This window comes from Apilactobacillus zhangqiuensis, from assembly GCF_019656215.1.
Lineage (GTDB): Bacteria > Bacillota > Bacilli > Lactobacillales > Lactobacillaceae > Apilactobacillus > Apilactobacillus zhangqiuensis.
Window position 1 is genome coordinate 230,687 of the sequence record NZ_BPLK01000003.1, and the last position, 57,671, is coordinate 288,357.

General features: G+C 36.4%; 51 protein-coding genes and 1 tRNA gene (2 of these 52 running past the window's edge). 4 read left to right on the forward strand and 48 right to left on the reverse strand.

The window, feature by feature from the left end; genetic code table 11:
- Positions 1 to 1,763, reverse strand: partial view of an aspartate--tRNA ligase gene (aspS, locus tag K5Q07_RS03830; RefSeq protein ID WP_220729728.1) — the 5' portion only. The gene continues 19 nt to the left of window position 1, outside the view; 1,763 of the gene's 1,782 nt are visible here — the first part of the coding sequence; it begins with the start codon at positions 1,761 to 1,763; the stop codon falls past the left edge of the window.
- A gap of 22 nt (positions 1,764 to 1,785) precedes the next feature.
- Entirely contained in the window at positions 1,786 to 3,075 is a 1,290-nt protein-coding gene (hisS, locus tag K5Q07_RS03835; RefSeq protein WP_220729729.1) for a histidine--tRNA ligase, read from the reverse strand.
- 348 nt (positions 3,076 to 3,423) lie between these two features.
- Between hisS and K5Q07_RS03840 the strand changes: the two genes are divergently transcribed.
- Positions 3,424 to 4,272, forward strand: coding sequence for a fructosamine kinase family protein (locus K5Q07_RS03840; RefSeq protein ID WP_220729731.1), 849 nt, complete (start codon positions 3,424 to 3,426; stop codon positions 4,270 to 4,272).
- On the opposite strand, the gene K5Q07_RS03845 is transcribed toward K5Q07_RS03840, so the two are convergent.
- The 35 genes from K5Q07_RS03845 to K5Q07_RS04015 all read right to left on the reverse strand — a co-directional run bounded on the left by K5Q07_RS03845 (position 4,269) and on the right by K5Q07_RS04015 (position 46,216).
- Positions 4,269 to 4,898 (reverse strand): HAD-IA family hydrolase, encoded by a 630-nt coding sequence (locus K5Q07_RS03845; RefSeq protein WP_220729732.1) that lies wholly within the window; start codon positions 4,896 to 4,898, stop codon positions 4,269 to 4,271. The two genes, K5Q07_RS03840 and K5Q07_RS03845, sit on opposite strands and share 4 nt — an antisense overlap.
- 42 nt (positions 4,899 to 4,940) lie before the next feature.
- Entirely contained in the window at positions 4,941 to 5,387 is a 447-nt protein-coding gene (dtd, locus tag K5Q07_RS03850; RefSeq protein WP_220729734.1) for a D-aminoacyl-tRNA deacylase, read from the reverse strand.
- A 10-nt stretch (positions 5,388 to 5,397) separates the two neighbouring features.
- Positions 5,398 to 7,626 carry a RelA/SpoT family protein gene (locus K5Q07_RS03855; RefSeq protein ID WP_220729736.1) on the reverse strand — a complete coding sequence of 743 codons (2,229 nt, stop codon included), beginning with the start codon at positions 7,624 to 7,626 and terminating at the stop codon, positions 5,398 to 5,400.
- A gap of 43 nt (positions 7,627 to 7,669) precedes the next feature.
- Positions 7,670 to 8,413: a 16S rRNA (uracil(1498)-N(3))-methyltransferase gene (locus tag K5Q07_RS03860; protein ID WP_220729738.1), complete on the reverse strand. Its 744-nt coding sequence runs from the start codon at positions 8,411 to 8,413 to the stop codon at positions 7,670 to 7,672.
- On the reverse strand, positions 8,414 to 9,298 hold the full coding sequence (prmA, locus tag K5Q07_RS03865) for a 50S ribosomal protein L11 methyltransferase (protein WP_220729740.1): 885 nt from the start codon (positions 9,296 to 9,298) through the stop codon (positions 8,414 to 8,416).
- 75 nt (positions 9,299 to 9,373) lie between these two features.
- On the reverse strand, positions 9,374 to 9,703 hold the full coding sequence (locus K5Q07_RS03870; protein ID WP_054606646.1) for a hypothetical protein: 330 nt from the start codon (positions 9,701 to 9,703) through the stop codon (positions 9,374 to 9,376).
- Between the two features lie 177 nt (positions 9,704 to 9,880).
- Positions 9,881 to 10,621, reverse strand: coding sequence for a DUF6198 family protein (locus tag K5Q07_RS03875; protein ID WP_220729741.1), 741 nt, complete (start codon positions 10,619 to 10,621; stop codon positions 9,881 to 9,883).
- Positions 10,622 to 10,980: 359 nt separating this feature from the next.
- Positions 10,981 to 16,020: a bifunctional glycosyltransferase/CDP-glycerol:glycerophosphate glycerophosphotransferase gene (locus K5Q07_RS03880; protein WP_220729743.1), complete on the reverse strand. Its 5,040-nt coding sequence runs from the start codon at positions 16,018 to 16,020 to the stop codon at positions 10,981 to 10,983.
- 149 nt (positions 16,021 to 16,169) lie between these two features.
- Positions 16,170 to 17,420 (reverse strand): solute carrier family 23 protein, encoded by a 1,251-nt coding sequence (locus K5Q07_RS03885; protein ID WP_220729744.1) that lies wholly within the window; start codon positions 17,418 to 17,420, stop codon positions 16,170 to 16,172.
- Between the two features lie 177 nt (positions 17,421 to 17,597).
- Positions 17,598 to 19,436 (reverse strand): translation elongation factor 4, encoded by a 1,839-nt coding sequence (lepA, locus tag K5Q07_RS03890; RefSeq protein WP_220729746.1) that lies wholly within the window; start codon positions 19,434 to 19,436, stop codon positions 17,598 to 17,600.
- A 129-nt stretch (positions 19,437 to 19,565) separates the two neighbouring features.
- Positions 19,566 to 20,723: a molecular chaperone DnaJ gene (dnaJ, locus tag K5Q07_RS03895; RefSeq protein WP_220729748.1), complete on the reverse strand. Its 1,158-nt coding sequence runs from the start codon at positions 20,721 to 20,723 to the stop codon at positions 19,566 to 19,568.
- A gap of 82 nt (positions 20,724 to 20,805) precedes the next feature.
- Entirely contained in the window at positions 20,806 to 22,665 is a 1,860-nt protein-coding gene (dnaK, locus tag K5Q07_RS03900; protein WP_220729750.1) for a molecular chaperone DnaK, read from the reverse strand.
- Between the two features lie 26 nt (positions 22,666 to 22,691).
- Positions 22,692 to 23,264, reverse strand: a complete 573-nt coding sequence (gene grpE / locus K5Q07_RS03905) for a nucleotide exchange factor GrpE (RefSeq protein ID WP_191978758.1) — start codon at positions 23,262 to 23,264, stop codon at positions 22,692 to 22,694.
- 14 nt (positions 23,265 to 23,278) lie between these two features.
- On the reverse strand, positions 23,279 to 24,319 hold the full coding sequence (gene hrcA, locus K5Q07_RS03910; RefSeq protein WP_220729752.1) for a heat-inducible transcriptional repressor HrcA: 1,041 nt from the start codon (positions 24,317 to 24,319) through the stop codon (positions 23,279 to 23,281).
- A 104-nt stretch (positions 24,320 to 24,423) separates the two neighbouring features.
- On the reverse strand, positions 24,424 to 25,362 hold the full coding sequence (ribF, locus tag K5Q07_RS03915; RefSeq protein WP_220729754.1) for a riboflavin biosynthesis protein RibF: 939 nt from the start codon (positions 25,360 to 25,362) through the stop codon (positions 24,424 to 24,426).
- A 17-nt stretch (positions 25,363 to 25,379) separates the two neighbouring features.
- The gene (gene truB, locus K5Q07_RS03920; protein WP_220729756.1) at positions 25,380 to 26,291 is read right to left on the reverse strand and encodes a tRNA pseudouridine(55) synthase TruB; all 912 of its coding nucleotides are present in this window, start codon (positions 26,289 to 26,291) and stop codon (positions 25,380 to 25,382) included.
- A gap of 117 nt (positions 26,292 to 26,408) precedes the next feature.
- Positions 26,409 to 26,762: a 30S ribosome-binding factor RbfA gene (gene rbfA / locus K5Q07_RS03925; protein ID WP_220729758.1), complete on the reverse strand. Its 354-nt coding sequence runs from the start codon at positions 26,760 to 26,762 to the stop codon at positions 26,409 to 26,411.
- Positions 26,763 to 26,776: 14 nt separating this feature from the next.
- A complete protein-coding gene (gene infB, locus K5Q07_RS03930; RefSeq protein WP_220729760.1) occupies positions 26,777 to 29,017 on the reverse strand; it encodes a translation initiation factor IF-2 in 2,241 nt (746 codons plus the stop codon).
- 20 nt (positions 29,018 to 29,037) lie between these two features.
- A complete protein-coding gene (locus tag K5Q07_RS03935) occupies positions 29,038 to 29,340 on the reverse strand; it encodes a L7Ae/L30e/S12e/Gadd45 family ribosomal protein (protein ID WP_034531672.1) in 303 nt (100 codons plus the stop codon).
- The gene (rnpM, locus tag K5Q07_RS03940; protein ID WP_034531674.1) at positions 29,330 to 29,629 is read right to left on the reverse strand and encodes an RNase P modulator RnpM; all 300 of its coding nucleotides are present in this window, start codon (positions 29,627 to 29,629) and stop codon (positions 29,330 to 29,332) included. The genes K5Q07_RS03935 and rnpM overlap by 11 nt, the downstream gene beginning before the upstream one ends.
- A gap of 26 nt (positions 29,630 to 29,655) precedes the next feature.
- On the reverse strand, positions 29,656 to 30,744 hold the full coding sequence (gene nusA, locus K5Q07_RS03945) for a transcription termination factor NusA (RefSeq protein WP_053792782.1): 1,089 nt from the start codon (positions 30,742 to 30,744) through the stop codon (positions 29,656 to 29,658).
- Positions 30,745 to 30,763: 19 nt separating this feature from the next.
- Entirely contained in the window at positions 30,764 to 31,237 is a 474-nt protein-coding gene (gene rimP / locus K5Q07_RS03950; RefSeq protein WP_034531677.1) for a ribosome maturation factor RimP, read from the reverse strand.
- 115 nt (positions 31,238 to 31,352) lie between these two features.
- Positions 31,353 to 35,678, reverse strand: a complete 4,326-nt coding sequence (locus K5Q07_RS03955; RefSeq protein WP_251067631.1) for a PolC-type DNA polymerase III — start codon at positions 35,676 to 35,678, stop codon at positions 31,353 to 31,355.
- Positions 35,679 to 35,736: 58 nt separating this feature from the next.
- Positions 35,737 to 37,446: a proline--tRNA ligase gene (locus K5Q07_RS03960; RefSeq protein ID WP_054606663.1), complete on the reverse strand. Its 1,710-nt coding sequence runs from the start codon at positions 37,444 to 37,446 to the stop codon at positions 35,737 to 35,739.
- Positions 37,447 to 37,468: 22 nt separating this feature from the next.
- On the reverse strand, positions 37,469 to 38,740 hold the full coding sequence (gene rseP / locus K5Q07_RS03965; RefSeq protein WP_220729761.1) for an RIP metalloprotease RseP: 1,272 nt from the start codon (positions 38,738 to 38,740) through the stop codon (positions 37,469 to 37,471).
- 19 nt (positions 38,741 to 38,759) lie between these two features.
- On the reverse strand, positions 38,760 to 39,548 hold the full coding sequence (locus tag K5Q07_RS03970; protein WP_220729763.1) for a phosphatidate cytidylyltransferase: 789 nt from the start codon (positions 39,546 to 39,548) through the stop codon (positions 38,760 to 38,762).
- Between the two features lie 15 nt (positions 39,549 to 39,563).
- Positions 39,564 to 40,322 (reverse strand): undecaprenyl pyrophosphate synthase, encoded by a 759-nt coding sequence (gene uppS / locus K5Q07_RS03975; RefSeq protein ID WP_220729765.1) that lies wholly within the window; start codon positions 40,320 to 40,322, stop codon positions 39,564 to 39,566.
- A gap of 68 nt (positions 40,323 to 40,390) precedes the next feature.
- A complete protein-coding gene (locus tag K5Q07_RS03980; RefSeq protein ID WP_034531688.1) occupies positions 40,391 to 40,789 on the reverse strand; it encodes a hypothetical protein in 399 nt (132 codons plus the stop codon).
- A gap of 22 nt (positions 40,790 to 40,811) precedes the next feature.
- Positions 40,812 to 41,375 (reverse strand): ribosome recycling factor, encoded by a 564-nt coding sequence (gene frr / locus K5Q07_RS03985; protein WP_054606668.1) that lies wholly within the window; start codon positions 41,373 to 41,375, stop codon positions 40,812 to 40,814.
- Positions 41,376 to 41,378: 3 nt separating this feature from the next.
- Positions 41,379 to 42,101 carry a UMP kinase gene (gene pyrH / locus K5Q07_RS03990; protein WP_041152361.1) on the reverse strand — a complete coding sequence of 241 codons (723 nt, stop codon included), beginning with the start codon at positions 42,099 to 42,101 and terminating at the stop codon, positions 41,379 to 41,381.
- A gap of 134 nt (positions 42,102 to 42,235) precedes the next feature.
- Positions 42,236 to 43,111 (reverse strand): translation elongation factor Ts, encoded by an 876-nt coding sequence (tsf, locus tag K5Q07_RS03995; RefSeq protein ID WP_220729766.1) that lies wholly within the window; start codon positions 43,109 to 43,111, stop codon positions 42,236 to 42,238.
- A gap of 113 nt (positions 43,112 to 43,224) precedes the next feature.
- Entirely contained in the window at positions 43,225 to 43,971 is a 747-nt protein-coding gene (gene rpsB, locus K5Q07_RS04000; RefSeq protein ID WP_034531696.1) for a 30S ribosomal protein S2, read from the reverse strand.
- Positions 43,972 to 44,131: 160 nt separating this feature from the next.
- Complete coding sequence (locus K5Q07_RS04005) at positions 44,132 to 45,130, reverse strand: D-2-hydroxyacid dehydrogenase (RefSeq protein ID WP_220729767.1); 999 nt, start codon at positions 45,128 to 45,130, stop codon at positions 44,132 to 44,134.
- A 59-nt stretch (positions 45,131 to 45,189) separates the two neighbouring features.
- Positions 45,190 to 45,474 carry a GIY-YIG nuclease family protein gene (locus K5Q07_RS04010; protein WP_053791840.1) on the reverse strand — a complete coding sequence of 95 codons (285 nt, stop codon included), beginning with the start codon at positions 45,472 to 45,474 and terminating at the stop codon, positions 45,190 to 45,192.
- The gene (locus K5Q07_RS04015) at positions 45,464 to 46,216 is read right to left on the reverse strand and encodes a tRNA1(Val) (adenine(37)-N6)-methyltransferase (protein WP_220729769.1); all 753 of its coding nucleotides are present in this window, start codon (positions 46,214 to 46,216) and stop codon (positions 45,464 to 45,466) included. Before K5Q07_RS04015 ends, K5Q07_RS04010 begins: the two co-directional genes overlap by 11 nt.
- A gap of 86 nt (positions 46,217 to 46,302) precedes the next feature.
- Here K5Q07_RS04015 and K5Q07_RS04020 point away from each other — a divergent pair, with 86 nt between their 5' ends.
- Positions 46,303 to 46,926: a lysophospholipid acyltransferase family protein gene (locus K5Q07_RS04020; RefSeq protein WP_220729771.1), complete on the forward strand. Its 624-nt coding sequence runs from the start codon at positions 46,303 to 46,305 to the stop codon at positions 46,924 to 46,926.
- Positions 46,927 to 46,968: 42 nt separating this feature from the next.
- Here K5Q07_RS04020 and K5Q07_RS04025 read toward each other — a convergent pair whose 3' ends face one another.
- Both K5Q07_RS04025 and K5Q07_RS04030 read right to left on the reverse strand, forming a co-directional pair.
- Positions 46,969 to 47,187 (reverse strand): YneF family protein, encoded by a 219-nt coding sequence (locus tag K5Q07_RS04025; protein ID WP_034531707.1) that lies wholly within the window; start codon positions 47,185 to 47,187, stop codon positions 46,969 to 46,971.
- 70 nt (positions 47,188 to 47,257) lie between these two features.
- Positions 47,258 to 47,515, reverse strand: coding sequence for a DUF896 domain-containing protein (locus tag K5Q07_RS04030; protein WP_034534681.1), 258 nt, complete (start codon positions 47,513 to 47,515; stop codon positions 47,258 to 47,260).
- 86 nt (positions 47,516 to 47,601) lie between these two features.
- Here K5Q07_RS04030 and lexA point away from each other — a divergent pair, with 86 nt between their 5' ends.
- Positions 47,602 to 48,237 carry a transcriptional repressor LexA gene (gene lexA / locus K5Q07_RS04035; RefSeq protein WP_034531710.1) on the forward strand — a complete coding sequence of 212 codons (636 nt, stop codon included), beginning with the start codon at positions 47,602 to 47,604 and terminating at the stop codon, positions 48,235 to 48,237.
- On the opposite strand, the gene K5Q07_RS04040 is transcribed toward lexA, so the two are convergent.
- The 3 genes from K5Q07_RS04040 to K5Q07_RS04050 all read right to left on the reverse strand — a co-directional run bounded on the left by K5Q07_RS04040 (position 48,234) and on the right by K5Q07_RS04050 (position 51,100).
- Positions 48,234 to 48,674: a nucleoside 2-deoxyribosyltransferase gene (locus K5Q07_RS04040; RefSeq protein WP_220729773.1), complete on the reverse strand. Its 441-nt coding sequence runs from the start codon at positions 48,672 to 48,674 to the stop codon at positions 48,234 to 48,236. The genes lexA and K5Q07_RS04040 overlap by 4 nt on opposite strands.
- Before the next feature lie 9 nt (positions 48,675 to 48,683).
- On the reverse strand, positions 48,684 to 49,850 hold the full coding sequence (locus K5Q07_RS04045) for a hydroxymethylglutaryl-CoA synthase (protein WP_053791843.1): 1,167 nt from the start codon (positions 49,848 to 49,850) through the stop codon (positions 48,684 to 48,686).
- Positions 49,851 to 49,954: 104 nt separating this feature from the next.
- Positions 49,955 to 51,100, reverse strand: coding sequence for a family 20 glycosylhydrolase (locus K5Q07_RS04050; RefSeq protein ID WP_220729775.1), 1,146 nt, complete (start codon positions 51,098 to 51,100; stop codon positions 49,955 to 49,957).
- A gap of 243 nt (positions 51,101 to 51,343) precedes the next feature.
- Between K5Q07_RS04050 and K5Q07_RS04055 the strand changes: the two genes are divergently transcribed.
- On the forward strand, positions 51,344 to 51,700 hold the full coding sequence (locus K5Q07_RS04055; RefSeq protein WP_220729777.1) for a hypothetical protein: 357 nt from the start codon (positions 51,344 to 51,346) through the stop codon (positions 51,698 to 51,700).
- 84 nt (positions 51,701 to 51,784) lie between these two features.
- Here the strand turns inward: K5Q07_RS04055 and K5Q07_RS04060 are convergent.
- The 6 genes from K5Q07_RS04060 to uvrC form a co-directional block, all read right to left on the reverse strand.
- Positions 51,785 to 51,871, reverse strand: a tRNA-Ser gene (locus K5Q07_RS04060).
- A gap of 32 nt (positions 51,872 to 51,903) precedes the next feature.
- Entirely contained in the window at positions 51,904 to 52,422 is a 519-nt protein-coding gene (locus K5Q07_RS04065) for an adenine phosphoribosyltransferase (protein ID WP_034531719.1), read from the reverse strand.
- Positions 52,423 to 52,442: 20 nt separating this feature from the next.
- Positions 52,443 to 54,641: a single-stranded-DNA-specific exonuclease RecJ gene (gene recJ / locus K5Q07_RS04070; RefSeq protein WP_220729779.1), complete on the reverse strand. Its 2,199-nt coding sequence runs from the start codon at positions 54,639 to 54,641 to the stop codon at positions 52,443 to 52,445.
- A gap of 123 nt (positions 54,642 to 54,764) precedes the next feature.
- Positions 54,765 to 55,700: a ribonuclease Z gene (gene rnz / locus K5Q07_RS04075; RefSeq protein ID WP_053796686.1), complete on the reverse strand. Its 936-nt coding sequence runs from the start codon at positions 55,698 to 55,700 to the stop codon at positions 54,765 to 54,767.
- An 87-nt stretch (positions 55,701 to 55,787) separates the two neighbouring features.
- Entirely contained in the window at positions 55,788 to 57,080 is a 1,293-nt protein-coding gene (gene obgE / locus K5Q07_RS04080) for a GTPase ObgE (protein ID WP_220729781.1), read from the reverse strand.
- 70 nt (positions 57,081 to 57,150) lie between these two features.
- Positions 57,151 to 57,671, reverse strand: the 3' end of a protein-coding gene (gene uvrC, locus K5Q07_RS04085) for an excinuclease ABC subunit UvrC (RefSeq protein WP_041152373.1). It continues 1,267 nt past the right edge of the window; the window shows 521 of its 1,788 coding nt (coding positions 1,268-1,788); the start codon falls outside the window, past its right edge; its stop codon occupies positions 57,151 to 57,153.

Below are 57,671 nucleotides of genomic sequence, written 5' to 3' on the forward strand. Positions count from 1 at the left end.
TCAGCTTCTAGTCCTAAGTCATCTAATTGTTTCTTAGAAACAGGTGCTGGAGCGTTAGTCATTGGTTCAGTAGCCTTTGAATTCTTAGGGAATGCAATCACATCTCTGATGTTTTCAGTTTGTGCTAATAATCTAGCAAAACGGTCTAAACCAATAGCTAAACCACCATGAGGTGGGAAACCATAGTCTAAGGCGTCTAAGAAGTAACCAAATTGTTCTTGGGCACTTTCTCTAGTGAAGCCTAAGGCCTTTAGCATCTTCAATTGTAGTTCCTTAGTATGAATACGGATTGATCCACCACCAAGTTCTAGACCATTTAGAATAATGTCATAACTTTGTGCGTGAGCCTTGTGAGGATCTTCGCCATCGTTTAGGTAATGTTCATCACCTTCGTTAGGCATTGTGAATGGATGGTGAGCTGGAACCCATCTGTCGATACCTTCGTCATAGTCGAATAATGGCCAGTCAACAACCCATAGGAAGTCGAATACGTCTGATGGAATCATGTCTTGTTCTTTAGCAATTGCGCATCTTAGGTAACCTAATGTGTCAGCCACAATCTTTTCTCTATCAGCAGCAAATAATAGTAAGTCACCTGACTTAGCTTCAGTAACAGATAACATTTGGTCGACAACACTTTGGTCGTCAAAGAACTTAGCGATTGGACCTGTTAAGCCATCGTCTGTAATCTTCATCCAAGCAAGACCCTTGGCACCAAATCTTTCAACATATGATGCGTACTTATCGATGTCTTTTCTTGAGTACTTGTCAGCACCACCAGGAACGGTAATCGCTTTTACCTTACCACCGTTTTCAATTGTGCCACTAAATACCTTGAAGTTAACATCTTTAACGATGTCTGATAGATCCTTTAGTTCCATACCAAATCTAACATCTGGTTGGTCGGTACCAAAGCGGTCCATTGATTCTTGCCAAGTAATACGCTTGAATGGAGCCTTGATATCAATGTTTAAAGTATCCTTCATTACCTTAACGATTAAACCTTCAGTTAAGTCTTGGATATCTTCAGCATTTAAGAATGAAGTTTCCATATCAATTTGAGTAAATTCTGGTTGTCTGTCACCACGTAAATCTTCATCACGGAAACAACGAGCAATTTGGTAGTAACGGTCAAAACCTGAACCCATCAATAATTGCTTAAATAGTTGTGGTGATTGTGGTAGTGCATAGAATGAACCATGGTATAGTCTTGAAGGAACAAGGTAGTCACGAGCCCCTTCTGGAGTTGAAACTGTTAAGTTAGGAGTTTCAATGTCGATAAAGCCATTGTTGTTGAAGTATTCGTGAACTGCTTGAGTAATCTTACTTCTCAAGATAATTCCACGTTGTACTTCTGGACGTCTTAAGTCTAAGTATCTGTACTTCAACTTAGTTTCTTCAGAAGCTGTGATGTTGTCTTTAATATCAAATGGAGGGTTTTCAGACTTGTTTAAGATTTTTACTTCTGAAACAGCAATTTCAATCTTACCAGTGTTAATGTCTGGATTAACTTCCTTTTCGCTTCGGGCAACTACAGTCCCCTTTACTTCGATTACATATTCATTTCTTAGTTGATCAGCAATAGCCAATGCGTCTGCACTGTTCTTGTCACTAAATACTAATTGGACAATTCCTTTACGGTCTCTTAAGTCAACGAAGATTAATTTACCTAAGTCACGACGTTTGGCAACCCATCCGTCTAAGCATACTTCTTGGTTTAAGTAGTCTTCATCTACTAAACCGCAATAAGTTGTTCGGTTCATAATATCTCTCCTAGTATTATATTTATTTAAAATTCTTTGAAATTAAATCAGCGAAGTTATCTTTAACTTCATTAATATCCACAGTAACTTCGTTTCCATCAGCCATGTTCTTAACATGAATGGTGTTTGATTCTAGTTCTTTATCACCTAAAGTTAAGGTGAACTTAGCATCTAACTTATCAGCACTCTTGAATTGTGCCTTTGGCTTACGTGCTAGGTAGTCTTTATCAGCCTTAAAGTCTTGCTTTCTTAAAGCTTGAACCACCTTAAGTGCTTCTACACTAGCATCATCACCAATTCCAACTACATAAGCATCTAAGCCAAATGTGTCAGGGAATTGGAAATCCTTGGAATCCATAAGTAGAAGTAATCTTTCTACACCTAAACCAAATCCAACACCTGGCATTTGAGGACCACCTAGTTCTTCAACTAAGCCATCATATCTACCACCGGCACAAATTGTAGTGTAGCCTTCGCCTAATTCTTTGGCGTTAGCCATGATTTCAAAGATTGTGTGGTTGTAGTAATCTAATCCACGAACCATGGTGTGATCGACATCGTATTTAATGCCTAAATCATCCAATAATCTAGTTACCTTATCAAAATGCTTTTGAGCATCATCGGTTAGGTAATCTAGAATTGATGGAGCACCATCAACGATTAGTTGATCTTCAGGCGCTTTACTATCTAGCACACGAAGTGGATTCTTGTGTAAACGTTCCTTAGAATCATCACTTAGTTCTTCAAAGTGTGGTTCTAAGTAGTCAATCAAAGCTTGACGGTAGTCAGCACGAGTTTGCTTATCACCTAGTGTGTTAATGGCAACTCTTAAATCGTCGATGCCTAGATTTTGTAGGTAGTTAACGGCCATTGAAATAACTTCAACATCTAATTCTGGTGATTCGCTACCAAATGCTTCAACACCGATTTGGTGGAATTGACGTTGACGACCAGATTGAGGACGTTCGTATCTAAACATAGGTCCCATGTAGTACATCTTAACTGGCTTAGGTGTGTCTGGCCCGTATAGTTTATTTTCAACAAACGCTCTAACTACTCCTGCAGTTCCTTCCGGTCTTAATGTAATATGACGATCGCCCTTATCGTGAAAGTCATACATTTCTTTTGTAACAATATCTGAAGTTTCTCCTGATGTTCTTGAGAAAACATCGAAGCTTTCAAACATTGGTGTTCTTATTTCTTGATAACGATAAGCCGCAAACAACTTTCTAGCTGTTTCTTCAACAAATTGCCATTTTTCAGAAGTTCCTGGCAAAATATCTGCGGTTCCTTTTGGACGTTGATATCGCATGATAATCCCTCCGCAAACTTTAATAACTGAACAAAAAAGCCCCTGTCTAAATAAAATCATTTAGACAAGGGCGCAAAAAGCACGGTACCACCTTTTTTTAACTCTTATGTAACGTATAATTACGAATGGCTTAGCCATTAGCCTCAAAAGTGTCTTTCCAGGATTTCTTTCGTCGTTATTTCACCAAACTAACGCTCTCTTGTACCTAAGAAAATTCCGTACTCTTCTTTTTTCATCAGCGAGTATTCTATTCATGTTTTAGATTAATGTAATTTACTTAAAAAGTCAAGAACTCACATATTTTGCCTCATCCAAATTTCATTGTAGAATGAGATTGAGGTGATAAATATGAAGCAATTAACACAAGAATGGCTTGAACAATTACCAATTAAAAATGTAACTAAACTAACCCCTGTTTCAGGTGGTGATATCAATGATTCTTACGAAATCATTGCTGATAATCAAAAATACTTTATGAAAGTCCAACCTAACAAAGGGAAAGAATTCTTCGAACACGAAGTCGAAGGAATCAAACTTATCGGCCAGTATGCAACCGTACCAACCATTATTGACTATGGTGAAATTGACGGCGATGGCTTTCTAATTCAAAAATGGATGAACCTATCACCATTTGGTGATCAATATCAATTAGGTCAAATGTTAGCCAATGTTCACAAACACCATAATGACCGTTTTGGTCTAGATAAAGACTTCAAACTAGGACGTGTGCCAAAAACAAACGCTTGGCAAGATAATTGGACCGACTTCTTTATCAAACAACGTTTGAATCCACTAATGGATATGGCAATTAAAAAACGTGAAATCTCCAAAGAAGATTTAAGCCACTTCAATAACCTAAAGGAGGCCTTCAAAAAGGACATGGATAGTCATCATAGCGATGCATCCCTTCTTCACGGCGACCTATGGAGTGGTAACTTCTCATTTCTAGAAGATGGCAACCCAATCTTGATTGATCCTGACGTCTACTATGGTGACCGTGAATTCGATATCGGTGTCACTACCGTATTCGGTGGCTTCAATGCCGACTTCTACGAAGGATACAACGACACCTACCCACTTGATTCCGGATGGAAGAGAAGAATCCAATACTATCAATTCTTCTACCTACTTGCCCACTACGTTATGTTTGGTGGTGGCTATGGACTAGAAGTAAAGAGTATTCTTAGCCAATACTAGTCATTACGATGTAAGAAATCGTAATAGTTATTGATTGTTATTTCGGGGTCCCCGGTCGAATTAATCATTCCATCAGGATCAAATAGACATGCCTTGATGCCAGCATTGTGAGCTGCATCAACGTCTAGTTTTCTATCCCCCATGAACATGCAATCATCACGATTAATCTCATTATGTTTAATTAAATAATTAACAGCTTCCGGATCAGGTTTTCTTTTGAAAGCCTGATTTTTTGTTACCAATTCTGCAAAGTAATCCTTTAATCCAGCATTTTCTAGCATATCGACGGCATCATCGTCTCGATGAGTTAGTAAAAAGTTTCTACCGCCATCATCGATATTTTGTGATAATACCTTATCTACATTCATGAAGCTATTGGCGTCTTTGACATTTTGCTTTTCATATTGGCGATACTTTTCGTTAATGGTATCGGCATCAATATTGAAATGTGCAGCGTATTTTTGCACACAAGTAGCCAATGAATGACGACGCATTACCTGATTAATTTCATAATCATCGATTTCAAACTCATCAATTCTCATATCCACCAATGCGTCAACAAAGGCTTCGACCATAATTGGATATGTATCCATAATCGTTCCATCAAAATCCCAAATTAAATCCATATTTTTCTCCCCCAATTAAAAAAGAGCTTTAAAAAGCTCTTTTTATTTATTTTCTGTATCAAAGATAATCGTAAACGGACCATCATTTTGTAATTCGACTTGCATATCTGCGCCAAAACGACCAGTTTCAACGTGATTACCAGCATCCCTTAAAGCTTGGTTAAACTGGTCATACATGTCTGATGCAAATTCAGGTTTTCCCGCCTTAGTGAATGAAGGACGATTACCATTCTTAGTATCAGCATACAAGGTAAATTGTGATACCGATAAAATTTCACCATTAATTGATTGCAAACTCAAGTTAGTCTTACCATCTTCATCAGCGAAAATGCGTAAGTTACTAATCTTTCGAACTAAGTAATCAATATCATCTTTTGTATCGTCATCCTTAATACCAACTAACAACAAGTAACCTTGGTTAATTTTACCAACTTGTTCGTTATCAATTGATACGCTCGCATGACTAACTCTTTGAAGTACAACTCGCATAATTAGCTCCTTACATAAATGGTCTTTTTACTACGTAAACATCAGGAATATTCTTCAAGTGGTCAATAATCATATCCAATTGTTCTAGGTTGCGAACTCCTACCTTCAATGAAATAACGGCAGTCTTATCGTGATCAACTTTTCCTTCAATTGAATTAATTTGTTTGCAAATAGTGCTAACCTTCTTGATAACATCGTTTAACAAGTTATTACGGTTATAACCTTGCACTTCGATGTTTGCACTGAATGAAGCGTGATTATCTGAAGCAATGTTCCAAGTAACACTTACCAAACGTTCGTCATTATCGTTAATGTTTGGACAGTCCTTACGGTGAACAGATACCCCACGACCTTTGGTGATGTATCCAACCACTTCGTCTCCAGGAACTGGTGAACAACAATGACTTAAACGAACTAATAAATTGTCGACTCCTTCGATTACAATTCCATCTGAAGGTTTCTTGTTCTTATTAGTCTTGTTAGTCTCATCGGTTGTCTTTTCGATTGTTTGGTGGTTCTCAAAGATATCTTTTTGTTGTTGTTCAATTCTCTTCTTCTCAGCTTCATCTCTAATGCTGGCAGTTAGAATATTAACAATTCCGTTTGGTTGTTTATTACCGAAACCAATTTCGGCAAACATATCATTAACTTGATTGTAATATGTGCCCTTGATTGCGTCTTCAAGATGTTCCTTGGTCATAATTTCATTGACATCATAACCGGCATCCTTAACGGCCTTGGTCAAAATTTCACGTCCAGCGTTCACGTTCTTTTCACGATCACGGGTCTTGAAGTATTGACGAATCTTGTGCTTAGCACGGCTTGTGGATACAAGGCTAATCCAGTCTTGACTGGGACCGGCAGAACTAGAAGAGGTCATAATTTCAACGATATCTCCAGTCTTAATTTGGTAATCCAATGGTTCAATTTTACCGTTAACACGTGAACCAACAGTGTGGTTACCAATATCAGTATGAATTAGGTATGCCATATCAAGTGGTCCGGCACCCTTTGGTAATTCCAAAACATCCCCTTGAGGTGTGAATGCATATACGTGATCACCAAATAGGTCACCCTTTACACCATCCATAAAGTCAGAAGCACTGTCAGTATCTTCTTGTAGTTCAATAATGCGTTTAAACCAGTTCAAACGGTTATTATCTGAAGATTCCTTGACTTCATCTGTAGCTCCTTCCTTGTAAGCCCAGTGAGCAGCAACCCCATATTCAGCAATTTGATGCATTTCCTTAGTTCTGATTTGAACTTCTAATGGACGTCCACCAGGTCCAACTACCGTTGTATGCAAGGATTGGTACATGTTGGCCTTAGGCATTGCAATGTAATCCTTAAAACGACCAGGCATTGGTGACCACTTAGTATGAATAGCACCTAAAACAGCATAACAATCCTTAATAGAATCTACGATGCATCTTACGGCTAATAAGTCGTAGATTTGTTCAAATTGCTTCTTTTTAATGACCATCTTGTGGTAAACAGAGTATAAATGCTTAGGTCTGCCGTAGACTTCCACATTCTTAAGCCCCATTTGTTTAACCTGTTGCTCAACTTCTTTAACCGCTTCGTTAATGTATGAAACACGTTCGTCTCGTTTGGAGTTCATAAGATGCACAATACGGTAGTACTGTTGTGGATTTAGGTATCTAAGCGAAATATCTTCTAATTCCCACTTGATTGTCCCAATCCCCAAACGATCGGCTAATGGTGCATAAATTTCCAATGTTTCATTAGAAATACGACGTTGTTTTTCTGGTTTTAAATGCTTTAGCGTACGCATGTTGTGTAGACGGTCTGCCAATTTAACAATCATGACACGAATATCCTTACACATTGCTAATAAAAGCTTACGGTGGTTTTCGGCTAATTGTTCTTGGTTAGACTTGTACTTAATCTTACCCAGCTTGGTAACACCATCTACAATTAGTTCGATATCGTCGCCAAATAATTCGGCAATATCAGATAATTCTGCTCCGGTATCTTCTACAACATCATGTAATAGACCCGCACTAACTGTTTCTGGATCCATTTTTAGTGTAGCTAGAATACTAGCTACTTGAATTGGATGAACAATATAAGGTTCTCCGGATTGTCTAAATTGGTCTTTATGACAAATTGACGCAAATTCGTAAGCCTTTTTAACCATTCCTACATGTTGTTCATTCATGTAACTGGAAATTTCTTTAAATAAGTCTTCTTTAGACCAAATCTTATGTTCAGACATTTCCAAAACCTTCTTCCAATCATTTATTTTCTATATTTTATCATTAATTTAGTGAGTTTAATTCCATATGAACTGATAAAGCTGATAAAAAGTAAAAAGGTGCCGTTTCAGTTCTTAAAATTCTAGGTCCTAGGCCACATGTTAAGTATCCCATGGATTGTAAAGTTTCTACTTCCTTAGGCGATATGCCACCTTCAGGGCCAAAGAACATTGCGACACTTTCACCTGGTTTGGTTTGATCGAGTGTCTTAATCAAATCAGATTTTTCACCGTGTTTAGCTGATTCTTCATAAGCAATCAAGCGATGATCAAAATCGTAGTTGGCTAGTTCTTTGATTGAATTAATATATTCAACTTCTGGAATCACATTTCGATGGGATTGTTCAGCAGCACTTCGAGCAATTTTTCTAAATCGTTGTAATTTCTTTTCTGCCTTATTATTCCACTTGGCAATTGCCCAATCAGTTGGGGTAAAAATAATCTTTTTAACCCCTAATTCGGTGGCTTTTTGCACCACTAACTCGGCCTTTTCCTTCTTTGGCAATCCACAGATAATGACTGCATCGGCTGGAAGTTCAACATTCTTATTCGAAGCTTCAACTACCTTAGCTAAATTATTTTCATTATCAGTTAACTCAGCCACGAATAATTGATGATTACCATCAACAATTTCGAAACGATTACCTTCTGTGGAACGTAAAACACCCATAAAGTGATGAGCGATATCAGCACTAACCTCAAATTCCGTATCATTACTTAATATTTCATCTGTAAAGTAGTGTTGCATCTATTCATCATCCCTTCTTAAATGTGCTGTAATTCCACACCAATCACCTAACATTGATACTTGATCAATCACAAAGTTGTTATCCTCAAGTGTTTGATTGGTAATATCTAGTTTTTCCTTAATGATACCGGAAATGATAATTTGTCCGCCAGGATTTAGATTGTTAATTGATTGTGGAATTAATGGTAATACCGCTTCTGGAAGCATGTTGGCAAAAATAATATCAACCTTTTTAGTAATTCCATCTAACAAGCTGTTTTTGCCAACCTTAATATCGTCAGTAAAACCATTTAGGTCGACGTTTTGTTTTGCGGATGTTACCGCGTCGTCATCGTAGTCGTATGCCTCAATGTCACCTGCGCCTAAAAGTTTGGCACCGATACTTAAGATACCTGAACCAGTCCCAACATCTAAAATGCTTTGGCCTTCTCTAAGAATATTTTCGATTGCTTGAAGACATAGAACAGTGGTTGGATGAACACCTGTACCAAAGGCCTTCTTAGGATCTAATTTGATTACCAATTCATCTCTAGATTCTTTTTTATAATCTTCCCATACAGGAGAAATGGTTAAGAATCTGGTGATACGTTTTGCATGGTAGTACTTTTCCCATTCAGTATTCCATTTATCATCATTTAAATCCTTAGTAACCACTTTGCCAATTCCAGGGTTTAAACCAAAGCTCTTTAATTGATCAACCCTTTCTTGAATTGCTGGCACCTTTGATTTAATGTCAAAGTCTTCTGGAAAGTATGAGTTAATACTCAATACCCCATCATCTTTTGAATCTAATTCCACACCTAAAGATCCAAATTCCATCAAGATGTTAATTACTGCATCTTGAGATTCATCATTTGTTAATACTGATATTTCAGTCCATTCCATTTCAAACACCCCTGTTAACTTTTACAAAAAAGGTGCATCCCTCTTATAGGACACACCCCCGATTAATTTAGCGTACTATTTAGATTCTGTCTTTTCTTTTTTCTGAATCTTAAGCTGCTTAAGTTTTTCCTCATGTTGTTGCAAGTGAGATTCCAAATAAAGCATCAATGAATTTTCATCCTTAAAAATTCGTGGATGTTTTTGTTTATGAAGTCTTAAATCAATTTCATTAATTTTTTGTCTACCTGTCCATTTGTGACCGTATCTGATGATCAAACGGTTATCTAAATGTTTCTTTCCGAATCTAAACACGTAAACGTTATCTGGAGTAAGCAATGGTCTAATGTAAGTCTTTTTGTAGTAGTATCCATTATCTCTTAAAAACTTTTTAGTTCGATTAAGCATTGTTTGTACACCTCCATTTTTAATATTTTGCAATTGCTTTTTAATAAAGCATAATCTGTCCATAAATCATTCTATATAAATTTTATATTAAGTTTGCGAAATTGTCTACCTATATTAGATATAAATAAAAACGCCAAATGTCTGTTATTTACACAGAAATTAGGCGTTTAAGATTTATTATTTTACTTCTCCAACATCAAGAGCTTGATGCTTTAGTTTGGTAAATACATGCTTATCAGCGATCCCTGTAATTCCTCCTTGGAAGAAGAATGCGAACAAGGTTCCTAATCCAAAGTTATTAAATTGGTGAGTAATTACGATTGCGATAATTGCCATGATAGTAGGTGGAATGTATGAGAACCACATTGCCTTTGAGGCATTTCCATCACAGTACTTAAATCTTAAAATTTGCATTAAGTCATCAGCAGGATGTAGCGCAATGTTAACTCTTTGGTAAATTGAAATTGCGATTGCAATGAATGATACACCAACGAAGTTAAGTAATACGTATGCTAATGTCATTCCAATTCCGTGCGCTTCTGGTAACCAGCTACTTACAATACCGTTGAAATAGTTAATTAATAATGAGAATGGTCCTAAGAAAGCTGCGTTACCAATCACTCTGCTCCAGCTCAATTTTCCAACTAGAATTGAGTTAAGAACTGTAATCAACATTCCTAGTCCAAAGAATGCCCAGAATAAAACCCATTTACCATCACCTAAAACGGCATATCCTAGGTTGTTTTCAGCAGCTGTCCAGTATGCTGATCCTAGAAATGATGGATGAATTTTGGCACTAGTTACTAGTGTTAAAACATTCCCCAATGAGTTAATAACTAGTGAAATTAAAAAGTAAACAATAGAGCTTGTCCAAGAAATGGTTCTTTTGGACTTAGTAGCACTTGCACTAATTTGCATGATAGAAATACCCCTTATCTGTAATTTTAATATTATTTTTTAATTGTGAAAAAATTATCTAGCATTTGAAAGCTAATCAGCTATCAAAGACTTAGTGCAATAAAGCACAAACTTAATTAACAAATAAATAATAACATGAAATATTATAAAATCAAGTCAATAGCCTCATACATCAATCGATTTAATGTGTGTGTTGAAATGATTTTTGTAATAATCATCACTTGTTTTTTGTTTGTGAACTTTATAACAAAATAAATTATAAACCATTTTAAAAATAAAATAAACCCCTTTCATAAAAAAGCTCAATCTTTTTTCAACAAAAAAAGAAGCATCAACGATAAAACGTTGATGCTTCAATCTTATTGACTTAATTCTTCAGTATTAATCCAGTAATTACGATTATCTAAGCTTATTAATGCATACTTAGCACCCAAGAATTCTTTGAATTCTCTATCACATAATTGAGCTGTCTTAATCACTTTTACTTCTTTATTACCATCAAGATACTTAACAAAATGATTATCTCGGTAGTTAGCGAAGTCTTTTTCTTCTGCCCATAGTGTTGCACAATCTTGAGCAATCATATGATCACTTAAACCTTGTGATGATAAATCATCACTGTAGAAAGTATCTAGGCTGTGGTCACTTAGCATCTTTTCAACAGAACGTTTAGATGAATTGCCATCCATCCAAGCTGAATACTTCTTGTAAAATGCTTCATACTTATCATCAGGTGTCCAGCCATTGTCAAAGATATTATCGAGGCTTTCAATTACTTCATCGTTGGTCTTAACGATTGGACCTGGAGCTTCCTTAATGAAGTCAAAGTAGAATCCACGAATTGCATTTGCGTAATCTTTTAAATCATAAGTGAAGAAAATCATCGGTCTTCTTAACGTTGCATAATCAAACATTACTGATGAGTAGTCAGTAATTAAAACATCACTGATTAGATATAATTCAGCAATATCTGGGTAATTACTTACATTTAATGCAAAACCTTCATAATCACTTAAATCTAGATTGTTAGAAATCAAGTAATGAGTTCTTACCAAGACAACTGCTTTTCCTTGATAGCGATCTTGTAGTTTTTGTAAATCAAGATGTAGTTTTGCAGTAAATTCATCATTTTTAATGTATTCATTATCACGCCAAGTTGGAGCGTATAGGATAACCTTCTTGTCATTTTCGATTCCCAAGTCTTCTTTGATTTCAGCAACATCATTTGCGGTGTGATTTACTAAAATATCGTTTCTTGGGTATCCATCCAATTGAATTTGGCTAGCTTGCATTCTAAAGCAACGTTGCATGATTTGAGCTGAATACATGTTAGGCGCAATCAACCTAGTCCATCTTCTGTTATCCTTGAAGACTTCTTGATGGTACTTAGCAACGTTTACACCAGGCATTGTAACCTTCATAACGTCAGCACCAATTGTCTTTAGTGGAGTTCCATGCCAAGTTTGTAATACGACTGTATCCTTACTTGGATGCCATCTAAATGGACGACGAGAGTTAGTAACCCAATACTTAGCTCTAGCTTGTTTTAAGATGCCCTTGTAACCAAATCTAGTTACATAAGGAATTTGATTTAATTCAAAGAATTCACGGTCTTCTTTGTTTACATTCCAATAAAGCTTGAATCCAGGATAGTTTTCCCTCATGTATTCATAAATTGCCTTAGGATTATCTGAGTATTGGGTTCCAAAGAAGCTATCAAAAATAACGATATTCTTCTTAGAAAGTCTCTGCGATAATTCGTTTAACAACTTAGCTTGGAAGAAGTTAGTATCCCAGAAGTGACCAATCTTCTTGAACAATAAGCTCTTGGCTGGTTCTTGATCTAGGTCTTCTCTTTGAGTAGCTAATACAGTTTCAACAACTTGTTGAGTGGCATCCCCATTTCGACCGTATTGAGCAAACTCATCACGGAATGTTGCCATTTGTTCTGCGTAGTTATCTGCGACTGAATCAATGTGTCTAATACGATCAATTAATTCATCTTCGGTCTTAACGATTGGTCCAGGCATCTGCTTGTAGTAGTCCAAGTAAACACCACGATTAGTTTCATCTAAGTACCAATCCGCATCATATGCGTAGAAAATCATTGGACGATTTAGGTGTGCATAATCAAACATTACTGATGAGTAGTCAGTAATCATCGCATCACTGATTAGGTACAAATCGTTAATATTGTCGTAGTCACTGACGTCGTATACAAATCCAGGATTGCTGTAGAAACTGTTTGAGTGAGCTACAAAGTAATGTAGACGAACAAGTAATACGTATCCATCAGATAATTTTGCTTGTAGCTTATCTAAATCTAACTTAAATTCAAAACCACCGTCAGCTCTAAATGTTGGTGCATATAAAATGACACGCTTATTTAGCGGAATTCCAAGTTTCTTCTTAATTGAATTAATGTAATCGGTATTGTTGTTTGCATATAATTCATCGTTTCTAGGGAAACCAGATTTAATAATCTTTTGACTGTAGTTAAATGCATGTTTAGCAGTCTTTTCCATATAATCAGAAGGTACTACCAAGTAGTCCCAACGACGGTTTCTCATCGCAAAACGATTTTGTAACTTATTGGATCCAAACTTAAAGTGTGGTTCATCAAATCCCATGTGCTTTAAGAATGTTCCGTGAAGGGTTTCCACTTCGATTTGGCCCTTTCGTTTAGCGTAACGGTTAGGCATGTTGGTATTTTGAATAATGTATCTAGCAACAGCTAAGTAGTACCAGTACTTAAATGTGTTTACGCGAACCTTTTCACCGTCTCCGGTAATCTTGGTTTCAATATTGTTAAAGATCCATACCGGTTTAATTTCAGGATGGTTTTCTTCAACGTATTGATACATCAATTTTTCATTACTATCAAACTTACTTGACCAATAAGAATCAAATACCATTACGTTTCTAAGTGGTAATAGTCTCATTAGTGGATACAACACTGAATAAGAAATGGCACGTAAGCCCTTCTTAGAATCCATTGCACCAAAGAATGGTTGTTCTACCTTAAAGACAAGATTCATGTTCTTGTCTTTCTGAGCAGCATAGAAAATCTTAGACTTTCCATTGAATGGTAATTCAGTCGTCTTAATGCGACACTTCTTGGAATACTTAATACGGTAAGTATGAGCCTTACCATCAACTTGAAGATAGACTTTAAACTGGTAGTCCCCTTCAAGCAAGTCTAATTGTTCCATGTTGTCCGAAGTAAGTGCAAAATCAAATTCGAAACTTTCCCCATTAATTGCAAAGTGATTGGAATCTGGATCCAATACCTTTCTGGTTGCTTTATCAGCACTAATCAATTCAACATGGGCTTGTGATACCAACACTCCGTTATGATTAATTGCCTTGTTCATTTGGGCTGAAACATGCAAGATGTTATTTGCATCAACAACTACCTTTTTAGCAACAAATGGTGCTTCTTCTAACATTAGTTGAATGTTCTTTGTGTCACCATAGAACATTGATAATGCATCACCATGATCTAGATTAATTTGTTGATTAATCTTGTTAGAAGAGAATGAATAGTTCATTTGGGCATGAGTAAAATTATCCAAAATGACTAACTTAAGTTCTTGGTTACGAGCCCTTTCATTAATGTCGGAAACATTGAATGCAAAACTATTTTTATCTTGTTCGATTGAATGGATAGTAGTTCCATTATCAGACAATAGTACTGCATTGTAGCCAGATACATCCATGTTGTTAACGTTAAAACTTAATTCTTGTTTGTCATCACCTACGGTTGGATAACTAACAACAGGTCTTCTATCGGTATCTGAATTTAAATCAATCACTTCAAATACAAGAGAGTCCACACTATTAAATCTAGTGATTACTTTTACCCCATTGTATTCAAAAGGTAGGATCGCTTTTTGTGATAATTTTTCAATTGGATCAGTTGCGAAATCCTTGACCATGATGTGATTATCAACGGTGTTTTTAATTTGAATCTTCCAGGTACCAACGCCTAAAGTATCAATTGCATTCTTGATGTTAAATTTAACTTCATAATTGGCATTGTTGTACTTAGCGTTTGGTTTTAAAGTTCTTTTGACAAGAGGACTTTCTACCCTCTTAATTTGAACCTTAACGGTCTTTTTATTTTTAACATTAATCAAACTAGCTTGTAGTGATTCGTTTTTGTTGCCATCACCAAATGTTTGTTTAACAAGATGTAATTTAGCAATTTTAAAGGATCCATCAATTTTGATATCACCATTATCAACATCAATAAATTCAACATCTCTAAGTTTTTGGTTAAAACGACTGTTGTTATCGCTTAAATTAACGCTATCAACTAATTCTTTGCTATTATCCAATTCCGGAGCAACTAATCGATAGTTTGATGCACCGATTGAATGTTTAAATTCACCAATTTGCTTTTTATATGAGATGTCATTGATAACATCCACATTGTTGTATCTAATTGCTGAATATAGAATTTGTTGTTTTACAGGCAAACGATAAAAGATTTCTGAATCCCAAAGTTGCCAATCTCTTAGGAACTTGTAAACCATTTCTTGAGCTTGGTAGATATAATCGCTACTATTGTCACCTAGGTTTTGAGTGAAAATAAACAAGTCTAGGAATAACGCCTTATATTTAAAATCTTGAACAAAGGCATCGTCTTCACTAAAACCATTGTCTAAAATGATTTTAAGTGTTCTTCTAAGTGAACTTAGCCTACTTTCAAAGTTAGAAAGCGCGCTTCTTGTTTGTGTAATAGAATCAGCACTTTCACGCCATCTCCATTCGTAGACAACATCTTCGACAACAGATGTCTTATGTGATTTTAGATGGGCTTCCATTGAAAATGGAATATCTTCATATATAATTCCTTCAACGAACTTAATGCTGTTATCAAGTAGGAATGAACGTTTGTATAGCTTGTTCCAACTTGTTGTATCATAAATTAAATCATGATTACTAATAATGCTAGTATTATCGTAATCATCATGCACAGCAAAAGAATGTAGGTATGAATTTTCATAACGATCCTTATCAAATCGTTTAACAAAACCTACAACTAAGTCTGAATCATTTTGACGTGCTTTAAACGCCATTGATGGATAAGCATTAGCTGGGACAATGTCATCACCATCAACAAAGGCGATGTACTTTCCTCTAGCATGCTTCATCCCATAATTTCTGGTGTTGCTTAAACCACCGTTTTCTTTATGTAGTGCTCTAAAGCTATCATATTTATTAGCAAAGTCATCAATAATTTTACTTGTATTATCAGTTGATCCATCATCAATCATCAATACTTCAAGGCTTTCCATAGGGAAATTAGTATTAGCAATGGATGACAGACATTTTTCAATGTAATCTTGTACGTTATAGCAGGCCACTATCACGGATAGATATGGTTCATTCATATTTAAGTGCCTCTCTCATAATATTTTCCAATAAAAAATACCAATTAAAGCTTGGTATATCAGTCTAATAATGCGGCGAACTCTCTAATTCACCTATTTGCATTATATCACTAAAACCATTGTTTTTAATTGGTATTTATTAATCTTTACTAATTTTTAGGTAATATCAAATTCAATAAAATCCCTAATATTACAGATACTGCAAGTCCATTTAATGGCAATGTTCCAATCTTAATCATGAAACCACCGACACCGATAACCAAAATGGTGGAAACAATCATCAAATTACGCTTATTCGCTAAGTCCATTTTATTTTCAATCATGATTTTAATCCCACTTGAAGCAATTGTTCCAAATAATAGGAAGCTGATTCCACCGATGACGGGAAGTGGCATTTGCATAATTAACACATTTAACTTGTTCACAAATGAGAATAAAATGGCAAATATTGCGGCACCAATCAACACATACACACTGTGAATCTTAGTAATTGCCATTACCCCTATGTTTTCACCATAACTAGTTACGGCAGGTCCACCAACTAATCCAGCAAACATTGAAGCCAAACCGTCACCAGTTAGTGTTCTATTTAATCCAGGATCCTTAAAATAATTTCTGCCTGTTAGTTCATCTAGAACCATCAAGTGACCTAAATGTTCTGTAATAGTTACAAAAGCAATTGGTGCGATTGCGATAATTGCACCCCACTCAAACTTCACGTTGTAAGAAACGAATGGAATTTCAAACTTAGGCATCGAAAGCCATGGTGCGTTGGCAATTGTACTTAAGTTAACCAATCCCATTGCAATTGATATTAGATATCCACAAATAATTGCTAGTAAGATTGGCATAAAGCCAAGGAACCCTTTTAAGTACATGTTAAAGAAGATTGCTAGAAGCAGTGTTACTAGAGCCACAAAAACGTACTTATAGTCGTAATTTCCGTTGTTCAACATTGCATCGTTAGCTGCACTAGATGCTAATGATAACCCGATTACGATCACCACTGGTCCAACAACGACTGCAGGAAGTAACTTATCAATCCATTCTGAACCAATCATAGCAATTATTAATGCAACCACCAGGTAAATAACCCCAACTGCAATTACCCCTTGAGCAATGCCTGGATAACCAGTTACTTGCATCAAGTACTTCATCGGTACGATAAACGCGAAACTAGATCCCATGTAAGCTGGAATCTTCTTTTGTGTTACTAGAATGTGGATTAAGGTTCCTACCCCAGAAGTGAATAAAGCAATACTTGGGCTAAGACCAACTAGTAGCGGTACGATAACCGTACTTCCAAACATTGAAAACATGTGTTGTAGAGATAAACCTACCCAAAGCCAGAATCCTGGTTTATCATTTACATCTAAAATGGTGTCTGAATTTTTATTCATAACCAATCCCCCTAAATGATTTCAGAGCTTTAATCTAGCAAAAAAGGTCCATTCATCCCTAGACGAATAGACCTTCACAAATTTTTATTAAATTCGCTAATCTTATCAGCCTCACGGGACTAAATTAAAGACTCTATATTTTTAATCCATCATACTGATAATTTCTTATGAAGTCAATTACTTTTTATCGCTTTCTTCTTCATCAGTTTGTAAAACAGCCATAAATGCGGCTTGTGGAATTTCCACCTTACCAACGGCCTTCATACGTTTCTTACCAGCTTTTTGTTTTTCTAGTAGCTTCATTCTTCTAGTTCTGTCACCACCATATAGATGAGCGGTAACATCCTTACGGTAAGCCTTGATGTTAGTTCTTGCGATAACCTTAGCACCAATTGCGGCTTGAACTGGAATTTCAAAGTTTTGACGTGGAATAATCTTCTTAAGTTTTTCAACAATTACTCGTGCACGACTAGCAGAAAATTGACGGTGAGAGATAAAGCTCAATGCATCGACCTTTTCACCGTTCAATAGGATATCAATCTTAACTAGATCAGATGGCTTGTAGTCCCCTAATTCGTAATCAAGTGATGCATATCCTCTGGTAGTTGATTTTAACTTATCGAAGAAATCAAAGATGATTTCTGACAATGGAATTGAGTACATAATGTTAACACGGTAATCATCGATGTATTCCATTGTTTCGAATTGACCACGACGTGATTGGCAAAGCTCCATCACGGCACCGACATAATCGTTAGGTACCATTACAGTTGCCTTTACATAAGGTTCTTCAACGGCCTTAATTTCAGATGCATCTGGCATTTCAGATGGGTTTTCAACATCTTTTCTTTGATCATCAGTAGTAAAGACGTGGTAAGTAACAGATGGAGCTGTAGTGATTAGATCTAGATTGAATTCTCTTTCTAGACGTTCTTGCACAACATCCATGTGTAGCATTCCTAAGAATCCACATCTAAAACCAAATCCAAGTGCTTGTGATGATTCTGGTTCGAATTCCAAAGCAGCATCATTTAGTTTCAATTTTTCAAGAGATTCTCTCAAATCACCGAACTTAGCATTGTCTGTTGGGTATAAACCAGAATATACCATTGGTTCCATTTCACGGTAACCTGGTAATGGTTCATCAGTTGGCTTGTCAGCATTAGTAACAGTATCACCAACACGAGTTTGATTAATATCCTTGATACTTGCTGTGATATAACCAACGTCTCCAGCCATTAAGTATTCTCTTTGAACTGGATGTGGTGAGTTCACCCCTACTTCAGTAACTTCGTATTCACTACCACTGTTCATTAGACGAATCTTGTCTCCTGGTTTAACAACTCCATCACTCAGACGAACACTTAAGACAACTCCACGATAATCATCGTAAACAGAGTCGAATACAAGTGCCTTCAATGGTGCATCTAAATCACCCTGAGGAGCTGGTACTTCTTGTACGATTCGTTCTAATAAGTCTTCGATTCCGATTCCCTTCTTAGCACTTGCTAAGACGGCGTTTTCGGCATCAATACCAATGATATCTTCAACTTCTTTTTTAACCATGTCTGGTTGTGCAGAAGGTAAATCAATCTTATTAATTACAGGAACAATTTCCAAATCATCATCGATTGCCAAGTAAACGTTGGCTAAAGTTTGTGCTTCAACACCTTGAGCGGCATCGACAACTAAAATGGCACCTTCACAGGCAGCCAAACTTCTTGATACTTCGTATGAGAAATCGACATGTCCTGGTGTATCGATAAGATGAAATTCATAGTCATGACCATCCTTAGAATGGTACTTTAGCTCCACTGCATTCAACTTAATTGTGATTCCACGTTCTCTCTCTAGTTCCATGTCATCCAATAATTGGTTTTGCATATCTCTTTTTGCGACAGTATCTGTCATTTCTAAGATTCGATCGGCTAAAGTAGATTTACCATGATCAATGTGAGCAACAATCGAAAAGTTACGAATGTATTTTTGATGTTCCTTCATTTTTGCTATGTCCATGTTTATTCCTACTTTCAACGTAATTTATTAATACAATTATAACAACCAAAAAGACAATGCACAAACTAAATAATGTCGTAAAAATGCTTTTTGGTCACAAAAAAAGAGTCGCTAATGCGACTCTTTAATTTATTTTTTGCCATTCATAGCATCCTTCATCTTTTCGAAGAATCCACCATTTTTATATTCTTCTTCACCAGATGCTTCAGCAAAAGCCTTTAGAGCTTGTTTTTGTTGCTTGTTCAAGTTCTTAGGAGTGACAATCTTAACAGTTACTAGTTCATCACCCTTAGCATTACTGTTAATCTTAGGCATTCCCTTACCTCTTAGTTTAAAGGTAGTGTTGGATTGAGTTCCAGCTGGGATCTTCATTTCAACGTCACCGTAAACGGTCTTAACCTTAACGGTACTACCTAATGTAGCTTGAGTAAATGTGATATCTTGAGAGTAATGTAGGTTTGAACCATCACGTTCAAATTCACGACTAGGCTTTACTCTAAACACGATAAACAAGTCACCATAAGGTCCACCGTTTTCACCGGCTTCACCTTGGCCTTGTAATCTCATTTGTTGTCCATCGTCAACACCGGCAGGAATGTTTACTTCTACCTTGTGACTTTCGTGCATGTGACCTGAGCCACCACACTTTGGACACTTATCTTTAATCTCTTTACCAGTTCCACCACAAGTAGGACATGGATGTTGAGTTTGCATTTGACCCAATGGTGTATTTTGAACTGATGTAACGTAACCACTACCATTACATTCGTGACAAGTTTCTGGATGAGTTCCTGGCTTTGCACCTGAACCATCACAGGTATCACACTTAGCTTCTCGATCATATCTGATAGTAGTCTTCTTACCGAAAACAGCGTCTTCAAAATTAATTGTCATTTGGTATTGAAGATCACGACCCTTAACTGGAGCGTTAGGATCTCTTTGAGCACCTCTTGCTCCGCCACCGAAGAATTGACTAAAGATGTCGTCGAAACCGCCGCCACCGAAACCAGAGAATCCTCCAGCTCCGCCACCGAAGCCTCCGGCACCTCCGCCGAAACCACCGGCTGGACCGTCAGCTGAACCAAATTGATCGTAATTACGACGCTTTTGTTCATCACTTAGGACTTCGTAAGCTTCGTTAATTTCCTTAAACTTCTTTTCAGCACCGGGTTCTTTATTGATATCAGGATGGTACTTTTTAGACATTTTACGGTAAGCATGTTTAATGTCATCTTCACTGGCGTCTTTTGATATACCAAGAATTGAATAGTAATCCTTATCTGCCATTTTTATCCCCCATAACCTTCATTTTGAAATAAAAGGCCAAAGCCCAACAAGTCAGACTTTGACCCTTTTTAAAGTAATCTAATTACTTATTGTTTTTGTCATCATCGTGAACTTCGTGGAAATCGCCGTCAACAGTGTTGTCGTCGTTACCCTTGTTATCTGATGAATCGTTTGTGTTACCTTGTTGATCTGAACCTTGACCTTGTTGTTGTTGGTATAACTTAACAGCAAGTGCTTGAACTTGTTGACTCAAATCATCCTTCTTAGCCTTCATTTCGTCTAAGTTGTTGTCTTCTTTGGCCTTCTTCAATGCATCTTCAGCTTCTTTAGCCTTCTTGATTTCATCTTCAGAAACCTTACCTTCAACATCCTTTAGAGTCTTGTCAGTTTGGAAGATTAATTGATCTACTTCGTTCTTCAAATCAACTTCTTCTTTACGCTTCTTGTCTTGTTCTTCGTTCTTCTTAGCTTCGTCCATCATACGGTTAATTTCATCGTCTGATAAACCGTTTGAATCCTTGATGGTAATCTTTTGTTCCTTACCAGTACCTTTGTCCTTAGCAGAAACATTTACGATACCATTCTTATCGATATCAAACTTAACTTCGATTTGAGGAACACCACGAGGTGCAGCTGGAATGTCAGTTAATTGGAATTGACCTAAAGTCTTATTGTCAGCTGCCATTGGACGTTCACCTTGTAGTACGTGAATGTCTACGGCTGGTTGGTTATCAGCAGCAGTTGAGAATACTTGTGACTTAGAAGTTGGAATAGTTGTGTTTCTATCGATTAACTTAGTGAACACACCACCCATAGTTTCAATACCTAATGATAGTGGAGTAACGTCAAGTAATACAACGTCCTTAACATCACCAGTTAAAACACCACCTTGAACAGCGGCACCTAAAGCAACGGCTTCATCAGGGTTGATTGAGTGGTTTGGTTCTTTACCAGTCCAGCTCTTAACAGCTTCTTGTACAGCTGGGATACGAGTTGAACCACCATTTAGGATAACTTCATCAATATCTGAAGTGCTTAGACCAGCATCCTTTAGAGCGTTGTCAAATGCAACCTTAGTCTTGTCAACTAAATCAGAAGTTAATTCGTTAAACTTAGCACGTGATAGTGTTGTTTGTAAGTGAAGTGGACCATTTGCACCAGCTGAGATGAATGGAAGACTGATTTCAGTTTCAGAAACACCTGATAGATCCTTCTTAGCCTTTTCAGCAGCATCCTTTAGTCTTTGTAATGCCATCTTGTCTTGTGATAAGTCGATGCCATTTTCATCCTTAAATTGTTTTACTAGGTAGTCCATGATTCTCTTATCGAAATCATCCCCACCTAAGTGAGTATCACCATTAGTTGATAGTACTTGGAATACACCGTCACCTAATTCAAGAACGGAAACATCAAAAGTACCACCACCAAGGTCATATACAAGAACTTTTTCATCTTTGTCTTGTTTGTCTAGACCATAAGCTAATGATGCAGCAGTTGGTTCGTTGATGATACGTTTTACATCTAAACCAGCAATCTTACCAGCATCCTTAGTTGCTTGTCTTTGTGAGTCATTGAAGTAAGCAGGAACAGTAATAACTGCTTCGCTAACAGTGTCACCTAAGTAGTCTTCAGCAAAACTCTTGATGTATTGTAGAATCATTGCTGAAATTTGTTGTGGAGTGTACTTCTTACCATCAACATCTACAGTGTAACCTTCTTCACCCATGTGACTCTTAATTGAAGCAATTGTGTTTGGGTTAGTGATCATTTGACGCTTAGCAACTTCACCAACTTGTGGTTCACCATCTTTAAATGCAACAACAGATGGAGTTGTACGTGAACCTTCTGGGTTAGTAATGATTTTTGGTTCTTTACCTTCAAGAACAGCAACAGCTGAGTTAGTAGTACCTAAATCGATACCAATAATTTTATTACTTGCCATAATTTATTATCTCCTTGATTATTTTTTTATTGAGCAACTACAACCATGCATGGTCGAATAACACGATCAGCTAATTTGTAGCCTTTTTGTAAGATTTCAACAACAGTATCTGCTGGATGATCGTCATCAGCAGGAACTGTTTGAACCGCTTGACACTCGCTTGGGTCAAATGGCTTGTTTAGGGCATCAATTTCTTCAATGCCATTTTCAGATAATGCTTTGTTGAAATGCTTTAAAACAAGTTCAACACCTTGTTTTAATTGCTTTCCACTGTCATCTGAAACTTCAACACTCAAAGCACGTTCCAAGTTATCCATTGCAGGTAAGATACTAGTTGCTAGTTTTTGACCATCATACTTGTAGATATCTGCACGTTCACGCTTGAATCGTGTTTGCATGTTTTGCATTTCTGCTTCAGCACGAAGATACTTGTCAGAGAAATCTTCAACTTGTTGTTGAAGTTCTTCAACTTGTTTTTCTAATGAATCCTTTTTATCTTTCTTAGCGTCCTTCTTTTTGTCGGCGCCTTTGTCCTTAGCAGCTTCTTTCTTAGAAGTTGCCTTTTCTAGGTCTTTTTCATCATCCTTCTTGCTAGCCAAATGAATGCCTCCTTTTACTGATTATATTTATCATAATAATTTCTCAGTTTCTTTGATAATTCATTTCTAAATCCATCAACGATTCCAATTACTCTCGAATATGGCATCCTAGTTGGACCTAGAACGGCGATAACACCCTTTCCATATGGTCCAACATCATAAGAGCCCGTAATAATACTGTAATCCTTTAATAGATCATTGCTTAATTCCGGTCCAATTTGAACGGAAATAGAATTATCAGAACTCTTGATGAACTTCGCAGCATCATCAGTATCATTTAACAATGAGTAAATTGGCTTTAGATAACTGATGTCATTATTATCAGTAAAACTCAATAGATTCAATTCACCACCGATATAAAACTGATTAGTAGAAGCTTGCATCAAAACATCATCAAGAGTTTGAACTAAGTTTTCAGGGTTCTTAACGTACTTAAGAATCTCGGGTACGATTTCAGTCTTTAACTTAGTAATAACTTCGTCTAAAGGCTTCCCTGCTAACTTATCGTTTATCATTCTGACAACGGCATCTAACTTATCACCGCCCAGTTCCCCGTCAATATGGAAAACTTGGTTAACGACTTCACCATTATCGGTGATTAAAATCGCCATCACCTTGTGATTGCCTAGCGGAACTAAACGAAAGCTCCCCAACACGGGAGTTGTTTCTTGTTCTGGCTTTAAAGTCAACGCGGTGTAATTTGTTAAATTAGATAGGATGTCAGCTGATTGTTGAACGATTTCATCAATTTGTCTAAACCTTCCTGATAATGAATTTTGAATGATCATCATATCATTGTTATCAATTGGATTTGGATTTAACAAGTTATCAACATAGTAGCGATAACCATCGATTGATGGGACTCGTCCCGATGAAGAATGATTCTTGGTAATTAGACCAATTTCTTCTAGAAATGCCATTTCATTTCTTACGGTTGCTGAACTGACATGTATTGGTAATTGACTGGATAATGCCTTTGAACCAACAGGAACACCTGATTTTGTGTAATCATTAACAATGATTTTCAAAATCATTTTTTCTCTTTCAGTAAGCATACCCGATCACTCCTTATCGATTAGCACATTTAGCAGTCATATGCGTTAAGTGCTAACCACAGTTATTAATTTACCAAAGCAATCTATATAAGTCAAGAAAAAGACTAGTTATTTTCGAAATATTGACGGGTAAAATCTTCGTCAGATTGAAGCTGCTTAATTAGCTTATCAATACCTTCAAACTTCACTTCTCCACGAATACGGTATAGCCAATCTACCCTTAATACTTCACCATAAATATTATCGTTAAAGTCTAAAATGTTAATTTCTACGGTGATTGGGTTCTTATCACCAAAAGTAACGTTTCTCCCAATTGATGCCATCCCATGATACTTTCGATCACCGATAAATACGTCAACCACGTAAACACCAATCGTTGGTAGCCATTGTAGTTCGTTGTGTTCGATGTTTGCAGTTGGATAGCCTAACTCACGACCACGAGCAAATCCATGGACAACGGTTCCACAAGTTTGAAATGGTCTGCCCATCAAATGTTTCACTGTTTGAATGTGGCCTTCATCTAGGTTCTTTCTAATTCTAGTGGAGCTAATTTTTTCCAATTCATAATCTGCTAAATCAACTGAAACAACGTCAAATCTGCCCTTTGCATAACCGGGTAATAATTCCATTGTTGCATCCTTAGCTCCATAGGTGTGATCTGTTCCTGCTACAACAGTATCCGCATTAAATCTAACTAAATAGTTATCCACAAACTCTTGTGGTGTTTGATTTTGAAAACTAAAACTATAGTTAACGACAAAAACCTTATTTACACCCAATGATTCAAGCATTTCATTCTTACCATCTGGCATAATGATGTTTCTTCTATCATGTGGTGATAATTGTTTATATACCACAGCTGGCTTATGGTCATAAGTTAATACTGCCAACGGTAGGTTCTTTTTCATAGCAATATCACGCGCTTTTTCCAATACCTTTTGATGACCCAAATGAATTCCATCAAAATAGCCCATTGCTAAAACAATTTTTTCTGATTGATGAAAATCAGAGCTCAATGGATGATGTAATTTAATTATTTCCATAATTTCATGCCTTTCAATTATTGATTGCTAAACATTTTTTCTGGTTTGTAAATTTGTTTATTTTCGTCAAAGAAGTACAAAGCCTTAACTTCATTGTTAAACGTTAACACACATTTTTCGTCATTTATACCTAAAGCATTTGAATCTAAAAAACCACCATTTTGAACAATCTTCCACTGGCTTTCATTTAATTCTATGTGCTTAAAATCTATCAATGCGTAATCAATTGATTTAACGATATCATCGATAGTGCCATTTTCTACAGCTGATTTTACGTCGCTAATCTTAAAAGTATCTTCAATTGTAAAACCACCACTCTTAATTCTAGTTAAACTAGACATTACCGCTGGCATATCAATCTTTTTTCCAAAGTCGACAGCAAGGGTTCTCACGTAGGTTCCCTTACCGCAGCCAACTTCAAAGTAGATAGTTTGTTGTTTCTTATCTTCATCGTAAATACTGTCTTTAATTTGTTTAAAGTAATGAATTTGAACGTGGCGCTCTGGACGTTCTACTTCCTCCCCGTTTCTAGCGTATTCATATAGCCTCTTACCATTCACTTTAACCGCTGAATACATTGGTGGGATTTGAATTAAGTCCTCAGAAACAAAACTATTAAGTAATTTATCAATTTCGTCATTTGTTAATGGTTTTTCAAGTGGCTTAGTACTAACTACTTCACCATCTAAATCTTCGGTAGTGGTATTAAAACCTAAAGTAATACTACCTTGATATACCTTCCCTGAGTTCATTAGGTATTCAACTAACTTGGTTCCCTTACCAAGACAAATTGGTAAAACTCCTTCTACGTTTGGATCTAGTGTTCCGCTATGCCCTATTCGTTTCATTTTTAAAATACCTCGTAATTGACTAACGCAAGCAAAACTGGTCATCCCTTTTTCTTTATATAATGGAATAATTCCGTCCATATTACACGACTCCTCAGATGTTATTTATACCTTAAATTATATCATAGACGATTTTATTCACTAAATTAGAACAAACAAAAAAAGAACCCATAACATTAGTTACGGATTCTTTTTTGATTAATGATCTTCTTGTTTTAATTTGTTAATTAATTGATCAATCTTACTTCCATATTGAATTGATTCATCCAATTTGAATGTTAATTCGGGTGTACGGTAGATGCTCAAACGAGAACCTAATTCACCTCTGATTAATGAAGTTGCCTTATCCAAACCTTTTTGGGTAGTTTCTTCATCATTATCGTTATCAGATAAAATGCTGTAGTAAATAGTAGCTTGTTGTAAGTCACCAGTTACGTCAACGCCTGTAATAGTTACACCTTGAACTCGTGGATCTCTCACACGCTTTAATAAGATGTCATTAACTTCTTTTTGAATTTCTTGTTCTAATCTTCCAACTCTGTATTGAGCCATATCAATTCACTCCTTTACTTAGCAGGAACTTCTTTCATTTCGTAGGCTTCTACAACGTCACCTTCCTTGATGTCGTTGTAGTTTTCAATAGTAAGTCCACATTCAAATCCTTGCTTAACTTCCTTAGCATCGTCCTTGAAACGCTTCAAACTATTTAGTTCACCGTTGTAGATAACAACGTTATCACGAATTAAACGAATCTTACTGTCACGTTTAATTACACCATTGGTAACCATTCCACCAGCAATTGTACCAATCTTAGAAGCTTTGTAAAGTTGTCTTACTTCAACTTCACCAGTAACTTCTTCTTTGTACTTAGGTGCTAGCATACCCTTCATAGCTGATTCTACTTCATCAATAGCATCGTAGATAACTTGGTGTAGACGAATGTCAACATTGTCAGTTTCAGCTTGAGCCTTAGCTTGTGGAGTAGCACGAACGTTAAATCCAACGATAATTGCGTTACTTGCTTCGGCTAATGCAATATCACTTTCGTTAATTGCACCTACAGAACTATGCACGATGTTAACCTTAACACCTTCAACATCAATCTTTTGTAGACTTGATGCAAGTGCTTCAACAGAACCTTGAACGTCAGCCTTGATAATTACGGCAACTTCCTTCATTTCTCCTTCTTTTAGAGATTCGAATAAGTTATCCAAAGTAACACTGTTGTTCTTCTTACGTTCTTCCATTTGAGCTTCTTTAGCTCTTTCTTCACCGGCAGCACGGGCAGTCTTTTCGTCATCGAATACTACGAAACGGTCCCCTGCCTCTGGAACATCGTTTAAACCAGTAATTTCGATAGGAGTTGATGGTTTAGCACCATCTAAGTCCTTACCTTTTTCGTTAGTCATAGTTCTAACACGACCGAATGTATCACCAACTACGATTGGGTCACCTACATGCATAGTACCTTGTTGAACAAGTAATGTTGCAACAGGGCCTCTACCACGATCTAGACGAGCTTCAATAACTGAACCGGCAGCATGTTGCTTAGGGTTAGCCTTTAATTCCATCACGTCTGATTGTAGAAGAATCATGTCTAGTAATTCATCAACGTTGGTACCCATCTTAGCTGATAGTTCAACGAAGATAGTGTCACCACCCCAGTCTTCTGGGATTAATTCGTAACTTGCTAGTTGTTCGATAACGTGGTTAGGGTTTGCACCTGGTTTATCGATCTTGTTAATTGCGACGATAATTGGTGTCTTGGCAGCCTTAGCATGGTCGATAGCTTCAATTGTTTGTGGCATAACACCATCATCTGCGGCAACCACTAGGATTGTGATATCAGTGATATCAGCACCACGAGCACGCATAGCGGTAAAGGCAGCATGTCCTGGAGTATCCAAGAATGTGATAACTTTACCGTTTCTTTCAAGTTGGTAGGCACCAATTGCTTGAGTAATTCCACCAGCTTCACCAGCAGTGATGTGTGAGTTTCTCAAGTAATCCAATAATGTTGTCTTACCATGGTCAACGTGTCCCATGATAGTAACAACTGGTGCACGGTCTTCTAGGTAGTCAGTATTTTCTGCTTCTTCTTCGAAGATCTTATCGATATCAGAAACATTTACTTCAACTTTTTCTTCAGCCTTAATGCCGTAGTCAGCAGCTAGAAGTTCGATTGTATCCTTATCCAATGAAACGTTTTGGTTAACCATTACTCCTAATAGGAATAACTTCTTAACGATTTCAGCTGGCTCTCTGTGAATAATCTTTCCGATTTCTTGAGCGTTCATACCAACTGTGTATACCAATGTTTCTGGCAATGGACGTTCTTTTCTTTCTGGTGCTTTGTTGTTCTTGTGGTTTTGTCTGATACGTTGGTTCTTAGTGTACATACCAGCAAACTTGTTGTTACCACGGTTGTTTTTCTTGTTGAATTTCTTCTTGTTCTTCTTACCACCTTTTTTGAAGTTTGAAGAACCATTGTTGTTTGGTTTGTTTGTGTTGTTGCTGTTATTGCTATTGTTATTGTTCATAGATTGCTTTGCCTTATTGTTAGAATTTTTGTTTAAAGTCTTGTGTGGCTTTTCGGCAGGTTTCTTAGAATTATTGTTAGCTGGTTTGGTTGTATTAACCGGCTTTTTCTTTGGAGCAAAGTGATCTCTAATTGCCTTTTCTTCTTTAGCGTCTAGACCTGACATATGATTTTTAACGTCATATCCCTTTTTCTTTGCTTCATCAATAATTGTTTTACTAGCTACATTTATCTCTTTAGATAACTCATAAATTCTTTTCTTACCCATACCATCACGTTCCTTTACAATTAATTTGTCATTTCTTTCAAACGTTTGGCAAATCCATTGTCTGCGATTCCAATAATGGTCCGCGGCATCCCAATTGCATCACTTATCTCTACTTTAGTAAACATTTGATTGGTAGGAATGTTATATGAATTTGCCTTATCTGTAAATTTCTTCAAGCTGGCTTTTCCAGAGTCAGTAGCGATAATCAGAAATTTAATTTTATTCTTCTTGATTGCGTTGAGCAATATGTCTTCACCAGTAGTTATCTTTCCGGCTCGCTTTGCTAAACCAATAAAGTTTAATATTTGTTCTTTATTTGTCATTTTCGAAAAGTTCTTTTCTGGCTTGTTTGTGGTCTACGTAAGCAATTAAATCATCGTAAAATTCATCACTTAAGTCAACTGAAAATACTTCGTTTAGTTTCTTTTCATCCTTGGCTTTTTGTGCGACTTTTACGTCAATTGAAACGTATGCCCCTCTACCTGATTTTTTTCCAGTTTCATCGATAGTAACGTTATTTTCTTTGTCCTTAACGATTCTAACTAAATCTTTCTTGGGAGCCATTTCACCAGTAACAATATCTTTTCTCATTGGAATTTTTCTTGTTCTCATTGAATTAACACTCCTTAAACTTGTTATTATTCGTTATCGATTGCGTCGTCACTATCTTCTTGGACGTCTTCAGTTAGACCATCAGCTTCTGATTCAGACTTGATATCAATCTTGTAACCAGTCAACTTAGCAGCTAGACGTGCGTTTTGTCCACGCTTACCAATTGCTAATGATAGTTGGTAGTCAGGCACGATAACTGTACATGCACGTTCATTTTCTTCATCAAAGATAACATCAACTACTTCTGATGGGTTTAATGAATTTGCAATGAATTCGGCAGGATCTTCAGTCCATTGAACGATGTCCATGTTTTCGCCACCTAATTCGTTAACAATGGTTTGAACACGTTGACCTCTTGGTCCAACAGTTGTACCAACTGGGTCGATATCATCGTTGTTAGATCTAACGGCCACCTTAGCACGGTCTCCGGCTTCTCTAGCGATTGATACGACTTCAACAGTTCCATCATAAATTTCAGGAACTTCTTCTTCAAATAGTCGTTTTAATAAACCAGGAGCGGTACGACTAACGAAGATTTGAGGACCCTTAGTAGCGTCTTCAACACGGTTAACGTAAACCTTGATTCTGTCTTGTGGTCTGTATGTTTCATTTGGCATTTGGTCGTTCTTAGGCATAACTGCTTCAACCTTACCTAAATCAACATATACAAAACGATCGTCTTGGCGTTCGATTTCACCAGTGATTAGTTCGTCTTGGTACTTGCTGTACTTGTTGTAAACAATTGTTCTTTCAGCTTCTCTAACTCTTTGCATGATAACTTGCTTTGCAGTTTGAGCAGCGATTCTACCAAAGTTCTTAGGAGTAACTTCAAACTTAATTTCGTCACCTAATTCGTAACCACGGTTTAATTGTAATGCATCTGATAGACTGCATTCTAGTCTTGGGTCAACTACATCTTCAACAACAGTCTTAACAGCGTAAACATGGATGTTACCCTTCTTGTCGTCAAAAGCAACTTCAACGTTTTGTGCTTGGTTGTAGTTTCTCTTGTATGCTGAAGTTAATGCAGCTTCTAAAGCGTCAATAACAGTTTCTTTAGAAATCCCTTTGTCGTTTTCTAGGGCATCTAGTGCACCTAAAAGTTCTTTACTCATTTTTTGTTGTCTCCCTTAGCTAAAATTTAATTGCTAATCTTGCTTTGGCAATTGATTTTCTTGGTATTGTTAGATCCTTAATTCGACCTTTTAAATTAACAGTCAAAACTAATTCATCTTCGCTTAATTCTTTTAAAGTCCCTTCATAGACTTTTTCACCGTTAATTGGTGCATACAATGAAACATGAATGTATTCATTAACAGCTTTTTCATAATCTTCTGGTTTCTTTAGAGGTCTTTCAGCTCCTGGAGATGAGACTTCTAGAAAGTAAGCTTGTGGAATTGGATCCGGATCCATTGAATCTAATTTTTCACTTAGTTCGTCAGATACTAACGCACAGTCTTCAATATTGATACCGCCGTCTTTATCGACATAAACCCTTAAATACCAATTCTTGCTTTCTTTAACAAATTCGATGTCATATAGATAAAAATCATGACTATCTAGAATTGGAGTTACTACTTCTTTTACCACTTCTGTAACTTCGCTCAATGATACGCCTCCTAAAAAAATCCAATAAAAAGAGCGAGCATTTCTGCTCACTCCTTTCTCTCAGATATAAATCATAATGTATCATACCATACTATCTGAGATTGTTCAATACATACTACATCATATCAAATAAACTTAGTTGGTTTTCATCAGGTAAGTTATCAATGATATGGTTTTCTGTCATAAATTCGATTAACTTCTTAGAAACCTTTCCACGTTTGGATAAGTCTTCTTTAGAGATAAATTCTTTATCTTCACGTGCTGCAACAATTTGTTTAGCAACGTTTAAACCAAGACCAGGAATTGCTCTAAATGGTGCAATTAACTTGTTACCATCAATTAGCCATTGTTCAGCATCGGAACGGTTTAAATCAACCATTTCAAATTCGAATCCTCTTTCAATCATTTCATTGGCTAATTCAAGAACAGTTAATAGGTTCTTATCCTTAGCAGAAGCATCGTTTCCAAGATCGTTAATTTCTTTCATCTTAGTCTTAACGGCTTCCTTACCATGACACATTGAAACAATGTCAAAATCATCTGCTCTAACTGAGAAGTATGCACAGTAGTATACCAATGGGAAGTATACCTTAAAGTATGCCACACGTAACGCCATTAAAACATATGCTGCCGCATGGGCACGTGGGAACATATACTTAATCTTTAGACATGAATCAATATACCATTGTGGAATATTGGCTTCGTGCATCTTCTTTTGCCATTCGTCCTTAATTCCACGACCCTTACGAACATATTCCATGATTTGGAATGATGTTTCTGAATCTAGTCCCCAGTTAATCAAGTCGGTCATGATGTTATCACGACAACCAATAACGTTGGCGATAGTTGCTTTACCTTCCTTGATTAATTCATCGGCATTTCCTAACCAAACGTCGGTACCATGGGATAGACCTGAAATTTGTAGTAATTGTGAGAAGTTTGCTGGATTAGTTTGTTCTAGCATCCCTCTAACAAACTTAGTCCCAAATTCAGGAATTCCTAAAGTCCCAGTCTTTGATTGAATCTGGTCTTGGGTAACACCGATTGTATCTGTACCGGAGAATAGCCCCATGACTCCAGGGTCATCCATCGGAATTGATTGAGGATCAATTCCTGATAAATCTTGTAGCATTCTGATCATGGTTGGGTCATCATGTCCCAAAACATCCATCTTCAAGATGTTGTCATGGATAGAATGGAAATCAAAGTGGGTAGTTTCCCAAGCCGCGTTTTGATCATCGGCAGGATATTGGATTGGTGTGAAATCAAAAATATCCATATCATCTGGCACAATGATAATTCCGGCCGGATGTTGTCCGGTCGTTCTCTTAACACCGGTATCACCCTTTGATAAACGGTCAATTTCAGCAGAACGAATCGTTTGTTGAGTATCTCTTTCGTATGCCTTTACATATCCATATGCGGTCTTGTCGGCAACAGTACCAATAGTTCCGGCACGGTATACATTTCCTTCACCGAACAATACCTTTAGGTAGTTATGGGCGATTGGTTGGTAGTCACCAGAGAAGTTTAAATCAATATCTGGAACCTTGTTACCACTAAATCCAAGGAATGTTTCGAACGGAATATTATGACCGTCACCAATCATTAATGTTCCACATTCTGGACAATTTTCATGTGGTAAATCATATCCTGAACCATATTCACCCTTAGTGAAGAACTTAGAGTACTTACATTTTGGGCAACGATAGTGTGGTGGCAATGGATTAACTTCAGTAATCCCCGCCATTGTGGCTACCAAACTTGAACCAACAGAACCACGGGAACCTACCAGATATCCATCCTTGTTACTCTTTGCTACAAGACGCTTTGCAATCAAGTAAATAACTGAGAATCCGTTCCCGATAATACTCTTCAACTCACGGTCTAAACGTGCCTGAATTAATTCAGGTAGTGGATCACCGTAAAGTTCATGAGCCTTATCCATTGTTGAATTTCTGATTTCATCTTCGGCACCCTTCATGTGTGGTGTGTATAGTCGATCTAAGACCGGATGAATTCCATCATCAACCATGTTGGCAATCTTTTGGGTATTATCAACAACGATTTCCTTGCTGACATCTTCACCTAGATATTCAAAATCATTCAACATTTCGTCTGTGGTTAAGAACGGCACCTTGGGTAATTCTTGTCTGTTTAATGGGTTTGCCCCACCTTGTGAATGAATCAAAATCTTACGGTAAATGTAGTCTTGTGGATCCATGTAATGAACATCACCAGTTGCAACAACTGGTTTATCCATTTCATGACCCATATCAACCATGTTTTGAACTAACTCTTGTAAATGCTTCTTACCATGAATTAATTCTGAATCAATCATTGGTTGATAAGCAGCACTTGGTTGGACTTCAAGATAATCATAGAATGCAGCCTTTTTCTTGGCTTCTTCTTTACCCTTTTGTAGCATTGCGGTAAATACTTCACCATTTGCACAAGCAGAACCAACTAGGATTCCTTCACGGTACTTTTCAAGAACACTTCGTGGAATTCTTGGCACTCTGTAGAAGTATTCAACATTGGATAATGATACCAGTTTAAACATGTTCTTTAATCCCGCTTGGGTTTGAGCCATCAAGATAGCGTGGAATGGACGAGCATGTTTGTATGCATCGTTATCAGACATATGTTCATTTAGTTGATTTACCTTCGTAATGTTGTAACGTTCTTCCGCATCCTTAATGAACAAGTAATTCAAATGACCAGTTGTTTCAGCATCGTATACGGCACGGTGATGGTGTTCCAAAGCAACGTCAAATTTCTTAGCTAATGTGTTCAAACGGTAGCTCTTGTAGTTTGGATATAAGAATCGAGCCAATGGCAATGTATCAATGATTGGGTTTTGAATTTCTTCCATCCCATATCTTTGGTAACCAACATTCATAAAGCCAACGTCAAAAGTAACGTTATGCCCTACAACAATTGAGTCGCCACAGAATTCTCTAAATAGCTTAAAGACTTCTTCTTCAGATTTTGAACCCCTAACCATATCATCGGTGATAGATGTAAGTTCGGTTGTAAAGTCTGATAAATGGAAACCTGGATCAATAAATTCTTCAAATTGATCTAAAACGTTATTGTGTTGCATTCTAACGGCTGAAACTTCAATTACCTTATCGTAAATTGCAGATAGACCAGTAGTTTCAATATCAAAGACAACATAAGTAGCATCTGCTAAATCACGATCATCTTCGTTAAATGTAATTGGCACACCGTCGTCTACAACGTTTGCTTCAACACCATATAGCATTTTAATGTCGTTTTTTTGTGCTGCAGTGTAGGCAAATGGGAAACCTTGAACAGCGGCGTGGTCGGTAATAGCTAATGCTGGGTGGCCCCATTCTTTAGCTTTAGCCACGTATTCTTCGATACTGTTAGTTGCATCCATTTGACTCATCTTAGTGTGTAAGTGTAATTCCACACGCTTTTCTTCTGCATCATCATGACGGCCTTCATGATGTAATGGATTAATATCATATGCGTTCAATGTTAATTCATGACTGTAGTTATCTTCTTGGATACCACCACGAACCTTAATCCAATCGCCTTCTTGCAATGCAGCAAAGTTAGCTTCATCGTTTTCGTTGTTAGAAAATTTCTTAACTTCTATTGATGATGAATAATCGGTAATCTTTAAGATCATCAATTGACGACCTGATCTTAGTGAACGAATTTCCTTACTGAAGATGTGACCATTTACAATCACTAGTTTTTCTTCTTGAACGATATCGACTAGCTTAGTAACTTCTAGGTCATCTTTAATCTTCTTACCAATTTGGACCTTACCCTTTGGAACTGCATTCTTTGAATTCTTTTGACGCTTAGCAGATGATTCTTGGATTGCTTGCATTGCCTTTTGAGCTAGCTCGGCATCCTTCTTTTCCTTTTCAGCTTTAAAATCTTTGATTTTTTCTTGAGAAGCAGTTTCATCAACAAACACAGAAATGGTAAAGTGTGGAAAACCTAAACGTTCGTACAAATCTTCAATTGGACTAACTGCTTTGTCCACAAGAAAGTTCTTAACGATTTCATTATCAGCACTAAGTTCGATTTTGTGATCAACAATCTTTGGTGCATCACGTCTTAATAGTTCATTTTTAATAGCATCAGTGATATCAGCATGTTTAACAATCCATTCCCAGTAATTGCCTAATTGCTTGTTATCAAATTGATTGTCGTTTGCTTTAATATTAATTTTAGTAGTAGCGATTTCATCAAAAGTCGCTTGCATACGACTATAAAAATCCAAGAAGACTTCGTAATCTAAAATTCGTGGAAGTTTAAGGTGGAATTCCCAAATTTTGGAACGTTTGTGGATATCAATCTTCTCAATCTGACCGCCTTTAAAATTATCGGAACCAATTTGGTCTTTTAACTGTAATTGATTCAATAACTTTGTAAATAATTCTTCTTGGTTAGACAATCTAATACCTCCATCCTAAGTCAGCTAAAAAAGGTCAGTCTCTTCAACTGACCCTTTTTTATTTCAAATCTTTAAGTAAGATTTTTACAGTGTTAACAACTTCTTCTTGCTTAACTTCAACAGTTTCGCCAGTTTTTCTAATCTTGATTTCTACGATTCCTTCACTAGCCTTCTTACCAACAGTAACTCTGATTGGTAATCCAATTAGATCTGAATCGGCAAACTTAACTCCGGCTCTTTCTTTTCTGTCATCAGTTAAAACATCAAAGCCTTCATCCTTAAGTTCTTTTTCAATGCCATCAGCAACACTAACTTGAGTTTCATCCTTAGTGTTAACAGGAATCAAGTGAATGTCGAATGGTGAAATTGACTTAGGCCAAATTAAACCATTGTCATCAGCTTGTTGTTCAGCAATAGCAGTTAATAATCTACTAATACCGATACCGTAACAACCCATTACAACTGGTTTTTGACGACCATTTTCATCCAAGACGTTTGCATCTAAGTCCTTTGAGTATCTAGTTCCTAGCTTGAAGATATGAGCAATTTCAATACCACGAGTGAACTTCAATACACCAGAACCGTCTGGTGAAATTTCTCCTTCTTCAACTTCTCTAAAGTCACCGTAAGTAACGTTTTCAAAGTCACGTTCTGGGTTAACGTTAGCAAAATGGTAGCCATCTTCGTTAGCACCAGCGAATGCATTAGTCATGTCTTTAACGTAGTTATCTGCCAATACGGTTACAGATTCATCTAGGTTAAATGGACCAACGTATCCTCTTGATGTGTTAGTGAATTCTTTGATTTGTTCATCATTTGCTAAGTCAAAGAATGAAGCACCAAGGTAACCCTTAACCTTCACGTCGTTTACTTCATGGTCTCCTCTAACAAGAACCATCACTGGTTTTTCGTCAGCAATGAATAGAACACTCTTAATAACGTTTGAAGCATCTGTGTCTAATAGTTCAACATCGTCTTCGATTGATTTTACGTTTGGAGTACTAATCTTTTCTAAGTCTTTTTGAGTTTCGTTAGACTTTTCAGGTACGTACATGCTTTTAGCCATTTCCAGGTTAGCAGCATATTCGCTATCGTCTGAGTAAACAATGGTATCTTCACCAACAGCAGCTGGTGCAGAAAATTCGATTGAATCTGAACCACCCATGGCACCACCATCACCAATGATGGTACGGTAATCCAAACCAACTTGGTCAAAAATCTTACGGTAAGCATCTTCCATTTGGTTGTAGATACGATCTAAGTCAGCATCATCAATTGAGAATGAGTAACCATCTTTCATGATGAATTCACGTCCACGTAATAAACCGTTTCTTGGACGTTCTTCATCTCTATATTTTGGTTGAATTTGGTATAACACTAAAGGAAGTTTTTTATATGACTTAACTGAGTCACGAATGATTTCTGTGTAAGTTTCTTCGTGAGTTGGTCCTAGAATGAAATCAGTGTCATGTCTGTTCTTTAGCTTAAATAAAGCTGGACCGTAAGTTTGTAATCTTCCTGATTTTTCCCAAAGCTCTGCGGGTAATACTGCCGGCATAAGAGTTTCATTCGCGTCAATTTCGTCCATTTCCTTACGAATGATGTTTTCAATTTTTGAAATTACTTTGTATGCCAAAGGCAAGTATGCGTACATCCCTGCTGAAATTTGCTTAATGTACCCAGCTCTTAACATTAACTTATGACTAAGAGCTTCAGCACCCTTTGGTGCTTCTTTTAGCGTTGGGATTAACATTTTTGATTGCTTCATAAAAATCTCCTTAAATATGTTCTTAATGGATAAAGTATCTTTGAATGTCGTTAATTGTTACCAGTAGCATCAAAACAACTAAGAATGCAAAACCAATGAGGGTAACAATTGTTTCAACTTTTTCAGAAGTTGGTTTTCTTCTAACGGCCTCAATTATGTTCATTAATATTTTACCACCATCTAGGACCGGAATTGGAATTAAATTCATAATCGCCAAGTTAATTGATAAGAATGCGATAAAGTAAACAACTCCTTGTAGTCCTAACTTAGTAGCTTGTGATGTGGAAGCGTAGATTGCAACCGGTCCTCCTAAATCATTTAGGCTAAAGTGACCAGATACCATGTAAGTTAATTCAGAGACAAGTTGTTTAGCCATATTCCATGTTCTGGTGAATCCGGAGAATAGCTTGGTTGTAAAACTAGAATCGACCGTATTTTCAATTCCAATTAATCCATATTTCTTTCCATTATTCTTTTGTGATTCAGTGGTTAATTTAATAATCTTAGCTTGACCATTACGTTTAACCACTAAAGTTAATTTTTGATTGGGGCTTGATTGAATTGCTGCACTCAATTCATTCCAATTATTAGTCTTTTGATTATCGACTTGCACAATCTTGTCACCCGTTTTAATACCAGCATCTCTCGCCACGGAATGACCTGCAATTGGAGTAACTGTATTTTGAGTTGATGCTACCCCCCCTTGCATAAATGTCAAAATTGTAAATGCAACAATTGCTAAAATAACATTATTAACAATTCCAGCCGCATTAGTTAATAACTTTTTGAATACAGGTGCATTTTGAAATTGAACATCTTCTGGTGCAATTTGAACTTTTGTTCCATCGTGTTCAACCATTAACGCATCATGATTTACTTTAAATCTCTTAACCTCTTCGTTGTTATCTTGGTAACCTTCGATAAACAAGTCATGTTCAAGATCAACCTTTGAAACTTCAAAAGGTAGACCATCTAAAGTCTTTTGTTTTTGACTGGTATTAATTAAAATAACTTCATTTTGTTCATTAAATTTAAGTGTAACCGGAGTACCAGGATCTAGTTCCTGTGAATCGTTATCGGCAATCCCAGCCATTCGAACATATCCACCTAGAGGAAGAATACGGATTGTATACGTGGTTTGATTGTGACGATAAAAGAAAATCTTAGGACCCATTCCAATAGAAAATTCTCTAACCATTATTCCTGATCTTTTGGCAACGATAAAGTGGCCAAATTCATGAACAAACACTAAAATTCCAAAAACAATAACGAAAGCTAGTATTGTGATAATCAATTAAATCACTCCTTTACATCTAGATAATGCCAAATAGGTGAAGAAGTGGCAAAACGAATAGTAAACTATCAAATCTATCCAAGATTCCACCATGACCTGGCAAAATTTTTCCAGAATCCTTAACTTGGTAGTATCTCTTAAGAGCTGATTCAACTAAATCACCAAATTGACCAGCAATTGATAATACAAGAGTTACGATAACAGCAACAAGTAGTGATGTATGACCAATTGAGAAGTAGTACATCCACGCAGTAGCAATAACAGTTGCTAGTAGTGATCCGCAGATTGAACCTTCCCATGTCTTATTAGGACTTACGTGTGGAGCTAATTTATGTTTACCAAATTGCTTACCAAAGATGTAAGCACCTGAATCAGTTAACCAAACAATAAATAATGCATAGAATAATACAGCGATACCAACGTGTCTTGCAGCGATAAAGTAATGGAAGCCCATTCCTATGTAAAGCATTGCAATAGTAATCACCCCAGCATCATCAAATGAAAAAATGTTCTTAGTGACTACGGTTCTTAGCATCAATAGCATTAATACTAAATAGAATAAAAAGTTAACTGATAAAAATGATGGTAGACCATTAAACCAGTTACTTGGCGCAATTAATAATGTCACACCAACGAATGATAGAAGTGCTTCTGGTGAAATCACTAACTTTTTCTTCATAATTAGCACTTCAGACATTGCAACGATTCCCAATGCAATTGCTCCAATTTGAATAAAAATTCCACCCAATAAAACTATTGGCACAAATAATAATAAGGCAATGATTGCCGTTAATACTCTTGTTTTCATAATAATCTCCTAATGTTACTTGTTTTTTAATCCCCCAAAGCGACGGTGACGTCCTTGGAATTTAGCAATACAATTCATTAAATCTTCTTTGGTGTAGTCAGGCCACTTAGTGTCATCAAATACGAATTCACTGTATGCCACTTGCCATAATAAGAAGTTCGATAATCTTTCTTCCCCACTTGTTCTAATTAGTAAATCTGGATTAGCAAATTCTCCAAGTGATGAAGTCATTAGATTATCACTAACTACCTTTTTATCAATATCTTCAACATTCAAACTACCGTCGGATACCTTTTTAGCAATATTTTGAACGGCAGTTACGATTTCATCTTGGCTTCCGTAGTTTAGAGCAAAATTTAAAATCATTCCATCACATTCCTTGGTATCATCAATGGCATCGTTGATAGCCTTTTGTGTAGATTCAGGCAATTGATCTACATATCCCATAACGTTAACTCTAACGTTATTCTTTACTAAATCAGGAACGAAAGTTGAGAAGAATTTCTCAGGTAATCCCATTAAATAGTTAACTTCTTGATCAGGACGTTTCCAGTTTTCAGTAGAAAAAGCATAAAGAGTTAATGCTTTCACGCCTAAATCACTAGCTGCTTTTGTAATGTCTTTTACAACGTTCATTCCTTTTTTGTGTCCAGCAATTCTAGGCAAATGTCTTTGTTGGGCCCATCTTCCATTTCCATCCATGATAATGGCAATATGTTTGGGAATATTATTGTAGTCAAGTTCTGTGGTAGTTTTTTTCTTAAACTTAAACATATATACCTCACCTATTAATACAAATAAAGGATGAGAAACAATCCTCATCCCACATTTGTAAAGTTATTTTATTGGATTAATCTCCATTCGCCACGTTTAGCTTCTACTAAAGTTTCGAAATATTTTAATAATTGGTTCGCGTCGTTTGGACTATGTTCGCCTAAAAGATTTAATCCTTCGCCCGTAGGAATTGGATCACTTAAATCTGTGATTTCAGTTTCATTTTCAATTGTTGCTTCAGTAAATGCAACAATCCAATCATCTTCAATTAGTTGTGAAACCACAAAAAAGATGTTGAAATCATCAGTAACATATACCGGCATAACATAGATTCCATCTTGAATTTCTTCAAGTTGATTACCATTGTAAGACAATGCTTGCTTGGTATCATCGTTCATACTTTCAGATAGTTTGAAAACCATCTTATTGAATTCCTCTGTACCTGGTGTAACTTCTTGTTCTTGCATGGTGACATCCCCTTTTATTAATTTATCCGTTTAGTACTTCCTTTTCTTTGTCAGCAATAACGTTTTCTAAATCTTTGATTTGTGAATCTGTCAACTTTTGAACCTTGTCTTCTAGTGCGTGAGTTTCATCATCTGTAAAGTCATCATTCTTGTTACCTTTCTTTACAGCATCCATAGCTTCACGACGAACATTTCTAATAGCGACTTTACCTTGTTCTCCGGCAGCCTTAACCTTCTTAGAAATTTCTTTTCTACGTTCTTCAGTTAGTTGTGGAACAACTAAACGAATGTTATCACCATCGTTAGCTGGGTTAATACCAATATCAGCTTCAAGGATTCCCTTTTCAATGTCATCTAGAGCTGACTTGTCATATGGAGTAACCATGATAACTCTAGCTTCTGGAACAGTGATTGAAGCAATTTGGTTTAATGGTGTTGGTGCACCATAGTATTCAGCAGTAACACCGTTTAAAAGACTGGCGTTAGCACGACCTGCTCTAATACTTGCTAATTCTTGTCTTAATGATGCAATTGACTTTTGCATCTTGTCTTTTGCTGTATCTAAAATTTCATTTTGAGTTGCCATACTTTATTTCCCCTTAACTGTAGTTCCGATTTTTTCACCCTTAACAACTTTTTCGATGTTGCCGGATTCATTTAAATTAAACACTACTAATGGAATATCGTTGTCCATTGATAATGAACTTGCTGTTGTATCCATTACTTGTAGGTTCTTGTTAATAATATCCATTTGAGTTAATTCATCAAATTTAACAGCATTTGGATCCTTGTTAGGATCAGCTGAGTAAATACCATCAACTCCGTTTTTAGCCATTAAAATAGCATCTGCATGTACTTCAGCAGCACGTAAAGCAGCAGTTGTATCTGTTGAGAAGAATGGGTTACCTGTTCCACCAGAGAAGATAACTACACGATTCTTTTCAAGATGACGAACTGCCTTTCTACGAATATATGGTTCAGCAATTTGTCTCATTTCGATTGAGGTTTGAACTCTTGTTGGAACTCCAAGTGATTCTAAGTTTTCTTGTAATGCTAAACCATTCATAACAGTTGCTAACATTCCAATGTAATCAGCTTGTGTTCTTTCCATGCCCATTTTTGAACCAGCTACTCCACGCCACATGTTACCACCACCGACAACAATAGCAATTTGAATTCCTAGTTCGTAAACATTTTTTACTTCTTGCGCAATTTTCTTGATTACAGGTGGGTTAATACCGTGACCTTCATCACCAGCTAGTGCTTCTCCACTTAGCTTTAAAACAATACGCTTATATTTTAAGTCAGACATCGAATTTCCTCCATTACATGATCGTTAATTTAATTTTAGCATAATATGAAATTTAAAAACAGTTTATAACAGCAATTATTTAATTATAAATATGTATAAAAAAAGGATACGAAACCGCATCCTTTTTAAACTAATTATTTGATTTGTGAGTTAACTTCGTCAACAAAGTTAGTTTCTTCTTTTTCGATACCTTCACCGACTTCGTAACGAACAAATGCCTTTAGTTGACCGCCGTTTTCCTTAACGTATTCAGCAACAGTCTTGTCTGTGTCCATAACGAATTCTTGGTCAGCTAAACTAATTTCAGAAAGGAACTTGTTTAGACGACCTTCAACCATCTTTTCAACGATGTTTTCAGGCTTACCTTCTTGTAGGGCTTCCTTCTTTAGTTCTTCTCTTTCAGCTTCTAGTCTGTCTTGAGGAACATCGTTTCTGTCTAGGTATTCTGGCTTAGTAGCAGCAATGTGCATTGCAACGTGCTTAGCAACAGTTTCGTCAACACCTTGGATTTGAACTAAGGCACCAATTAGACCTTGGTTGTGTAGGTAGTGACCAAAGCTTTCGTCATCGTTCTTAGTTAAAACAACGAAACGACGTAGAGTGATCTTTTCACCAGTAATTTGAGTAGTGTTGATGATCTTGTCGTTAACAGTTTCACCATCAACGTCAAGTGCTAAAGCAGCTTCAACATCAGCTGGTTTAGCTTCAACAATCTTAGCTGCGATTAAATCAATTAGGTTCTTGAAGTCATCGTTACCTGAAACGAAGTCAGTTTCAGCGTTAACTTCAACGATAGCAGCATCGTTACCGTGAGTAACAACACGAGTTAAACCGGCAGCGGCAACACGGTCACTCTTCTTTTCAGCTTTTGCGATACCCTTTTCACGTAAGTATTCTAGAGCTTTCTTTTCGTCACCATCTGAAGCAACTAAAGCTTTCTTAGCATCCATCATACCTACACTTGTCTTTTCACGTAATTCTTTTACTTGAGCAGCAGTAATCTTTGCCATTGTTATGGCCTCCTTAAGTTTTATATTAAAAAAGGCCGACTCATCCCAGGCCTTATCGGTCCAAAAACATGAGTCAGCCTAAGTGTTCAAACAAATTCAATATTTAAAAAATATTACTTGTCTTCACTTTCATTTTCATCTTTAGTGTCTTCGAATGTGCTTTCGCTAACATTTTCTTCACCTTGGTTACCTTCAATGATAGCATCAGCCATCTTAGCAGTAATTAGACGAACGGCACGAATAGCGTCATCGTTTGATGGGATAATAACATCAACGTCATCTGGGTCAGTGTTAGTATCAACCATAGCAACGATAGGAATGTTTAACTTGTGAGCTTCGTGAACAGCGATTTGTTCTTTACGAGGGTCAACGATGAACATAACATCTGGAATCTTAGGCATGTCTTCGATACCACCAAGGAATTTTTCAAGTTTGTCAGTCTTCTTCTTTAGAAGAGCAACTTCTTTCTTAGGTAGTCTTTCGAAAGTACCATCTTCAGCCATCTTCTTAAGATCCTTTAGGTACTTGATACGGCTTTGGATAGTGTCCCAGTTAGTTAAAGTTCCACCTAACCAACGGTGGTTAACGTAGAATTGACCTGCACGTACAGCTTCTTCTTGGATTGAGTCTTGAGCTTGCTTCTTAGTACCGACAAATAGTACAGTAGCGCCCTTAGCAGCTTCATCCTTCATAAAGTTGTATGCTGAATCAATCATCTTTACAGTCTTTTGTAAGTCGATGATGTAGATTCCGTTACGTTGGGTAAAGATGTATTTCTTCATCTTAGGATTCCAACGACGAGTTTGGTGACCGAAGTGGACACCAGCTTCTAGTAATTGTTTCATAGAAATAACAGCCATGTTAATAGCCCTCCAAAAAATAGTTTTTTCCTCCCCGTCAATCTATCAATTCAGAAACCATCAAACGATAGCACTATCTGAGTTGTCATGACAGGTGTGAATTGGTAATAAATACCGAATATTATTGTATATTAAACTCCAATATTTATCAAGCTAAATATTACAATTTAACAATCTTATCTGATTTACCTGTATTGATAAGGTCTCTGTTGGCATCCAATGATAGAGTAACCATGTTTCTAACCGCTGTTTCAGTGTAGAAAGCAATGTGTGGAGTAATCAAAACATTGTCTCTGCTCATTAGGTTCTTTAGACGATTATCTGAGATATCATCGAAAGTATCAAAGTTAACATTGAAGACACCTACTTCTGATTCATAAGTATCTAAAGCGGCACCTGCTAACTTGCCTGAATCTAAAGCTTTAATTAATGCGTCAGTATCAATTAATGAACCACGAGCAGCGTTAATAATGTATGAACCATCTTTCATTTCTGACAAGGTCTTGTCGTTTACCATGTGTTCGTTTTCCTTAACGGCTGGTGCGTGTAGTGAAATGATATCAGCTTGTTTGTATAAATCGTCTGGAGTATCAACGTAGATACCTTGTTTTTCTAGTTCAGGGTTTCTGAATGGATCATATGCAATCACCTTTGCGCCGAATCCACGACAGATATCAACTAATACGTGACCAATACGACCTGTTCCGAAAACACCAACGGTCTTGGAGTTTAATTCTTGACCAATTTCAGGAGCCCATCTTAAGTCACCTGAACGTTGCTTGTCTTCAAAACGTTTTGTATTTCTTAGTAATCTCATAATTTCAGTAATTGCTAGTTCAGCAATTGCATTTGGAGAATATGCTGGAACGTTTGTTACAGTAATTCCATTTGCTTTTGCAGCATCAGCATCAACGTTATCTACACCAACGTTTCTTAGTGATAGGTACTTGATGTTAAAACTACCCAATTTATCTAAAATTTCTTTAGTGTATGGTTTTTGTTGGTAAGCAACCACACCATCAAATCCATTAGCTTCTTCAACAGTTGATGAATCAAGTAATTTGGTTTCAACCTTTACTTCTACTTCCGGATTTTTTTGTTCCCATTCTTTTAAATATGGCATTTCATCATTTCTGATTCCATAAGCAATAATTTTCAATACAAAAACCTCCAAATATTCATCGTTACAATTAGAATTATAACACTTAACACTGTGTCTTAAAGGCTTAGACCGTATTTAGATAAATTGACCCCATTTTCATTTAGGTATTCTAACTTCTTGATTCTACTTTGATGTTTAAAATGATACTCAGCACTCAAAGCATCATGTTTGTTGTCAAAGCTTTCTGAATATATCATTTCGACTGGTAAATGATTGCGGGTGTACTTGGCACCCTTTCCGCTTTGATGTTGTTCTAATCGATGTTTTAAATCAGTCGTGTATCCACCATATAGTGAATCATCCCCGCACTTTAAAACATACATATAAAACTTATTCTCCATATAAAATCTTCCTTACAAAATCCGTATATTCGTTTGAATTACTTTTATAAACAAAAATTGGTGGTAGTACCTTGGTTCCACCATTCTTCCCTGCTTTGATTCCTTCAACTAGAATCATGTTTGATTCTTTTCCCTCACGTGGATAAATGTATTGAATCCTTTTTGGCATTACGTTGTGAGATTGCATGGCATCAAATAGTTCTAGCATGCGATCAGGTCGATAAACAAAGAATGCTTTAGCGTTTGTCTTTAAAAGTCCCTCGCACACGGTCAGGATTTTGTCTAAGTTAGTTGTGATTTCATGTCTAGCAATTGCTAAATATGGATTTGGATTTTTCTTACTGTCCTCTAAATCAGGGAAATAAGGTGGGTTACAGGTTATCACGTCAACAGAATCCTTTTCCACATAGTCAAATGTGTTATCAAGGTCATCGTTTATCACGGTCAACTTGTCGTCTAAGTTATTTAAACTAACACTGCGTTTTGCCATATCTGCCAGTTTGTCTTGTAGTTCAATTTCGTAAATATGTCCATTGGTTTTATGTGACATAAATAACCCAACTGCACCATTGCCAGCACACAAATCGACAGTCTTTGAAGCACTCTTCTTGGGCAGTCTAGCAAAGTCTGCTAAAAGTACCGCATCCAATGAGAATGAGAACACTTCGGGATTTTGAATTATCTTTATATCATTACTATATAGTTGATCTATTCTTTCGTTTTCCTTTAAAACATCGTCCACTTGAATATTCCACCTTATTTTTTTCTTGCATAAATCAATAATAATAGAATACTATTAAATAATAAAGTACGAGAGGAGTTTATTTAATGTATTCTTTTTTAAAGTTCTTATGTAGAATCATTTTATATCCAATTAACGGAATGCCTAAGTTTGAAAACAAACAAAGAATTCCGGAAGGCAATTACATATTAGTTGCACCGCACCGTACATGGTTTGACCCATTGTACTTTGCCCTAGCAGCAAGTCCTAAAGAATTTGCTTTCATTGCTAAAAAGGAACTATTCAAAAACCCACTTTTAGCATACGTATTAAGACATGCAAACGTATTAAGTGTTGATCGTGAAAATCCTGGCCCATCAGTAATTAAGGAACCTGTTAAGATTCTTCAAAACACTGATAAGTCACTAATCATTTTTCCTTCAGGAACTAGACATTCTCAAGCACTAAAAGGTGGAGCTACTTTAATCGCCAAGCTTTCTAAAGCACCTTTACTTCCAGCTGTTTACCAAGGTCCACTTACATTTAAGAGTTTGTTCTCACGTAAAAAAGCTGTCATCAATTTTGGTGACCCTATTTACTTAGACAAATCAATCAAGCTAAACGAAGAAGGTCAAAAAGCAGTCGAACAACAAATGCAAGATGCTTTCGATAAGTTAGATAAAGAAATCAATCCTAACTTTAAGTACGTTGACCCTTCATCAGAAAAATAAGCAATAAAAAAAGACTTAATCTTTGAATTAAGTCTTTTTTAGTTATTTAGCGTTAGCCTTCATACTGTTCATCATTTGATTTAACTTCTTAGCTGAAGGTTTTTGACCCATTTGTAGCATCATTGCTCTTAATTGATCCTTGTTAATTGGGGGATTATCTTTAAGATATTTTTCCATGTACTTACGTGCCATGAAGAATCCACCGATCAAACCTACGATTAAAGCTAAAAGAATTAGGATAATCCATAAGAATGTTGACATAATTCTTCCTCCTCCCGTTAGTTACTATTATTAATTCTACACAACTTAATTATTAAATTCAAAAAAAGTTTTAATCGTCACGTAAACCTTTTTTACGTTGAACTTTCTTAACCTTTTCTGGTGTGACTTCTTTACCTTCTTTATTGAAAACTTGAACCATTTCAATTTGGCTTCTCATGTTTTCTTTAAAGCGTTTTAGGTATTGTTTTCTAAGGTCAGCTCTTTCAGCTTCTTCTTCCTTAGTCAATCCACTTTCCTTAGCTTTATGTGCTAATTCATTAATACGTGGAATAAGTTTCTTTAAAATTGGATCTTCTGCTTCTGACATTTAATTATCTCCTTTGCGAACATTTGTTTTTATTTTCCCGTTATGCTATATTAAAGCTATTATATTACAAGAAACGGGGTATTTATGTGACTTTTTCAAAAGAAGAAAAGACTTCTAAACAATTAGCTATTTTAGAATTTATCTGGAAAAGAATCAATAGCCAAGGCTATCCTCCTACAGTAAGAGAAATAGGTGAAGCCGTTAATCTTTCATCCACATCAACCGTCCATGGTCATTTAAGTCGCCTTGAAAAGAAGGGTTTTATCGTTAAAAATCCCGCTAAACCAAGAGCACTTGAAATTACCGAAGATGGTCTTAAGAAAATTGGTGTTAATACACACCCTGGTGAAATCCCTGTTTTAGGTACCGTTGCTGCTGGTGAACCAATCCTAGCGGTTGAAGATACATCAGAATACTTCTCAATGCCTGACCAATACGAAAACTCAGATGATGTTTTCATGTTAGTCATTCAAGGTGAGAGTATGATCAACATCGGTATTTTAAACGGTGATAAAGTTATCGTTAAAAAGCAATCAACTGCTGAAAATGGTGATATCGTTATTGCAATGACTGATGAAAACGAAGTCACTTGCAAACGATTCTTCAAGGAATCTGACCACTATCGCTTACAACCTGAAAACGATAACTTAGCTCCAATCATATTGGATCAAGTATCAATCGTTGGTAAGGTTGTCGGATTATACCGTGACAGTATTTTTTAAAATACTTCACCTTCGTAGTGATATTCAGGCATTTCTTTGAAATCAAACTTTTCAACATCGGACACCTTTGTTAGATAAGACTTAGATCCGTTTGATAACATCAAGTTAACAATCGCATCTTTTTCATGAAATAAAACAACTGGTTTATCAATTGCATAAGCATACCCAATTTCGAAAGCTGTACCGCTGTCAACGTTGTCTTCTACAAAGTCGATAATTGCGATAACGGCATCAGCTTTTTTTATTTCATCAACATCAAGTTGAAAAACATCTTTAGACCATTGGCTACTACCAATTTCTGCCCCATCGTTTACATTTGAGTTTCTTGGACTAAAGTATCCTGAAACTGAAGGATTGTTATCTAATGCCTTTTCAATTCTTTGAATACGATCAATTTGTTCATCATCAAAAAATGGTCCTGCTAAATATAATTTCATGTCAGTCTCCTACTTTCTTCCATAAATTCTTTGGTGGTCTTTCACCCCTTCAAGGAAAAATTCCGCCTTATCATTACTAGTATCCAACTTGATATCACCATCAGCGATTGGAATCCAGTTAGTAAAGATTTCTTCGTATTCTTCAACGGAAACTTGTTTTCTTGACTTCAAAGCATCATCTAATGATTTAGCTAATTCATCGTTTCTAAAGTTATCCTTTAGTTTCATTGGGAAGAATTCACCCTGTGCACCTGAACCATAACTGAATAACGCAATACGATCACCAGATTGTAAATCATCTGAGTTATTAATTAATGATAGGAAGTTCAAGTACAATGAACCAGTATATAGATTCCCAACATTTTCGTTGTAGATACGACCTTGTTCAAATTCTTTCTTCAAGTTAGCTTGTTGTTCTTCATCGGCTTCATCAATGATTGATCTTAATGCCTTAATCCCCATCTTTGGATAAGGTAAATGGAAAGTCATTGCTTTGAAGTCTGCAATGGTTTGTCCGGTGATTTCCTTGTATTCATCCCACGTCTTCTTGAAAAAATCAACGTAAACATCATTTGAATAGTGACCATCAACAACGGCTTCTGTTCTGTACAATGGTCTCCAAAAATCCATTACATCATCAGAATAGAATGTGCTTGGACCATCGAATTCGGCAATTGAAGGGTTGGCAGAAATTACCATGGCAACGGCACCCCCACCCTGAGTAACTTCACCTGGTGTCTTAATACCGTATCTAGCAATATCGGCACCAATTACTAGGGCTTGTCTTTCAGGATGGTTTTGCACATATTCTTTGGCCATTTGAAGACCAGCGGTCGCACCATAACAAGCTTGTTTGATTTCAAACGCACGAGCTCGACGGTTTAGACCTAACATGTTTTGTAAGTAAATGGCAGCAGATTTGGAGTTATCTACCCCTGTTTCTGTTCCAAAAATAATTAAATCAATTTTTTTACGATTATCATCATCAATAATCTTGGTACAAGCATTTGCTGCCATTGTGACAACATCTTGGGTATTTGGAATTACAGCTTGTTTCTTTTGGCCAATTCCAATCAAGTACTTGTTTGGGTCTTCGTTTCTAGCGTTAGCTAGATCGACCATATCTAAATACATATCTGATGAGTAAAAACTCATCTTGTCAATTCCAACATTCATAATGATAATCCACACTTTCATATAAATATTATTTTAATTGTACTATGAAACCACATTCTTAACAAAAGAAATAACAAAAAAGACGCACCGCTAAGTGTGTCTTTTTATTTTTCAAACTGTTTTTTAGCCTTTAGAAATGCGTTAGCATAGTAATAAGTTTTTTGGTAAGTTTGTTCACCGGTGTATTGGTTAGGATATTCACCCCAAATTGAGAATGCTGATCCAATGTTGTTCTTACTCTTGGCAAGGTTCTTCTTGGATTGATCATTCCACATGCTCATCTTCCACTTTTTGAATTCACTGGTCCAAATCTTCTTAGATTCTTTTGTGAAAGAAGTAGGATCTGTAATCATGTATAGGTAGTAATTGTTGTAGTTAATCGTTTTAAAACCAGCCTTGTTTAGTTCAGGTAAAGTGGCACGCATTCTAATGTTATCCTTACGGTCTTTACTTGAACTAACTTCACCAGTTAAACTCCAGTAATTAATCAAAATATCCTTGTGATACTTGTTTAAGACTGCTTTATGGAAACTATCATTCCACATTTCAAGCTTCAAATTATGTTGCTTAACGTAATCATCAATTGCATTGATGTATTTAACGGCTGCGTTTTGATCACTACGATTATTAATTGTGATTTCATCGGCACCCACGATAATGTGGTATCCCTTTGGTAATAAACCAACGTATTCACTCAAAAGTTTCTTAGAAAAATCTAAAGTCACTTTTTTGTGGTAGTACATTTCGTTATAACCATCTTTGTTATCCAATTTCTTAGCTAATTTCTTACCAGCAGATGTGTATGAAAGAAGCTTGATGATTGATTGGTCATGTCCAGGTAGGTCAATTTCTGGAATAACTTCAATTCCGTTCATATAACCGTATTGAATGATATCCAATAGTTGATCCTTGGTTAAAAAGGCTCTCTTGGTCTTTTTGTTGTAATAAATTCCATGTTTTTCGTATGAATTTTTAACAGTTTGCCCCAAGGTAGAACTTTCAACACCATATCTTTCATTGTCATTTAAGTGAAGTTGAAGATATGTACCATGATCTTTTTTAAGTAAATTAATGTACTTCTTGATTGTTGATGGGGCATAGTATGTTCTAGAACAATCTATGGACAAACCGATTCGTTTAGTGTCATTATTGGCAGCCGCTAACGTCTTATTAGAGAGCGAACTCATTTGAACAAAAATCAAAATTAAAGCAAGGACTGCTCCCACGATTAAATATCTTTTTTTCGGCATAATCACCACTCTTTTCTTTGCGATTATTATATTTTTTAGTATAGCATTAAAATTTCATAAATCTATCTATTTTCGCGTTTTGTAATCATTATGAAATAGTTAATAATAATAATAATGTTCAAAGCTTAAAGGTAATTTAAATCGAAAATATATATTAATTTTTGAATTCATTTATAATGATATGATTAAGCATGTTACGATTATTTATGCATAATAATATCATTAGATAGGAGTATTTTATACATGAAAAAAGCATCATCAATTTTTATTAAGCTAATCTACACATTGCTAAGCTTTTCATTAATTGTATTTACAATGTTAGGAATCTGTTCTAGCTGGTACTCAGCTGAAACTTACTCAAATAATTTAAAAATAGATTCATTAATTGTTATTCAACTTTTGTTTGTATTATTAGCATTAACTCAAATCATTTCATTCTTCATCCGTAAAATAGATTTGAAAAAAGAAGTAATAATTTCTGTCGTATTATTCATATTAGGTATTGTCCTTTACATATTACAAGCAGCAACAATGCAATTTCTTGCATGCATTTTAATAATTCTTCTTTTGTTAGTAATTGATAAAAAATATTTGCTTTAGATTGAAATGCCTAAATAAAAAGCACTTTACTGTATAAATAGTAAGGTGCTTTTCTTTTACATTTAAGATCATGAAATTATAAAAAGGAGAGTACAGGAGTCGAACCTGCCCGCCGGTGTTACCGGGTCGTCGGATTTCGAGTCCGATGCATTACCGCTCTGCCAACTCTCCATAAAAAAGGATGCACTAAGCATCCAATAAATTTAGTATTTTAGTAAGCTAAGAATATCGTAATCCTTAATCTTTTCTCTACCCTTTAATGCTTCAATTTCAACAATGAAAGCAGCTCCAACAACAATTCCGCCTAGTTGTTCAACAAGCTTAATTGTTGCTTCAATTGTTCCACCAGTTGCAAGTAAATCATCAGTAATAAGAACTCTTTGGCCAGGCTTTACAGCATCAGAATGTAGGTAAAGTGATGACTTTCCGTATTCTAATCCGTAAGAAGCACTAACTGTCTTACCTGGTAATTTACCTTTCTTTCTAGCTGGTACAAATCCAATGCCTAAATCATAAGCGACTGGACAACCGACAATGAAGCCACGCGCTTCAGGGCCAACGATTAAGTCGACTTTCTTTTCTTTAGCATATTTTACTATCTCATCGGTAGCTTGGTGATATGCCTGTCCATCTTCCATTAATGGTGAGATATCTCTAAATAAAACACCTGGTTCTGGAAAATCTTCGTAACTTGCAATGTAGTCATGCAAATCAAGTGCCATTAGCCAATAACTTCCTTTCATTAACCCAAACAAATGCGAATAGCTTGTTTAAACTTCTCTTTACTAATTGTCAAAAGTTGTTTTTCAGCTTCGATTTGTTTCTCTCTATTCTGGTATGCGTGACTGTTTGATAAATCACTATTAACCAGATCAGGATTATAATTCATAATTCCATCATTAATATAAACGAAATTTAATTCATTAAATACATCTACCATGAAGATAAATATATCACGGTCAATGCCTAAATAGCGACTAATTTCATCTACTTTATCATGTATCTGAATGTTGTTATGCGTCTTAATGAACTTAAATAGTTTAGCATATTGAGCACGGTTTGGCATCCCCTTTTTAAAAATATAATGATTTTTGAAAAGGTAAAATGTCACGCTATTAAAACTAATTTCACTTAAAGCATCCTGCAAATGTGAAATATCACTAGGACAATCAACAATTATTATATTATCAAATTTATCAAATGAAGACAAATCAGGATATAGGCCAACTGTGGAGTCAGAGCCTACAAATGGACGCAACTTGGTGTATAGTTTTTCGTTAAAGAATAAGTATGCAGCAGCTGGTTCAAACATTTCTTTTGCAACAACTTGTGTTCTTTTATCAACAATTTCAACACCACTGCTGTACATATCATCCAACATAATTTGAATGGTTGTTCGACCCTTCCATGTATTCTTTTCCAAGTGACCAGCAACCTTCATTGCATCACTATTGGCCAATAAGTCATCAGCAAGTGCACCGTTCTTAAATGCTAGTACATTGACCTTGCTACCATGATCAACCATTTGGAATTTTAGATGACTATTATCCTTCCCCATTGTTTGAACGTTAGTAACGTTTTGTGGTGTAAATTCGAATACTGGAAATTCATTATCAGTACCAAATGGTGCTAATAATTTAACTTGGTTATACAAGTCTTCGTTTACATCACTGCAACTTAAGTCAGCAAAAATGTTCAATGGTGCTTTGACTTGGTCAGATAATTCGTGTTCTTTAGCGTATTTATCTAAATGCTCAGTTAATGCTGTAACATCATCTTCTTTGATGCTTAATCCAACAGCCATTTCATGGCCACCAAATGACACCATTTGATCTCTCATACCATTGATTGCATCGAATAAATTAAATCCTTCGACACTTCTACCTGACCCTTTTAGGATTCTGGTATTAGTATCCAAATTCATGACGATGCTTGGTTTATGGAACTGTTCTACCAAACGACTAGCAACAATTCCAACTACGCCTTCGTGCCAGTTTTGACCATATACAACCAACACGGCACTTTCTGGTTGAGTTTGCGCTTGAATAATTGCTTCGGTACTGATGTCTTCAACAAACTTACGACGCTTTTTATTTTGGTCTTCAGTGTCCTTGGCTAATTCTTCAGCCTTAATATCATCAAAGGTTGTTAGTAGTTCAACTCCGGAGCTGGCACTCCCCATTCGACCTAATGCGTTCAAACGTGGTGCTAATCCAAAACCAATGCTTTGTTCGTTAACAACTCCCTTAATGCCAGCTAATTTAGCTAAGCTATATAAACCTGGACGTTCTGTGTTAGCAATCATTTGTAGACCGTACTTTACAATCACTCTGTTTTCATCGGTTAAGGAAACCAAATCAGCAACAGTCCCAATTGCAGCTAAATCTAAGAATTCTTCTGGTAGTTCACCCAATAATGCAGTTGCTACTTTAAAAGCGATTCCTACACCTGAGAATTCACCAAATGGGTATTCATGGCCAGGATATCTAGCATGCACAATCGCATAAGCATCAGGTAGTTCATCTGGCATTTGATGGTGATCGGTAATGATAACATCGCATCCCATTTCATTTGCGACATCGACCGATTCTTTACCAGAGACACCGTTATCAACGGTAACCATTAACTTGGTCCCATCATTAATTAAACGCTTGTAGACTTCCGGATTTGGACCATAACCGTCGGTGAAACGATTAGGTACAAAGTATTCAACGTTGGCACCCAAATTTTCTAGTGTTTCATACATCACCGATGTACTTGTGATTCCATCGGCATCGTAATCACCATAAACGGTGATTTTTTCACCGTTTTCGATGGCACTAAAAATTCGTTTGCATGCCTTTTCCATGTCGTGCAACAAAAAAGGATCTCTTAGATCACTCAATTGAGGGTTTAAGAAACCATTTATCTTGTCTTCACTGTCGTATCCCTTCTCAATCAATGATTCGATAATTCTAGGGCTAATCGATAGTGATTTCCCTATTGTCGTAGCATCGTTTGAGAGTTTCGTATTCGTATGTTTCCAATCAAAATTAGCGGAGATCATCTAATCAATCCTTTTGTCTTAATTATTTTTTTCAAACGGTATATCGACTATATCAAAGTCCTTAACCACCTTGGTGTTATTAAAGACGGTCTTTGCTTGATTTTGTAATTCGTAAGCCATCTTACCAGTGTATCTTGCTGAAACATGAGTAAGTAATAGGCGACCAACCTTAGCCTTAGTTGCTAACTTAGCAGCTTGCATGTTGGTTGAATGGTAGTAATTGTGGGCCAATCTACTTTCGCCCTTACCAAATGTACTTTCATGAACCAATACATCGGCGTTTTGTGCCAAGTTGTAACTGGTTGGGTTACTTCTAGTGTCACCAATGATGGTAACTGTTCTACCCTTTTGAGCTGGTCCAATGAAGTCTTGACCGTTAATTTCTCTACCGTCATCTAAAGTAACGGTTTCACCATTCTTAATCTTTCCGTATACCGGACCAGATGGAATGTTTGCTTCCTTTAGCTTATCGACAAGTAGTTCACCTTGGTGGTCCTTTTCTTCGATTCTAAAACCGTAACAAGTAATTTGGTGATCTAATTCACCCATTGTTACCTTGAATTTATCATCTTCAAAAACAACACCTGGTTGTGATAATTCTTCAAAATTAATCTTGTAAGCAAGTTTAGTTTGAGATACTGATAAACTCACACGAACAAAGTCGGCAATTCCCTTTGGTCCATAAATTGTTAATGGAGTGTCGCCACCTTGAAATGAGCGTGAACTTAATAGACCTGGTAAACCAAAAATATGATCACCATGTAAGTGGGTAATGAAGATTTTATTGATTTTACGAGGCTTTAAGTTAGATCTCAAGATTTGTTGTTGAGTACCTTCACCACAATCAAACAACCATACTGAATTGCATTCATCCAATAGTTTTAATGCTGTTGCAGCCACATTTCTAAATTTACCTGGAACCCCTGATCCAGTTCCTAAAAATTCTAATTGCATAAATTCATTTTTCCTTTTCTATTCGTAATATTCGATATATAAATTGTAGCACATAAAAAAAGATGGGATTAGTCCCATCTACTTTTATTAGTCCACAAATGAGAATGTGAAGTCTAGAATTGAAACCATGTCGCCATCTTTTGCGCCAAGTTCTCTTAGTGCGTCATCTACACCCATTCCCTTAAGCTGTCTTGCGAAACGTAGCATACTTTGGTCGTGAGTTGTATCTGTCATTTCGAATAGACGTTCAATCTTCTTACCGTATAGAACCCAAACACCGTCTTCATCACGTCTGATGTTGAATGGTGCTTCTTCATCATCAGCATTGTATTCAACTTCTTCATCAACGTCTTCAACATCAGTGATTGGGAACTTAGGAGTAGTTTCCAATAGGTCTGAAGTCTTAGAAATTAATTCCTTAAGACCTTCATGGGTGATTGAAGAAATAGCCAACACTTCGTGAGCTAATTCGTCATCTTTGATTTGTTCTTTAAATATTTCTAGATTTTCAGAAGCATCAGGCATATCCATCTTGGTTGCTACCACGATTTGTGGTCGTTTTAGCAGATTTTCATCGTACTTAGCTAATTCATCGTTAATCTTCTTGTAGTCAACGTAAGGGTCTCTTCCTTCTTGACCACTCATATCAACTAAGTGCAAGATGACACGTGTTCTTTCAACGTGACGTAGGAATTGGAAACCTAAACCAATTCCCGATGATGCTCCTTCAATTAATCCAGGTAAATCGGCAATTACGAAGTCTCTACCGTCATCTAGTCTAACCATCCCTAAGTTAGGTACCAATGTTGTAAAGTGGTATTCAGCAACCTTAGGTTTTGAACTAGTGATTGTAGATAGTAGTGTTGATTTACCAACTGATGGGAATCCAACTAGTCCAACATCAGCTAATACTTTGAGTTCTAAACGAATGTTTAATTCTTCACCAGGTTCACCGTTTTCGGCAATTTCTGGTGCTGAGTTCTTGGCAGATGCGAAGTGGGTGTTTCCACGTCCACCACGTCCACCTTTCAATGCAACGTATTCATCATCCGGATTTACCAAGTCAAATAACAATTGGTTGGTATCATCGTTATATACTGATGTTCCTTCTGGAAGATAAATATATAAATCATCGGCACTCTTACCGGTCATTCGTTTATTTCCACCGTCTGCCCCATTTTTAGCGGCAAACTTACGCTTATATCTGAAGTCCATCAAGGTGTTCATCCCTGTGTCCACAGCAAAAATAACGCTTCCTCCGCGGCCACCATCACCACCGGCAGGTCCACCGTTTGGAACGTATTTTTCTCTTCTAAAGGCAACGATTCCGTTACCACCTTTTCCTGACTTTACATTAATTTTTACTTGATCAACAAACATGTTATCTCCGCTCTACTTTTTATTTTATACATAGTATAACTTTATTTTTAAAGACCGTAAACAGTCCACATCATTTTTCAATATTATTTAATGAGTATTTGATATTCTTTGCTGTTTTGGTATTAATCCCCAATGCCTCAATTTCGTTAATTGGCGCATTGGCAATTTTCTTCATTGTCTTAAACTTGTTCAATAACTTACTTCTAGTCTTTGGACCAACTCCCTCGATTGTATCAAGTTCCGAGCTAAGTGAATGCTTAGTATGAACTTGACGATGGAAGTTAATCGCAAATCTATGAACTTCATCTTGAATTCTTTGAACAAGGTAGAATGCCTGGCTCTTTGGATTCAATGAAATGTGTTCATCCAATTGCCCAAACAATAAGTCGGCAGTCTTATGCTTATCGTTTTTAACCATTCCGGCAACCGGAATTTCCAAACCTAACTCGTTTTCCAAGACATCCTTAACAGCATTCAATTGGATTTCTCCACCATCCATTAGGATTAAGTCTGGTAAGTCAGCATGTTCCTTCAAAAGTCTTGTATATCTTCTTCTAATAACTTCTCTGGTACTTGCTGCTTCATCAGCGT

Bases quoted from the DNA above. Each gene is read 5' to 3' on its own strand.
- hrcA (WP_220729752.1), bottom strand. From the start codon at position 24,319: ATGCTTACTGAAAGAGAAAAAATGATTTTGAAAATCATTGTTAATGAT.
- ribF (WP_220729754.1), bottom strand. From the start codon at position 25,362: ATGGAAATAATTAAATTACATCATCCATTGAGCTCTGATTTTCATCAA.
- uppS (WP_220729765.1), bottom strand. From the start codon at position 40,322: ATGTTTAAGTTTAAGAAAAAAACTACCACAGAACTTGACTACAATAAT.
- rnpM (WP_034531674.1), bottom strand. From the start codon at position 29,629: ATGAGAACAAGAAAAATTCCAATGAGAAAAGATATTGTTACTGGTGAA.
- lepA (WP_220729746.1), bottom strand. From the start codon at position 19,436: ATGGACATAGCAAAAATGAAGGAACATCAAAAATACATTCGTAACTTT.
- dnaK (WP_220729750.1), bottom strand. From the start codon at position 22,665: ATGGCAAGTAATAAAATTATTGGTATCGATTTAGGTACTACTAACTCA.
- frr (WP_054606668.1), bottom strand. From the start codon at position 41,375: ATGGCAACTCAAAATGAAATTTTAGATACAGCAAAAGACAAGATGCAA.
- infB (WP_220729760.1), bottom strand. From the start codon at position 29,017: ATGGGTAAGAAAAGAATTTATGAGTTATCTAAAGAGATAAATGTAGCT.
- prmA (WP_220729740.1), bottom strand. From the start codon at position 9,298: ATGGAATGGACTGAAATATCAGTATTAACAAATGATGAATCTCAAGAT.
- K5Q07_RS03870 (WP_054606646.1), bottom strand. From the start codon at position 9,703: ATGCTTAATCGAACTAAAAAGTTTTTAAGAGATAATGGATACTACTAC.
- K5Q07_RS03845 (WP_220729732.1), bottom strand. From the start codon at position 4,898: ATGGATTTAATTTGGGATTTTGATGGAACGATTATGGATACATATCCA.
- K5Q07_RS03970 (WP_220729763.1), bottom strand. From the start codon at position 39,548: ATGAAAACAAGAGTATTAACGGCAATCATTGCCTTATTATTATTTGTG.
- rnz (WP_053796686.1), bottom strand. From the start codon at position 55,700: ATGCAATTAGAATTTTTAGGAACTGGATCAGGGGTTCCAGGTAAATTT.
- K5Q07_RS04055 (WP_220729777.1), top strand. From the start codon at position 51,344: ATGAAAAAAGCATCATCAATTTTTATTAAGCTAATCTACACATTGCTA.
- K5Q07_RS04010 (WP_053791840.1), bottom strand. From the start codon at position 45,474: ATGGAGAATAAGTTTTATATGTATGTTTTAAAGTGCGGGGATGATTCA.
- obgE (WP_220729781.1), bottom strand. From the start codon at position 57,080: ATGTTTGTTGATCAAGTAAAAATTAATGTAAAGTCAGGAAAAGGTGGT.
- K5Q07_RS04025 (WP_034531707.1), bottom strand. From the start codon at position 47,187: ATGTCAACATTCTTATGGATTATCCTAATTCTTTTAGCTTTAATCGTA.
- rbfA (WP_220729758.1), bottom strand. From the start codon at position 26,762: ATGGCTCAATACAGAGTTGGAAGATTAGAACAAGAAATTCAAAAAGAA.
- K5Q07_RS03960 (WP_054606663.1), bottom strand. From the start codon at position 37,446: ATGAAGCAATCAAAAATGTTAATCCCAACGCTAAAAGAAGCACCAAAG.
- K5Q07_RS03860 (WP_220729738.1), bottom strand. From the start codon at position 8,413: ATGCAACACTACTTTACAGATGAAATATTAAGTAATGATACGGAATTT.
- rpsB (WP_034531696.1), bottom strand. From the start codon at position 43,971: ATGGCTGTTATTTCTATGAAACAATTACTAGAAGCTGGTGTCCACTTC.
- hisS (WP_220729729.1), bottom strand. From the start codon at position 3,075: ATGCGATATCAACGTCCAAAAGGAACCGCAGATATTTTGCCAGGAACT.
- truB (WP_220729756.1), bottom strand. From the start codon at position 26,291: ATGGACGGAATTATTCCATTATATAAAGAAAAAGGGATGACCAGTTTT.
- K5Q07_RS03840 (WP_220729731.1), top strand. From the start codon at position 3,424: ATGAAGCAATTAACACAAGAATGGCTTGAACAATTACCAATTAAAAAT.
- pyrH (WP_041152361.1), bottom strand. From the start codon at position 42,101: ATGTCTGACTTAAAATATAAGCGTATTGTTTTAAAGCTAAGTGGAGAA.
- K5Q07_RS04030 (WP_034534681.1), bottom strand. From the start codon at position 47,515: ATGTCAGAAGCAGAAGATCCAATTTTAAAGAAACTTATTCCACGTATT.
- dtd (WP_220729734.1), bottom strand. From the start codon at position 5,387: ATGCGAGTTGTACTTCAAAGAGTTAGTCATGCGAGCGTATCAATTGAT.
- K5Q07_RS04045 (WP_053791843.1), bottom strand. From the start codon at position 49,850: ATGAATGTTGGAATTGACAAGATGAGTTTTTACTCATCAGATATGTAT.
- K5Q07_RS04040 (WP_220729773.1), bottom strand. From the start codon at position 48,674: ATGAAATTATATTTAGCAGGACCATTTTTTGATGATGAACAAATTGAT.
- K5Q07_RS04050 (WP_220729775.1), bottom strand. From the start codon at position 51,100: ATGCCGAAAAAAAGATATTTAATCGTGGGAGCAGTCCTTGCTTTAATT.
- K5Q07_RS03880 (WP_220729743.1), bottom strand. From the start codon at position 16,020: ATGAATGAACCATATCTATCCGTGATAGTGGCCTGCTATAACGTACAA.
- K5Q07_RS03855 (WP_220729736.1), bottom strand. From the start codon at position 7,626: ATGTCTGAACATAAGATTTGGTCTAAAGAAGACTTATTTAAAGAAATT.
- K5Q07_RS03875 (WP_220729741.1), bottom strand. From the start codon at position 10,621: ATGCAAATTAGTGCAAGTGCTACTAAGTCCAAAAGAACCATTTCTTGG.
- K5Q07_RS04065 (WP_034531719.1), bottom strand. From the start codon at position 52,422: ATGGCACTTGATTTGCATGACTACATTGCAAGTTACGAAGATTTTCCA.
- K5Q07_RS03935 (WP_034531672.1), bottom strand. From the start codon at position 29,340: ATGACAAATAAAGAACAAATATTAAACTTTATTGGTTTAGCAAAGCGA.
- K5Q07_RS04020 (WP_220729771.1), top strand. From the start codon at position 46,303: ATGTATTCTTTTTTAAAGTTCTTATGTAGAATCATTTTATATCCAATT.
- K5Q07_RS03885 (WP_220729744.1), bottom strand. From the start codon at position 17,420: ATGAATAAAAATTCAGACACCATTTTAGATGTAAATGATAAACCAGGA.
- dnaJ (WP_220729748.1), bottom strand. From the start codon at position 20,723: ATGGCAGATAAGGATTACTATTCAATTCTTGGTATATCAAAAGACGCC.
- nusA (WP_053792782.1), bottom strand. From the start codon at position 30,744: ATGAGTAAAGAACTTTTAGGTGCACTAGATGCCCTAGAAAACGACAAA.
- tsf (WP_220729766.1), bottom strand. From the start codon at position 43,111: ATGGCAAAGATTACTGCTGCTCAAGTAAAAGAATTACGTGAAAAGACA.
- K5Q07_RS03980 (WP_034531688.1), bottom strand. From the start codon at position 40,789: ATGCAAGAACAAGAAGTTACACCAGGTACAGAGGAATTCAATAAGATG.